The organism is Streptomyces sp. NPDC014734 (assembly GCF_043083325.1).
Taxonomy (GTDB): domain Bacteria; phylum Actinomycetota; class Actinomycetes; order Streptomycetales; family Streptomycetaceae; genus Streptomyces.
Map to the genome: position 1 here is coordinate 1 of NZ_JBIBYN010000003.1, position 57153 is coordinate 57153.

At 72.5% G+C, this 57153-nt stretch carries 44 protein-coding genes and 2 pseudogenes (1 of these 46 only partly in view); 25 read left to right on the forward strand and 21 right to left on the reverse strand.

Annotated elements, in window-relative coordinates:
• Window positions 1-277: 277 nt before the first annotated feature.
• The 3 genes from ACF1CT_RS06565 to ACF1CT_RS06575 all read right to left on the reverse strand — a co-directional run bounded on the left by ACF1CT_RS06565 (window position 278) and on the right by ACF1CT_RS06575 (window position 3562).
• A complete protein-coding gene (locus ACF1CT_RS06565) occupies window positions 278-1105 on the reverse strand; it encodes a sugar phosphate isomerase/epimerase family protein (protein ID WP_391782651.1) in 828 nt (275 codons plus the stop codon).
• Complete coding sequence (locus ACF1CT_RS06570) at window positions 1102-2256, reverse strand: dihydrodipicolinate synthase family protein (protein WP_391782652.1); 1155 nt, start codon at window positions 2254-2256, stop codon at window positions 1102-1104. Before ACF1CT_RS06570 ends, ACF1CT_RS06565 begins: the two co-directional genes overlap by 4 nt.
• Window positions 2257-2410: 154 nt before the next feature.
• On the reverse strand, window positions 2411-3562 hold the full coding sequence (locus ACF1CT_RS06575) for a Gfo/Idh/MocA family protein (protein ID WP_391782653.1): 1152 nt from the start codon (window positions 3560-3562) through the stop codon (window positions 2411-2413).
• Window positions 3563-3742: 180 nt separating this feature from the next.
• Between ACF1CT_RS06575 and ACF1CT_RS06580 the strand changes: the two genes are divergently transcribed.
• From ACF1CT_RS06580 to ACF1CT_RS06595, 4 genes are all read left to right on the forward strand, one after another.
• The gene (locus ACF1CT_RS06580; protein ID WP_391782654.1) at window positions 3743-4918 is read left to right on the forward strand and encodes a LacI family DNA-binding transcriptional regulator; all 1176 of its coding nucleotides are present in this window, start codon (window positions 3743-3745) and stop codon (window positions 4916-4918) included.
• 283 nt (window positions 4919-5201) lie between these two features.
• Window positions 5202-8264: a type 2 lanthipeptide synthetase LanM family protein gene (locus ACF1CT_RS06585; protein ID WP_391782655.1), complete on the forward strand. Its 3063-nt coding sequence runs from the start codon at window positions 5202-5204 to the stop codon at window positions 8262-8264.
• 121 nt (window positions 8265-8385) lie between these two features.
• Window positions 8386-8580 (forward strand): hypothetical protein, encoded by a 195-nt coding sequence (locus ACF1CT_RS06590; protein WP_391782656.1) that lies wholly within the window; start codon window positions 8386-8388, stop codon window positions 8578-8580.
• 80 nt (window positions 8581-8660) lie between these two features.
• Window positions 8661-11579 (forward strand): helix-turn-helix transcriptional regulator, encoded by a 2919-nt coding sequence (locus ACF1CT_RS06595; RefSeq protein WP_391782657.1) that lies wholly within the window; start codon window positions 8661-8663, stop codon window positions 11577-11579.
• Window positions 11580-11849: 270 nt separating this feature from the next.
• On the opposite strand, the gene ACF1CT_RS06600 is transcribed toward ACF1CT_RS06595, so the two are convergent.
• On the reverse strand, window positions 11850-12422 hold the full coding sequence (locus tag ACF1CT_RS06600) for a CGNR zinc finger domain-containing protein (protein ID WP_391782658.1): 573 nt from the start codon (window positions 12420-12422) through the stop codon (window positions 11850-11852).
• Window positions 12423-12688: 266 nt separating this feature from the next.
• On the opposite strand from ACF1CT_RS06600, the gene ACF1CT_RS06605 reads away from it, so the two are divergent.
• From ACF1CT_RS06605 to ACF1CT_RS06620, 4 genes and pseudogenes are all read left to right on the forward strand, one after another.
• Window positions 12689-13885 carry an MFS transporter gene (locus tag ACF1CT_RS06605; RefSeq protein WP_391782659.1) on the forward strand — a complete coding sequence of 399 codons (1197 nt, stop codon included), beginning with the start codon at window positions 12689-12691 and terminating at the stop codon, window positions 13883-13885.
• A 144-nt stretch (window positions 13886-14029) separates the two neighbouring features.
• Window positions 14030-14461 (forward strand): annotated as a pseudogene (locus ACF1CT_RS06610) (AfsR family transcriptional regulator); the annotation flags it as partial.
• A 604-nt stretch (window positions 14462-15065) separates the two neighbouring features.
• On the forward strand, window positions 15066-15230 hold the full coding sequence (locus ACF1CT_RS06615) for a hypothetical protein (RefSeq protein WP_391782660.1): 165 nt from the start codon (window positions 15066-15068) through the stop codon (window positions 15228-15230).
• A 127-nt stretch (window positions 15231-15357) separates the two neighbouring features.
• Entirely contained in the window at window positions 15358-16149 is a 792-nt protein-coding gene (locus tag ACF1CT_RS06620) for a sugar phosphate isomerase/epimerase family protein (RefSeq protein WP_391782661.1), read from the forward strand.
• A gap of 197 nt (window positions 16150-16346) precedes the next feature.
• Here the strand turns inward: ACF1CT_RS06620 and ACF1CT_RS06625 are convergent, their stop codons facing one another.
• The 3 genes from ACF1CT_RS06625 to ACF1CT_RS06635 all read right to left on the reverse strand — a co-directional run bounded on the left by ACF1CT_RS06625 (window position 16347) and on the right by ACF1CT_RS06635 (window position 17278).
• Window positions 16347-16556 carry a hypothetical protein gene (locus ACF1CT_RS06625; protein ID WP_391782662.1) on the reverse strand — a complete coding sequence of 70 codons (210 nt, stop codon included), beginning with the start codon at window positions 16554-16556 and terminating at the stop codon, window positions 16347-16349.
• A 330-nt stretch (window positions 16557-16886) separates the two neighbouring features.
• Window positions 16887-17096 (reverse strand): hypothetical protein, encoded by a 210-nt coding sequence (locus ACF1CT_RS06630; protein WP_391782663.1) that lies wholly within the window; start codon window positions 17094-17096, stop codon window positions 16887-16889.
• Window positions 17093-17278, reverse strand: coding sequence for a hypothetical protein (locus ACF1CT_RS06635; protein WP_391782664.1), 186 nt, complete (start codon window positions 17276-17278; stop codon window positions 17093-17095). The genes ACF1CT_RS06630 and ACF1CT_RS06635 overlap by 4 nt, the downstream gene beginning before the upstream one ends.
• A 131-nt stretch (window positions 17279-17409) precedes the next feature.
• On the opposite strand from ACF1CT_RS06635, the gene ACF1CT_RS06640 reads away from it, so the two are divergent.
• The 3 genes and pseudogenes from ACF1CT_RS06640 to ACF1CT_RS06650 all read left to right on the forward strand — a co-directional run.
• Window positions 17410-18609, forward strand: coding sequence for a helix-turn-helix domain-containing protein (locus ACF1CT_RS06640; protein ID WP_391782665.1), 1200 nt, complete (start codon window positions 17410-17412; stop codon window positions 18607-18609).
• Window positions 18606-19184: a flavoprotein gene (locus ACF1CT_RS06645; RefSeq protein WP_391782666.1), complete on the forward strand. Its 579-nt coding sequence runs from the start codon at window positions 18606-18608 to the stop codon at window positions 19182-19184. Before ACF1CT_RS06640 ends, ACF1CT_RS06645 begins: the two co-directional genes overlap by 4 nt.
• Window positions 19185-19275: 91 nt before the next feature.
• Window positions 19276-19485 (forward strand): annotated as a pseudogene (locus ACF1CT_RS06650) (hypothetical protein); the annotation flags it as partial.
• Here the strand turns inward: ACF1CT_RS06650 and ACF1CT_RS06655 are convergent.
• Window positions 19455-20408: an EamA family transporter gene (locus ACF1CT_RS06655; RefSeq protein ID WP_391782667.1), complete on the reverse strand. Its 954-nt coding sequence runs from the start codon at window positions 20406-20408 to the stop codon at window positions 19455-19457. The pseudogene ACF1CT_RS06650 and the gene ACF1CT_RS06655 overlap by 31 nt on opposite strands.
• Window positions 20409-20534: 126 nt before the next feature.
• Between ACF1CT_RS06655 and ACF1CT_RS06660 the strand changes: the two genes are divergently transcribed.
• Window positions 20535-21443, forward strand: a complete 909-nt coding sequence (locus tag ACF1CT_RS06660; RefSeq protein WP_391782668.1) for a LysR family transcriptional regulator — start codon at window positions 20535-20537, stop codon at window positions 21441-21443.
• Between the two features lie 175 nt (window positions 21444-21618).
• On the forward strand, window positions 21619-23484 hold the full coding sequence (locus ACF1CT_RS06665; protein ID WP_391782669.1) for a glycoside hydrolase family 3 protein: 1866 nt from the start codon (window positions 21619-21621) through the stop codon (window positions 23482-23484).
• A gap of 136 nt (window positions 23485-23620) precedes the next feature.
• Here ACF1CT_RS06665 and ACF1CT_RS06670 read toward each other — a convergent pair whose 3' ends face one another.
• Both ACF1CT_RS06670 and ACF1CT_RS06675 read right to left on the reverse strand, forming a co-directional pair.
• Window positions 23621-25093 (reverse strand): S28 family serine protease, encoded by a 1473-nt coding sequence (locus ACF1CT_RS06670; RefSeq protein ID WP_391782670.1) that lies wholly within the window; start codon window positions 25091-25093, stop codon window positions 23621-23623.
• Between the two features lie 120 nt (window positions 25094-25213).
• Window positions 25214-25666, reverse strand: a complete 453-nt coding sequence (locus ACF1CT_RS06675) for a hypothetical protein (protein WP_391782671.1) — start codon at window positions 25664-25666, stop codon at window positions 25214-25216.
• 163 nt (window positions 25667-25829) lie between these two features.
• On the opposite strand from ACF1CT_RS06675, the gene ACF1CT_RS06680 reads away from it, so the two are divergent.
• Window positions 25830-26327, forward strand: a complete 498-nt coding sequence (locus ACF1CT_RS06680) for a hypothetical protein (protein ID WP_391782672.1) — start codon at window positions 25830-25832, stop codon at window positions 26325-26327.
• A 165-nt stretch (window positions 26328-26492) separates the two neighbouring features.
• Here ACF1CT_RS06680 and ACF1CT_RS06685 read toward each other — a convergent pair whose 3' ends face one another.
• On the reverse strand, window positions 26493-30287 hold the full coding sequence (locus tag ACF1CT_RS06685) for an ABC transporter ATP-binding protein (protein ID WP_391782673.1): 3795 nt from the start codon (window positions 30285-30287) through the stop codon (window positions 26493-26495).
• 429 nt (window positions 30288-30716) lie between these two features.
• Here ACF1CT_RS06685 and ACF1CT_RS06690 point away from each other — a divergent pair, with 429 nt between their 5' ends.
• Together ACF1CT_RS06690 and ACF1CT_RS06695 are read left to right on the forward strand one after the other, a co-directional pair.
• Complete coding sequence (locus ACF1CT_RS06690; protein ID WP_391782674.1) at window positions 30717-31037, forward strand: hypothetical protein; 321 nt, start codon at window positions 30717-30719, stop codon at window positions 31035-31037.
• Window positions 31038-31286: 249 nt separating this feature from the next.
• A complete protein-coding gene (locus tag ACF1CT_RS06695; protein WP_391782675.1) occupies window positions 31287-31667 on the forward strand; it encodes a hypothetical protein in 381 nt (126 codons plus the stop codon).
• A 144-nt stretch (window positions 31668-31811) separates the two neighbouring features.
• On the opposite strand, the gene ACF1CT_RS06700 is transcribed toward ACF1CT_RS06695, so the two are convergent.
• The 5 genes from ACF1CT_RS06700 to ACF1CT_RS06720 all read right to left on the reverse strand — a co-directional run bounded on the left by ACF1CT_RS06700 (window position 31812) and on the right by ACF1CT_RS06720 (window position 39299).
• Window positions 31812-33557: a thiamine pyrophosphate-binding protein gene (locus tag ACF1CT_RS06700; protein WP_391782676.1), complete on the reverse strand. Its 1746-nt coding sequence runs from the start codon at window positions 33555-33557 to the stop codon at window positions 31812-31814.
• Window positions 33558-33859: 302 nt separating this feature from the next.
• On the reverse strand, window positions 33860-35248 hold the full coding sequence (locus ACF1CT_RS06705; RefSeq protein WP_391782677.1) for a lanthionine synthetase LanC family protein: 1389 nt from the start codon (window positions 35246-35248) through the stop codon (window positions 33860-33862).
• 91 nt (window positions 35249-35339) lie between these two features.
• The gene (locus ACF1CT_RS06710) at window positions 35340-35498 is read right to left on the reverse strand and encodes a hypothetical protein (protein ID WP_391782678.1); all 159 of its coding nucleotides are present in this window, start codon (window positions 35496-35498) and stop codon (window positions 35340-35342) included.
• On the reverse strand, window positions 35462-38464 hold the full coding sequence (locus ACF1CT_RS06715; RefSeq protein WP_391782679.1) for a lantibiotic dehydratase: 3003 nt from the start codon (window positions 38462-38464) through the stop codon (window positions 35462-35464). Before ACF1CT_RS06715 ends, ACF1CT_RS06710 begins: the two co-directional genes overlap by 37 nt.
• Before the next feature lies 1 nt (window position 38465).
• Complete coding sequence (locus tag ACF1CT_RS06720; RefSeq protein ID WP_391782680.1) at window positions 38466-39299, reverse strand: thiopeptide-type bacteriocin biosynthesis protein; 834 nt, start codon at window positions 39297-39299, stop codon at window positions 38466-38468.
• Between the two features lie 524 nt (window positions 39300-39823).
• Between ACF1CT_RS06720 and ACF1CT_RS06725 the strand changes: the two genes are divergently transcribed.
• The 5 genes from ACF1CT_RS06725 (at window position 39824) to ACF1CT_RS06745 (ending at window position 44151) form a co-directional block, all read left to right on the forward strand.
• A complete protein-coding gene (locus ACF1CT_RS06725) occupies window positions 39824-40189 on the forward strand; it encodes a toxin-antitoxin system YwqK family antitoxin (protein WP_391782681.1) in 366 nt (121 codons plus the stop codon).
• Between the two features lie 279 nt (window positions 40190-40468).
• A complete protein-coding gene (locus tag ACF1CT_RS06730; protein ID WP_391782682.1) occupies window positions 40469-40861 on the forward strand; it encodes a peptidase inhibitor family I36 protein in 393 nt (130 codons plus the stop codon).
• Between the two features lie 426 nt (window positions 40862-41287).
• On the forward strand, window positions 41288-42445 hold the full coding sequence (locus tag ACF1CT_RS06735) for an acyl-CoA dehydrogenase family protein (RefSeq protein WP_391782683.1): 1158 nt from the start codon (window positions 41288-41290) through the stop codon (window positions 42443-42445).
• A gap of 18 nt (window positions 42446-42463) precedes the next feature.
• Entirely contained in the window at window positions 42464-43339 is an 876-nt protein-coding gene (gene tesB / locus ACF1CT_RS06740) for an acyl-CoA thioesterase II (protein ID WP_391782684.1), read from the forward strand.
• 74 nt (window positions 43340-43413) lie between these two features.
• Entirely contained in the window at window positions 43414-44151 is a 738-nt protein-coding gene (locus ACF1CT_RS06745) for an SAM-dependent methyltransferase (protein WP_391782685.1), read from the forward strand.
• 66 nt (window positions 44152-44217) lie between these two features.
• On the opposite strand, the gene ACF1CT_RS06750 is transcribed toward ACF1CT_RS06745, so the two are convergent.
• The 4 genes from ACF1CT_RS06750 to ACF1CT_RS06765 form a co-directional block, all read right to left on the reverse strand.
• On the reverse strand, window positions 44218-44997 hold the full coding sequence (locus ACF1CT_RS06750) for a phosphatase (RefSeq protein ID WP_391782686.1): 780 nt from the start codon (window positions 44995-44997) through the stop codon (window positions 44218-44220).
• A gap of 82 nt (window positions 44998-45079) precedes the next feature.
• Window positions 45080-46786 (reverse strand): DUF6056 family protein, encoded by a 1707-nt coding sequence (locus ACF1CT_RS06755; RefSeq protein WP_391782687.1) that lies wholly within the window; start codon window positions 46784-46786, stop codon window positions 45080-45082.
• A gap of 129 nt (window positions 46787-46915) precedes the next feature.
• The gene (locus ACF1CT_RS06760) at window positions 46916-48388 is read right to left on the reverse strand and encodes a glycosyltransferase (RefSeq protein WP_391782688.1); all 1473 of its coding nucleotides are present in this window, start codon (window positions 48386-48388) and stop codon (window positions 46916-46918) included.
• 315 nt (window positions 48389-48703) lie between these two features.
• Window positions 48704-49321, reverse strand: coding sequence for a TetR/AcrR family transcriptional regulator (locus ACF1CT_RS06765; RefSeq protein WP_391782689.1), 618 nt, complete (start codon window positions 49319-49321; stop codon window positions 48704-48706).
• Window positions 49322-49529: 208 nt separating this feature from the next.
• On the opposite strand from ACF1CT_RS06765, the gene ACF1CT_RS06770 reads away from it, so the two are divergent.
• From ACF1CT_RS06770 to ACF1CT_RS06785, 4 genes are read left to right on the forward strand one after another with little or no spacing between them, the layout of a single operon-like run.
• Window positions 49530-51152, forward strand: a complete 1623-nt coding sequence (locus tag ACF1CT_RS06770; protein ID WP_391782690.1) for a carboxyl transferase domain-containing protein — start codon at window positions 49530-49532, stop codon at window positions 51150-51152.
• A 13-nt stretch (window positions 51153-51165) separates the two neighbouring features.
• A complete protein-coding gene (locus ACF1CT_RS06775) occupies window positions 51166-53289 on the forward strand; it encodes an acetyl-CoA carboxylase biotin carboxylase subunit (protein WP_391783053.1) in 2124 nt (707 codons plus the stop codon).
• The gene (locus ACF1CT_RS06780) at window positions 53286-54224 is read left to right on the forward strand and encodes a hydroxymethylglutaryl-CoA lyase (protein ID WP_391782691.1); all 939 of its coding nucleotides are present in this window, start codon (window positions 53286-53288) and stop codon (window positions 54222-54224) included. Before ACF1CT_RS06775 ends, ACF1CT_RS06780 begins: the two co-directional genes overlap by 4 nt.
• Window positions 54225-54253: 29 nt before the next feature.
• Window positions 54254-55420, forward strand: coding sequence for an acyl-CoA dehydrogenase family protein (locus ACF1CT_RS06785; protein ID WP_391782692.1), 1167 nt, complete (start codon window positions 54254-54256; stop codon window positions 55418-55420).
• A gap of 222 nt (window positions 55421-55642) precedes the next feature.
• Here ACF1CT_RS06785 and ACF1CT_RS06790 read toward each other — a convergent pair whose 3' ends face one another.
• A protein-coding gene (locus tag ACF1CT_RS06790; protein WP_391782693.1) for a beta-N-acetylhexosaminidase crosses the window boundary here: on the reverse strand, window positions 55643-57153 show its 3' portion. 136 nt of this gene lie beyond the right edge of the window; only the last 1511 of its 1647 coding nucleotides appear in the window; the start codon falls outside the window, past its right edge — the gene reads right to left on this strand; it ends in the stop codon at window positions 55643-55645.

Here is a 57153-nt window from a genome sequence, read left to right on the forward strand (position 1 = left end):
AACGCCTCGAAGAACCTCGCCTTCAGGTCTCCAAAATCCACGATCCCCGCAACTCCCTGAACAACAGGGTGTTGCGGGGATCAATAGAACCCGCCGAACGAAACGGGGCCCGGTCGTGATGATGACCGGACCCCCCTCGTATTCCCCCTCCGTCAGGGCTTCCCGATATCCCCCCGGATCCCACCCCCGGAAGCACCCGACGCCAGATATGACTCAGCGGCCCCCCGAACGGTTGCGCGGCTTTGCGATCTCTTTGCCGTGGTGGCAAAACGCCTTGTCAGCAGGCATGTTCGGCGTAGCGGGCGGCGACCTCCGCGAGGGCTTCGGCGCCGTCGCGGGCCCAGAGGGCCTCGTTGAAGATCTCCACCTCGATCGGGCCGTCGAAGCCGGTGGCCTCGACGAGTGAGCGGAAGGCGCGGAAGTCCACGGATCCGTCGCCGAGTTGACCCCGGCCGAGAAGGACGCCCGCCGGGAGCGGGGTGATCCAGTCGGCGAGCTGGAAGGAGTGGATGCGGCCGGTGGCGCCCGCCCGGGCGATCTGTGCGGGGGCCTGGTCGTCCCACCAGATGTGGTACGTGTCGACGACCACGCCGACCTGGTCGGCGGGGAAGCGTTCCGCGAGGTCCAGGGCCTGGGAGAGCGTGGAGACGACGCAGCGGTCCGAGGCGAACATCGGGTGCAGGGGCTCGATGGCGAGGCGCACGCCGCGTTCGGCCGCGTAGGGGGCCAGGTGGGCCAGGGCGTCCGCGACGCGTTCGCGGGCGCCGTGCAGGTCCTTGTCCCCGGCGGGGAGTCCGCCGGAGACGAGGACCAGGGTGTCGGTGGACAGGGCCGCCGCCTCGTCGATCGCGGCGCGGTTGTCGTCCAGGGCGCGGGCCCGCTCCGCCGGGTCGAGTGCGGTGAAGAAACCGCCCCGGCAGAGGCTGGTGACGGAGAGCCCGTGATCGGCGAGGAGGGCGGCCGTGCGCTCGACGCCGTACTCCTGGACGGGGGCCCGCCACAGGCCGACCTTGTCGATGCCCGCCTCGGCGCAGCCCTTGGCGAGTTCGGGCAGCGACCACTGCTTGATGGTCTCCTGGTTGATGGAGAGACGGCCGTCGCTCATCGGGTGCCTCCGTTTCCGCCGTTGACCGCGAGCAGGGTGCGCATGCGGGACTCGGCGAGTTCCGGGTCGGGGAACAGGCCCAGCCGGTCGGCGAGTTCGTACGCCTTCGCCAGGTGCGGCAGCGAACGCGCGGACTGGAGGCCGCCGACCATGGTGAAGTGGTCCTGGTGACCGGCAAGCCAGGCGAGGAAGACCACGCCCGTCTTGTAGAAGCGGGTGGGTGCCTGGAAGAGGTGGCGGGACAACTCGACTGTGGGATCGAGGAGTTCGCGGAAGCCCTGGACGTCGCCGGTGTCCAGGACGCGGACCGCGTGGGCGGCCAGCGGGCCGAGCGGATCGAAGATGCCGAGCAGGGCGTGGCTGAAGCCCTGGTCGTCGCCCGCGATCAGTTCCGGGTAGTTGAAGTCGTCGCCGGTGTAGCAGCGGACCCCGCCGGGCAGACGGCGGCGTACGTCGATCTCGCGTTCGGCGTCCAGGAGCGAGATCTTGATGCCGTCGACCTTGTCCGGGTGCTCGGCGATGACCTTCAGGAAGGTGTCGGTGGCGGCGTCGAGGTCCGAGGAGCCCCAGTAGCCGTCCAGCGCCGGGTCGAACATCGGGCCCAGCCAGTGCAGGACGACAGGTTCGGTGGCCTGTCGCAGCAGGTGGGCGTAGGTCTCCAGGTAGTCCTCGGGGCCCTGTGCGGCTGCGGCGAGTGCGCGGGAGGCCATCAGGATGGCCTGGGCGCCGCTCTCCTCGACGAGGGCGAGCTGCTCCTCGTAGGCGGCGCGCACCTCGGCGAGGGCCGCGGGCCCGGCGGGGAGCTGGTCGGTGCCGACGCCGCAGGCGATCCGGCCGCCGACGGCCTTCGCCTCGGCGGCGGACCGGCGGATCAGTTCGGCCGCGCCCGCCCAGTCCAGGCCCATGCCGCGCTGGGCGGTGTCCATGGCCTCGGCGACACCCAGGCCGTGCGACCAGAGGTGGCGGCGGAAGGCGAGGGTGGCGTCCCAGTCGACGGCGGCCGGGTCGTCGGGGCTGATGTCGGCGTACGGGTCGGCGACCACGTGGGCGGCGGAGAAGACCGTACGGGAGGCGAGCGGCGCCCCGGACGGGGCGAGGTCGAGCGGGGTGGTGCGGGGCTCGTAGGGGCCCTGCGGGAGGTGGATGGTCACGGGGTCGGCTCCGATGCTCCGTGGGTGCGGTACGCGCCGCATGCGCCGCGGCGCGCACCACCGGCGCGGTGCGCACCGTGAGTGCGGTGTGCGCCGGTGGGTGCGGTGTGCGCCGGTGGTACGTGCCGCGGCGGGCGGTACGTGAGGGGCGTCGTTACAGGGACAGTTCCGGGATGTCGAGGCGGCGGCCCTCGGCGGCGGACTTCAGACCGAGTTCGGCGAGCTGGACGCCCCGGGCGCCGGCCATCAGGTCCCAGACGTACGGCTCGTCGAGCACGATGTGGCGCAGGAACAGCTCCCACTGGGCCTTGAAACCGTTGTCGAAGACGGCGTTGTCCGGAACCTCCTGCCACTGGTCGCGGAAGGACTCGGTGACCGGGAGGTCCGGGTTCCAGACCGGCTTGGGGGTGGCCGAGCGGTGCTGGACGCGGCAGTTGCGCAGTCCGGCGACGGCGGAGCCGTGCGTGCCGTCGACCTGGAACTCGACGAGCTCGTCGCGGTTGACCCGGACCGCCCAGGAGGAGTTGATCTGCGCGACGGCGCCGCTCGCGAGCTGGAAGATGCCGTAGGCGGCGTCGTCGGCGGTGGCGGTGTACGGCTCGCCCTGCTCGTCCCAGCGCTGCGGGATGTGCGTCTGGACGTGCGCCTGGACGGTGGAGACCGGGCCGAACAGCTCGTGGAGCACGTACTCCCAGTGCGGGAACATGTCGACGACGATGCCGCCGCCGTCCTCGGCGCGGTAGTTCCACGACGGGCGCTGGGCCTCCTGCCAGTCGCCCTCGAAGACCCAGTATCCGAACTCGCCGCGCACGGACAGGATCTCGCCGAAGAAGCCGCCGTCGATGAGGCGCTTCAGCTTCAGCAGGCCCGGCAGGAAGATCTTGTCCTGGACGACGCCGTGCTTGATGCCCGCGTCACGGGCGATGCGGGCCAGCTCCAGGGCGCCCTCGACGTCCGTGGCGGTGGGCTTCTCGGTGTAGATGTGCTTGCCCGCCGCGATGGCCTTCTTGATCGCGTCGACGCGGGCCGAGGTGACCTGGGCGTCGAAGTAGATGTCGATGCTGTCGTCGGCGAGCACCGCGTCGAGGTCGGTGGACCACTCGGTCAGGCCGTGCCGCTCGGCGAGCTCCTCCAGCGCGTGGGCGCGGCGGCCGACCAGGACCGGCTCGGGCCACAGCACGTCGCCGTCGCCGAGGTCGAGGCCGCCCTGCTCGCGGATCGCGAGGATCGAGCGCACCAGGTGCTGCCGGTATCCCATGCGACCCGTCACGCCGTTCATGGCGATGCGCACTGTCCTGCGTGTCACGAGAGTTCCTCCATGGAGCCCATAGAGCCGGGGCGAGCACGGGCATCGTGGTCGACATCGGCGTAGCAAGCGCTTTCTATCGCCTATGACGCTAGCCTGCGAACAGCGACTCGGACAAGGGGGGCCCTGGAACGGCGCCTCCCACCCGTACTCACCCGTGTCGTTCCTCGGAGGAAAGTGATGACAGTCACCCTGGCGGACGTGGCGGCCCGCGCCCGGGTGTCCCCGGCCACCGTCTCCCGCGTGCTGAACGGCAACTACCCGGTGGCCGCGTCCACCCGGGAGCGGGTGCTGCGCGCGGTGGACGACCTCGACTACGTGCTCAACGGGCCCGCGAGTTCACTGGCGGCGGCCACGTCGGACCTGGTCGGCATCCTGGTCAACGACATCGCTGACCCGTTCTTCGGGATCATGGCGGGGGCGGCGCAGACCGAGATCGGCGGGCCGGGGGACGGATCGGGCCGGGCGGGCGGCGAGAAGCTCGCCGTCGTCTGCAACACGGGTGGCTCCCCCGAGCGCGAGCTGACCTACCTGACGCTGCTCCAGCGCCAGCGTGCCGCGGCGGTCGTCCTGACCGGGGGCGCCGTGGAGGACCCGGCCCACCGGGCGGCGATCTCCGCCAAGCTCACGAAGCTCGCAGACGCGGGCACCCGGGTGGTGCTGTGCGGGCGGCCCCCGCTGCCGGACGGCGAGGCGTTCGTGGCCGCGCTCGCCTTCGACAACCGGGGCGGCGCACGCCGCCTCACCGAGCATCTGCTCTCGCTCGGCCACCGGCGGATCGGCTACGTCGCGGGCCCGGCGGAACGCACGACGACCCGGCACCGGCTGGAGGGCCACCGGGAGGCCATGCGGGCGGCGGGGCTCGCCGGTGACGGGGAGGGTGTCCCGTCGGGCGGGGAGAGCGGAACGGCGGACGGCGGGAGCGGAGCTTCGGGGGCCGGGGCGGCGGGCGGCAGGGGGCGGCAGGGGGGCGCCCGCGACGAGGAACGGCTCACCGTTCACGGCCTCTACGACCGGCGCTCCGGCTATGACGCCACGCTCGAACTCCTGCGCCGCGAACCGGAGGTGACGGCCGTCGTCGCCGCCAACGACACGGTGGCGCTGGGCGCCTGCGCGGCGATCCGGGAACGCGGGCTGCGCATTCCCGAGGATGTCTCGGTGGCGGGCTTCGACGATCTGCCGTTCTCGGTGGACGCGGTCCCGGCGCTGACCACCGTACGGCTGCCGCTGGTGGAGGCGGGTGCGCGGGCGGGAAGGCTGGCGATGGGCAAGGAGACGCCCCCGCCGGGCGGCATCGCGACCATCGCGGCGGAGCTGATGGTCCGGGGGTCGACGGCGCCGCCACGCGGGCGCTGAGCCCCGGGCCGCGCGCCGCCGCGCGGGGCGGTGTGCCCGGAGCCGCACCGTCGCGCGAGCGAATGTGCCCGGGACAGCGGCGCGCCGAGGGGGCGGTGTGTCCGCGCGGGTCCGTTCCGCGGGCACGGAGGCGCGGGCCGCGTACCGGGCGCCGCCTCGTACCGGCCCCGGTACGGGTGCGGGGCGGAAAGATGGGGGCGCTGCCCCCATGCCCGACGGGCGTCGCGCCGGAAGTATGGGGTGTGGCGGACCGGTGGTACCGGCGCCGGACCGAGGAGGTGCGATGACGGGGAACAATCCGGTGGACGGCAAGCGACTGTACGTCCCCCCTGTGACACGTCCGTCGACGGCCACGGACCCGGCCGTCGAGCGGGTCGGCCTGCTGGAGGCGGACCGGCGCCCGACGACCGACGCCCGTCTGCCGGAGGACCGCTGGTGGCGGCCCGCGCTGACCGAGGGCGAGGGGCGGCCGGAGGGCGAGGGACGGCCCGAACGGGTCCCGGACTGGGCGGTGTTCGCCCAGGAGGTGGTCTCCTCGGCCCCCGAGGAGCCGGCGATCGGTGCCGGGGAGGGCTTTCCGGGGCTGCGCGGCTTCGAACGCGTCCTCGCCCCGTTCACGGTGTGCGCCGCGGAACGCATGCTGCACGGGCTGCCCCGGGGGCTGCGCACGCAGGCCGATCTGACCGCCGTACGGGAAGACTTCGAGCGGCACCTGGCCGGGCGGCTCGCCCGGCTCGCCGCCCGCACCCTGGTCCTGGAACTGCACGTGGCACGCGAGGCGGAGCGGCTGGCCGGGGAGAGCCCCGAGGACCGGTTCGCCGACTTCGTGCGGCTGACCGGCTCCCGGTACGGCCTGACCGCCCTCCTCACCGACTACCCGGTGCTCGCCCGGATCCTTGCCCGTACCGCGCTCGACGCCGCCGCCTCGCTCGCCGAGATGCTGGCCCGGTTCGCCGCCGACCGGCGCATCCTTCCGGGCAGGGCCCCGGAGGGCGGGCGGCGCGGGCGGCTCGTGGCGGTCGAGCCCGGGGCCGGGGACGGCCACCGGGGCGGGCGGACCGTGATGCTGCTCCGGTTCGAGAACGGTTCCCGGCTGGTCTACAAACCGCGTCCGCTCGCCGTGCACCGGCACTTCAACGAGCTCGTGATCTGGTTCAACACGCTCCCCGGCACACCCGGGCTGCGTTCGCTCGTCCTGCTGGACCGGGGCTCCTACGGCTGGGTGGAGTTCGCCGCGGAGCAGCCCTGCCGCACGGCCCGCCAGGTCGAGTCCTTCTACCGGCGCCAGGGCGCGCTGCTCGCCCTGCTGCACGCCCTGGACGGAACCGACCTGCACTACGAGAACCTGATCGCCGACGGGGAGCACCCGGTGCTCGTCGACGTCGAAACGCTGTTCCACCCGCCGCTGCCGACCGCGAAGTCCGACGATCCGGCCGCCCGCGCCCTGCACGACTCGGTGCACCGGGTGGGGCTGCTGCCGCAACTGCTCGTCGGGGACGAGACCGCGCTCGACATGTCGGGGATCGGTGGCGGGCAGGCCGCCTCCTCCCCGGTCCGCACCGCCGACTGGGCCGACACGGGAACGGACCGGATGCGGCTGGTACGGCGGCCGGGCCGCTTCGGCGACTCCGCCAACCGCCCCCGGCTGACCGGGACCCCCGCCGATCCGTCCGCCTTCACCCGGTCGCTGCGCGCGGGATTCCGCGCCGGGTACGCCGCGATCTGCCAGGCCAGGTCCGAACTCCTGCACCCGGGCGGGCTGCTGGAGCAGTTCGCACATGACGAGGTCCGGGTGGTGGCCCGCCCGACCTGGGTCTACACGACCCTTCTCGACGAGTCCACGCATCCGGACCTGATGCGGGACGCCGACCGACGGCACGAGGTACTGGCCCTGCTGGGCACCGATCTTCTCGGGTCCGCCGCGCTGCCCGGCCTGCTGGACGAGGAACTCACCCAGCTGTGGGCGGGGGACGTTCCGCTCTTCACCGCCGTGCCGGAGCGCACCGACGTGTGGAGCGGGACCGGCCGGCAACTGCCCGGAACGCTCGACCGGACCGGGCTGTCCCTGGTCCGGTCGAAGCTGACGGCCATGGACACGGTCGACCGCCAGGACCAGGAACGGATCATCCGGGCCGCGATGGTGACCACCTCGCGCGAGCCCGCCCACGGGGGCGGCTCCGGGCCGCGCAGGGCCCGTACGGCGGCGACCGCGCCGGAGCCGGAGCACCTGCTCGCGGCGGCCCGGTCGGTCGGCGACGAGTTGGTGTCCCAGGCGTATTCGAGCCCCACCCGGCTGAACTGGATCGGGCTGGACCTGCTCGGCGAACGCTACTGGCGGCTGGGGCCGATGGCCGCCGACCTGGCGAGCGGCTACACCGGTACCGCGTACTTCCTCGCCCAGCTCGCCGCGCTCACCGGCGCCGACCGCTACGCCACCGCCGCACGGGGTGCCCTGACGCCCCTCGCCGGGCTGCTGGACGCGCTGCACACCCGGCCGGACGACCTCGGCGCGGTGGGCTCGGGCGCGTTCGCCGGGCTCGGCGGGATCGCCTACGCACTGGGGCAGGTCGCCGAGACGCTGGACGACCCGCGCCTGCGTGAACTCGTCCTTCCCGCCCTACGGTTGACCCGTGCGGCGGCAGTCGAGGAGAAGGAGCGCGGGGTGCGTGGCGGTACGGCCGGCGGACTGGTCAGTCTGCTCTGCGGACACCGGGCCACCGGGCGGACCGACCTGTGGCGCGACGCGGAACACTGTGCCCGGCTGCTCCGCGAGGCACCGCTGCCGGACGTCGCGGGGTTCGCCGACGGCAGCGCCGGGATCGGCTGGGCGCTGCTGCGGTTCGCCGAGGCGGGCGGCGGCGAACCGTACCGCGCCTCGGGTCTCGCGGCGCTGCGCTCCGCGACCGGAACCGTGGACGCGGACCTCTCCTGGTGCCGGGGCCGGACGGGCGTGGCGCTGGCCGTGCTGGACAGTCCGGCCGCGCGGGCCGATCCGGCGCTGGCGGCCTGGGCGACCGGGGCGGTGGCGGACATCGCACGGGCGGACCCGCCGCACGACGACAGCCTGTGCCACGGCGAGCTGGGGGTGCTCGAACTGCTGCGCCCGGGAACGACGACGGATGCCCGCACCCGCTGGGTGGAGCGGGCGGGGGCCCTGCTCGCGGCGGCCGACCGGACCGGACCGCGCTGCGGAACACCCGGACAGGTCCCGCATCCGGGGCTGCTGACCGGGCTCGCGGGGATCGGACACGGCCTGCTGCGGGCCGGATTCCCCGACCGGGTGCCGTCGCTCCTGCTGCTCGCGAATCCCTCCGACCCGGTGTCCCCCGGGGTGACTCCCGGGTGATGGCCAGGTCGCTCCGGGGACTCCCGGGGGCTCCCGGAACACCTCGCGCACCCAACGCTCCATGTACATGACGGAAACCCCTCACGAGAACACGAGAACACGAGAAGAAGAGGCAGGAACCATGCGTACCGACAACGCGTCGACCTTCCACACCACCGAGCTCCTCGACGACGGCGCCACGGAGCACCCCGCGGGGCGGATCGCGCTCGGCGTGCACGGCGGGCTCGGTCTGCGCAGCAGACTGCTCAGAGTCTCGGAGGGCGAATACGGCTACACGAGCGAACTGCCGTTCACCACGATGACCGTGCCGGTCTGATCCGGATCGACTCAACCGATCTCCCTATCAAGCGCTTTGACGTACTCCCCGGACGGTTTCCGCTCAAGTAGCCTGCGTCCATGCGTGCCACTTCGTCGGTGATTGTCGGGAGAGTCGCAGAGACCGGACTGCTGAACCACGCCCTGGACGACGCGTCGCGACGTTCGGGGCGTGCGGTTTTCTTTGTCGGGGACGCGGGCATCGGCAAGTCCCGGCTCGTCGGCGAGTGCGCGTACCGGGCGTACGCGCGGGACATGCCGGTGCTGCGCGGCCGGGCCACGTCGACCGGGCTCGTCGTGCCGTTCCGCCCACTGATCGAGGCGCTGTCCTCGCGGTTCCGGGCGGCCGGACCGCCCACCGATCCGGAGCTGGACCCGTACCGTCCGGCGCTGGCCCGCCTGGTTCCGGAGTGGCGCCGGGACTCCTCCCCCGGCTATCCGGAGACGGTGGTCGAGCTGGCGGAGGCGCTGCTGCGGCTGCTGTCGGTGCTCGGCAAGGAGCACGGCTGCGTGATCCTGCTGGAGGACCTGCACGACTCCGACACCGAGACGATCGCGGTGGTGGAGTACGTCGTCGACAACGTGGCGGAGCTGCCGGTGCTGCTGCTGGGCACGCTGCGGCCGGAGCCGGGCGTGGCCCTGGACCTGGTGCGCGCGGCGGAACAGCGGCAGGTCGCCACGGTGCGCGAGCTGACACCGCTCGGCGACCCGGAGGTGCGGGAGATGGCCGCCTCCTGCCTGGAGGCCACCCCGTGCGAGGTGCCGTCGGCCACCCACGAGCGGCTGGTCGGCCGGGCCGGAGGCAATCCGTACCTGGTCGAGGTGCTGCTCGCCGACCTGCTCGACTCCGGCCAGTTGCGGCGCGTCGGCGACCGGTGGCAGGCGTTCGGGAACGTGGACCCGACGGTGCCGACCGGGGTGGTGCGGAGCTGGGCCCGAAGACTCGACAGGTTCGACGCGCCGGTACGCGAACTGCTGCTGTGCGCTGCCACGTTGGGCAGCCAGTTCTCCGTCGCCGTGCTCCAGACCGTGACCGGGCTGGACGATCGCACGCTCTTCAGCCATCTGCGCTCCGCCGTCGAGGCGAGCATCATCGCCCCGGACGGCGCGGCCCTCGACCGCTACACCTTCCGGCACGCCCTGACCGCCGAGGCCCTGGTGGCTTCGCTGGCCCCGGCCGAGCGGGCTTCCCTGGCCCGCCGCGCGGCCCACTCCCTGGAGGCGGTGGCGGGCGAACTCGGCGACGAACAACTCCAGTTGATGGCCTCCTTGCAGATGGCGGGGGGCGACAGTCACGGTGCCGCCCGGCAGTTCGCCGCCGTCGGCCGGCGGATGCTCGTCGCGGGCGCGCCGGGTTCCGCCGTCATCCTGCTGGAACGGGCCCGTTCGCTGGCCCACGAGGCCGATCTGCGGACGGTCACCGAATCCCTCGCCGTCGCCCGCGCCGAGGCGGGCGAACTGGACACGGCCCTGGCACTGGCGGCGGAGCTCCCTCCGGTACCGGCCCGGTCCGCGGCGGCCGAGCGGCGCGGCGAGACCCATGTCCGGATCGCCTGGGCGGCCGTGATGGCGGAGCGCACGGACGAGGCGGCCGGTCAGATCAGGGCCGCGCGGGGCGTGCTGGGCGCGACGCCCCGTCCCGAGAAGGAAGCGGCGCTCGACGTGGTGGAGGGGCATCTGGCGCTGCTGCCCGACCAGGCCCGCCCGGCACGGCAGGGGGCCGCCCGGGAGGCGGCGCGGCGGGCGGCGGCCGTGGCGGAGGAACAGGATCTTCCCGTGGTCGCCTGCCAGGCCTGGCAGTTACTCGCACTGCTGTCCCGGGAAGACGGTTTCGACGAGGCCGACTCCTGTCTGGAGCGGATGCTCTCGGTGGCCGAGCAGCACACCCTGCCGGTGTGGCGGGTGGAGGCGCTGGTCCGGCTCGGGGCCAACACGTTCATGCGGACCGGCGACCCGGCCCGGCTGGAGACTGCTCGGACCGCCGCCCAGTCGCTGGGCGCACTGGTGCCGACGCAGACCGTGGACGGGCTGCTCGCCATGAACGCGGTGATGCGCGGCGAGTGGGACGGGGCGCAGGAGATCATCGAACGGTCGGTGGCCGCCAGTGCCCGGATCCGCAATCTGGGCGCGCACCGCTATCTGCTGCTGGCCTCGGCGACGCTCGCGGCGCACCGGGGCCGAAGACGGGAGCTGGACCGGGCGCTGGTCCGGTTCCGCCGCGCGGGCGGCGAGGAATCCCTGCTCGTCCCGCTGCACCTGGGACTCTGCCGTGCGTTCGCGGCGCTGCTGGAGGAGGACCAGGAGCGGGCGCTGGCCGACCTCGACGCCTCGTTGGCCTGGGAGAGCGAGCACCCCAGTTACTTCTACCTGAGCGGACGCTACGGTCTGCGACCGCTGCTGCGGACCCTCGGCGGGCGGGGCGACCGGGCGGAGCTCGCCGCGGTGCTGGAGAGCCCCGGTGCGGACCTGGCCTGGAACCAGCTCTTCCTGCGGCTGGCCGACGCGGTGCTGTTGGGCAGGGAGGGGGAAGCGGACCGGGCGGCGCGGGCGGTCCGGTCCGCGGTCGCTGACGCGTCGGCCTTTCCGCTGGCCCGCCATCTGGGGCTGCGGCTGGTGGCCGGGGCGGCGCTCGCGGAGAAGTGGGGCGACCCGGTGGGCTGGATGCGGGCGGCGGAGGAGTACTTCTACGGGGCCGGGATCCAGCCGGTCGCGGCGGCCTGCCGGGCCGAGTTGCGGCAGGCCGGGGCGAGTGTCGGGCAGCACCGGGGCGGCTGGGACCGCATTCCGGCCCCGCTGCGGACGAGCGGGGTGACGCCGCGCGAGTACGAGGTGTTCGTGCTGCTGGCGGAACGGCCGGGGAACCAGCAGATCGCCCGGCGGCTGTCGATCTCTCCGCGCACGGTGGAGAAGCACATGGCGAGTCTGCTGAACAAGACGGGCCGGCCCGACCGGGCGGCGCTCTGCGACTTCTCCGCCGAGTGCGCGGCGGAGCACGACTGAGAGCCTGCCGGATGACCTCCGGCCGGAAAGCGGACGCGGCATGGTGCGTGCGGTTCCCAGGCGCCGGGAGGGCCCAGTGGCGGAGCCACTCGGCCCTTGCGGCAACGCCGGAGGCGTGCGTGCCAGGACGTGGCCGTCCGGTCGGAGGTCACCCGGCAGGCTCTGAGGCGCGCGGCCGGAACGGGGGCGGGGCGGGAACGCACGCGCCGCGCGCCCCGGTCCTGCCGGACGACCTCCGACGGGCCGCGGTCCCGGGCTGCCGACGGGCTCTCAGGCGGAACGGGAACGGTGGGCCGCGACCCGTTCGCGCGTCGCGCACCGGCGCGAGCAGTAGCGGCGTTCCGGGCCGCCGCCCAGGGTGATGAAGACGTTCCGGCAGCCGGACGAGGCGCAGACCTTTCCGGGCGGGCGTCGGCGGTCCCAGACCAGGACCGTCAGGGCCATGCAGGACGAGGCGAGGAGCCACTCGTCCCAGGGGGCTTCGTCGTCGCGGTCGAGGTGCGGGTGCCAGGGGCTCGCGCCACCGTGCGACGTCAGGCGGAGCGGCCCGGTGTGCTCCCTCAGGAGGCGGTTGAGGACACCCGCGGCGGCGTCGACGTGCCCGGCGGCGAAGACCTCCCGCAGCCGGACGGCGGCGGTGCGCATCGCCGCGACATCGGCGGGGGTGAGGTCCAGGGGGTCCGCCTCCCCGTGGGCCCGGAGCACGTCGGCGACGGCCGCCGGGTCGGGGTGGTCGTCGGCGAGCGCGTTGACCAGGGCGGCGGTCCGCCGGGCCGTGGCCAGCACGGAGTGCCGGGCGGACCAGTCGTCGACGTGGGAGAGCATCCGGCGAATGTAACGCATCTTGCCGAGTTTTGAGTTACCTCCGTAACGTCTCGCCGATGAGGAAGCGTTACGCGCTGCGGGGCAGGAGGGGTGGAGCAGTGAGCGGCGTCCTGCGGCCCCGGATCCGAGGCGGAGGAGGGAGTGGGGGTGACGTCCTCGGGACCGACGACAACGCGGGAGGCGGAGTCGCGGGGCGCCGCGAGCCCGCCGTCCCTTGCTCCCCAGCTCGTCACTCACTCCCCCGGTACCTCGCCGGGGCGGTGGCGGCCCGTGCCGGGGACGAGATGTCGGGACCTGCGCTGATGCTGGCGGGATTCGCTTCGGCCGGATCGGCCACCGACGCCTCGTCCCTGCTCGCGGGCATCACGGTCTCCGCCGCGGTGGGAGGGCCGGTGCTCGGGGTGCTCCTCGACCGGGCGGAACGGCCGGGCCGCCTGCTGGCCGGGGCGCTCGTCCTGTACGCGGCGGGCCTTGGCGCGATCCTGGCGGGGCTCGGCCGTCTTCCGTTCGCCGTCGTCCTCCTGGTCGCGGTGCCGACCGGGCTGCTGGGACCGGCCCTTTCGGGCGGTTGGACGGCCCAGCTGCCCCGGGTGGCGACCGGCGACCGTCTGTCCCGGGCGAACGCGCTCGACGCCATGACGTTCGGCGTGGCGAGCCTGGCCGGTCCGGCCCTCGCCGGCGGCACGGCTCAGGCGCTGGGGGCCCCGGCGGCCGTGGTGGTCTCAGCGGCGCTCATCGGCCTGGCCGTGCCCGCCGCGTGGATGCTGCCGTCCGGTCCTGGCACGCCCGTCCCGGCCGGGGCGGGCTCGACCGGGGTGGGCTCGACCGGGGTGGGCTCGACCGGGGTGGGCTCGACCGGGGTGGGCTCGGTGTTCGGTGCTCTCACCGCCGGGATGCGGGTCATCGCCGGGAGTCCCGCACTGGCCCGGGCGACGCTCGTCTCGGTCGTCTCCTGCACCGCTCAGGGCATGCTGACGGCCTGTGTCGTGTTGCTGGGCGAACGGGTCCTGGGCGGAGCCGGACGGGGCGCGATGCTGCTCTTCTGCGCGGCGGCCTCCGCCCTGTCGGCCAACGCCGCGCTCGCACGGTTTCCGCGCCGGGTCGCCCCCGACACCCTCGTCCGGGCCGGTGCCCTCGTCCAGGCGGCGGCCCTGGCCCTTGCCGTGCCGGGCCGGCCGGCCCTGCTGATCGTCGCCGCGTTCCTTCTCGGAATCGGTGAAGGCCCCCAACTGGCCGCCTTGTTCGAGATCCGCCACCGGGAGTCCCCGGATCACCTGCGCGGCCAGGTCTTCACCACCGGCGCCAGTCTGAAGATCACCGGGTCCGCTCTCGGCGCGGCGGTCGCCGGACCGGTCGCGGCCCGGTCCCTTCCGGGCGCCCTGGGACTCGCGGCGGGTGTGGCGGCCCTCGCGGCCCTCGCCCACTTCGTCGTCCCGTCGGGGCCGGTCGGCGCGTCCGGGCGCGGGACGTCGTCGAGTTGATGGGGGCACGGGGCGGATTCGGTCGGGCTCCGGCACGGAACATGCGGGATCGGCACCGATGCGGGGGCGACCGTCCCGGCGGACCGTCCAAGGGTGCGACCGGCAGACCGCCGCCCGTCCCCCGGTTCTTCGGAGGCTCCGTCCATGACCCCACCCCCCACGCGCACATCGCCGTCCGGCCCGCTCAGACTCTCGCTCCTCGGCCCGCTCTCCGGAAGCGTGGACGGACGACCGCTGCCGCTCGGCCCCCGTAAACAGCGGCTCGTCCTGGCCATGCTGCTCAGCCGCCCCAACACCCCGGTGCCGGTGGACGTCCTCACGGACGCGGTATGGCCGGACGCCCCTCCCCGTACCGCCCGCAAGAACCTTCAGGTGTACGTCAGTTCCGCACGGGCGCTGCCCGGCGCCAGGTGTCCCGGGCCGGACGGCGGCGAAAACAACGGCAGGGAACGGCTTGTGCACTCCTGCGGCGGCTATCTGCTCCGGGTCGACGAGGACGAACTCGACGTCCTGCGCTTCCGCGCGCTGGCCTCGGCGGGGCAGCGGGCCGCCGACGCCGACGACCGGCGAACCGCGCCCCCGACGCCCGAAGGAAACGGCCGGATGGAGCTCGCCGAACTCATCGGACTGCGGCCGGTTCCGGCAGGCGGCGTGCTGATCACCCCGCCCCGTCCGCCGCCGCGCACATGCCGATGGCGCGCGGCGGCGGGCGCGGGCTCTCCACCTCCGAGCGACTGTGCGCCGAACTCGCCTTCGCCGAAACGGCGTTGCCGGGGTCGATCGTCGGGATGCGACGCGCCGAGGGACCGCTCCCCGCTACCGGGCCTACCCGCACGCGATGCACGCGGTGATCCGCCTCGGTGCCCCTGATGGAACGTGCCGCCGGAGGAACTCGCCGTGCTGCTCGACATCAGGGCCCGCCTGGACGCGGTGGGACTTGAGGCCGAGGCACACGGCGAGATCGCGGGCGAGGTGGCGGCCTCGGGCGAGCCGATGTGGTGGACGGCCTGACCGCCGACCCGTCGTTCGACCGTTCGGATCGCCCAGTCCACCGAGTACATGTCGAACGCGCTGATGGCGTCCTCGCTGATCAGCGACGGTGGGAAATTCGGCGTGCTGGAGCCCCGTAGCCGCACACCCATACGCACATACGCACATACGGGAACTGGACCCGCTCGCGATGGTCGCCCGGCAGGCCGCCGCCGTGCTGCGGGTGGTGTCGTACGCCGCGGACGGTTCCGGACCGGAGGACGGCGGCACGGCCCCACGCCCGGGGCCCCGTCAGCGCGCCGACGCGCTGCGGCTGCTGGGTAGTCTGGAGCAGTTGCTCCGGGAGCCCTGCTGAGCCCGGACGGGCCCGGGGTGCGGCCGGTCGAAGGTGTCGGCCGGCCGCCGCACTCCCCCACCCGTCCGCGACGTCCCGCCCGGCCCGGCGAGCAGCGGTGCACGCAGCCGACGGAAGGACCACGCACGTGAAGCTCGCTTTCTCGACCCTCGGGGTACCGGGCCTGCCGATGGCCGAGGTCGTCCGGCTCGCCGCCGAGCACGGCTACCAGGGGGTGGAGCTGCGCGCCCACCCCGAGGAGCCGGTGCACCCGGGGCTCCCAGCACCCGAGCGGGCCGCCGTCGTCGAGGAGTTCGCCAGGGGCGGGATCGAGATCCTCACCGTCGCCGGATACGCCCGGGTCGCGGCCGAGGGCGACGACGGCCCGGTGCTGGACGAGCTGGCCGGACTGGTGGAGCTGGCCCACGACCTGGGCGCGGGGAATGTCCGGGTCTTCCCGGGCGGCGGCGGCCAGGACCCCGCCGAGGCCGACGCCGCCGCCGCGCGGAGGCTGGCCGCCGCCGCACCGCACGCCGCCGAACGCAAGGTGCGCATCCTCCTCGAAACCCACGACTCGCACCGCGCGGGCGCCGATGTGGCCCGGGTCGTCGGCACGGTCGGCCACGGGCAGATCGGCGCGCTGTGGGACGTCATGCACACCTGGCTGGCGGGCGAGGACCCGGCCGCCAGCCACGCGGTACTGGCCCCGCACCTGGGCTACGTCCAGGTGAAGGACATCGCCTCCGCCGACGACCTCACCCCGCTCCCTCTCGGCGCGGGCGTCCTTCCCCTGGCCGCCTGCCTGGCCGCCCTGAACGACGACGACTGGGTCTGCTGGGAGTACGAGAAGCGCTGGCACCCTGCCGCGTCGGAACTGCCGGACCTGCTCACCCCCGGCCGCGAGCACCTGCTGCGGCTGGGCGCACGTCCGCGGCCGTGACCGGCGACGGCCGGGTGCCCGCTTCCGCCGCGCTTTCCGGCCGCTGCGGTACCGGATACCTGCGGGCCTCGATGCGGCGCGGCCGAAGCACCCGTCGCCACTCGGCACCGAGTCCGGCTCGGGGGCCGGTTCGGGGGTCCGGGTTTGCCGTCCCTCGTCCTGATCAGGCATGCGCGTGTCCTCGGTGATGGTGGTGGTCAGCGCCAGGCGGGTTCGTGCGCGCGGATGCGGGTCGTGCGCTCCTCGATCCGTGCGAAGAACGCACCCTCATCAGCGGCGAGTTCGGTGAGCAGCGGTTGGTGCAGGTGCCATGCCTCGGCGGTGATCTCGTACCGGCACACCGCGCAGCCGTACGTGCCGCCGGGCCGCGTCGCGGACAGCGTGCCCCGGCATCGAGGGCAGGACATGTGCGGGTCAGTGGCACGGGCATGCGCAGTCGCACAGGCGGCAGCCCCGATGCGCCAGGTCGTACGACGACGCGGGCCCGGTGACCTCGGCCCACTCCCGCGTCAAAGACCGGCACACCTCGCACCCGGGATACGGCCGCGGTAAACGGGCTCCGACAGGTGCACGAGATCGCTCAACGCCGACGTCACCATGGCCCTTGCCATCCGAGAAGTGGCGGTCATCCCTGCTGCCCGTACAGGGCACACAGGCCATGCACGCCCCGAAACCGGCGCCCTCACCGCCGCTCGGACCCAACGTTCGCTCGCAACACCGGTACCTGGGCCGAACCGTCATCGCCGCCCCCGTCGGCCCGGGTGCGGGTGCGGGTGCCTGCGCATCTCCACATTGCAGTCCACCACCCTCGACAGATCGCCCGCCCGCTGCGCCGCCGCCCGCTGGTCGGCCAGGGCGGCGCAGATGTCACAGCCACCGACCGGGGTGGGAGCGTCGGGAAGGCTGTGGTGAGGCAGTTCGATCACCGGCTCTTGCCAGGTCGTCATCGCGGCGCACCCGCCAACGCCGCCTGCCCGGCCGGGCGGCGACCACCGCACCGATCGCACTCACAGGCCGGATAGTCGGCCGTCATCGGCAGGCGCCCGAGCGGAACAACCTCGGTCGTCGGCCGGACGACGCGCGTCCGGCCGTACCGGTCGACCTCATACACCTTGATCGTCATCGCCATGCCAACCTCTGGTCCTTCCGGACGGGATCTCCACAGATCTCCAGTGCCAGCACCGTAGGGCGCGGTAGAACGGTGGTGGGCACGCACTTTGCGTGCCCTGCTTCGGGGAGATCTCGGTGAACACTGGGCGCATGGGCCGCCGCGTCGCCTACTGGCGAGAGCGTCGCGGTTTCACGCAAGCGGACTTCGGTCGCCTGATGGGGCGGACCCGCAGGTGGGTGCAGGATCTGGAGGGTGGACAACGTCAACAAGACCCGCGCATCTCTGTGCTGATGCGCGCCGCCGATGTACTGCGCATCCCGCTGGAGCGACTTCTTACGGACGGGCCCCCCGAACCTCTTCCCTCGACCACACCGCCCGCCGAGGCTCTCCCTGTGATCGGTGTCCTCTACCGCAGTGACGCCGAGGATGGAGTTTCTCCGTCGCTCGTGGAACTGCGACGCCGACTCACCTACTGCTGCGAGGCGTTCCAGGCATGCCACTACGGGGCGCTCGGCCGAAATCTCCCCCCGCTCGTCGCCGGTGCCGAGCACGCCGCGATGCAGGCTGGTGCCGAACAGTGGGAGGCGCACGTCCTGCACTCCCGTGTGCTCCAGCTCGCCGCTTCCTTCCTGCACAAGTACGGGGCTGCTACCGCGACCAGCGCTGCTGTCGTTGCCGACCGCGCCCTCGCCGCAGCCGAGCGGTCCGGCGATCCCGTGGCCATCGGGGCTGCCTCTCGGCGGGTCGTGAAGTCCCTCGCGCACCAGCACCAGCCGGACGCCGCGGCCGAGTTCGCGGTGGCCGCAGCACGACGGTTGCACGATGACCTGGCTGGGGTCGGCCCACTGGGGTTGTCCACGCTCGGGATGCTGTACCTCTCAGCTGCGGTGGCCGCGTCCGCACTGAGTCGCACGCCGAGCCGAGTACAAACCGCAGTGCAGCACGTGGACCAGGCGGCCGAGGTCGCCGACCAACAGGGAGCGGACCTCAACGCGGACTGGACGTCCTTCGGGCCGACGAACACGGCCTTGCACCGGGTTGATGTCCTTGCCCGCTTCGAGGACGGCTGGTCAGCACTGGATGCCGCCGAGGGCCTCGACGAGAGCGCGGTCCGTAGCCTTGCGAACGAGCGACGGGCTCAGCACCTCATTACAATGGCGCGCGCTCAGCTCTTGACACGACGAAAGGAATCCGCTGCCGAATCGCTGATCGAAGCAGCTCGTCTGGCGTCGGAAGAAGTCATCGGCCGCCGGTCCACAGTCGATCTGGTGGCTGACGTCGTCGACGCGACCCCGGTACCTCGCCGGGACTTGCGCCGTTTGGCCGTGCGATGTGGACTCCCCGCATGACGACGCGTGTTCTCTACCTCATCGCCTGCGCAGCTGGCCCCACCCAGTACATCGACGTAGGGGTGAGGCAGGCCCAGGCCCGCGGCTGGGATACCTGCCTCATCCTGACCCCGTCCGCCGCCCGGTGGTGGGAACCACGTCTTGGGGAGCTGGAGGAGCTGACCGGTCACCAGGTCCGGTCGCAGTACAAACTGCCCGGGGAGCGGGACACGCTACCGAAAGCAGATGCCATGCTTGTTGCCCCGCTGTCCTGCACAAGCCTGAACAAGTGGGGCAACGGGGTAGCGGACACGGTCGCGTTGGGCCTTGTCTCCGAAGGCGTTCACCTCGGCGTGCCGGTGGTGGCCATGCCGTACTTCAATCGTGCCCAGGCCGCCCAGCCAGCCGTAGCGCGCAGTATCGCGGATCTGCGGACGCAGGGTGTGCTGTACTTCGACGGGCCGCAAGGGTACGACTCTCACCCGCCGAAGCAGGGGGATCCACGAGAGTATCCGTGGCACGCCGCGCTGGACGCGGTGACGGTGCTGGCCGGAGGACCGTCGTACGGCCCTGGGCGTGACGATCGAACCGAGTGACGAGCCAATCGAGTTGGAACCTGCGGCCTGGGCCGCCCCGCGTCTGTGAGGCCATACTTCCCGGCCAGGCACGCTACCCGGCCGGCACGGCGTGCTGCTCCAGCTGTGCGCACATGTGTCGGGCTACGAGATAACAGCCGCCCGGTGGGCGGAGGGAAACCACGATCAGCATCTCTCGGTGGTGCCGTTCCCCAGTGAGGAGCTCGCCGTCTACGCTCGCCGGGGATTCTCCGCGTTGAAGAAGGAACAGGCCCGCCTGCTGGGACGGCGTCAGGGGCGCTCGGCGCCGACCGGCTCATAGGCCGTGTCCGCGTCCCGCTCCGGTGTCGCCGCCGGGTCCGGCTCCGCCACCGCCCTCCTGCCGCCCCGCCGCGCACCGGCCAGCGAGGTGAGGGCGACCCCGCCCACCAGCAGCGCCGCCGCGCACCACCGCAACGGACTCACCGACTCTCCGAGCAGGAGCGCGGCCGAGGACATCCCGAAGACCGGGACGAGCAGGGTGAACGGGGCCACCGAGGAGGCCGGGTGGTGGCGCAGCAGGAAGCCCCAGGCACCGAAGCCGAAGACGGTGGTGATCCAGGCGACGTAGACGATGATGCCGACGCCGCTCCAGTCGAGGGCGGCGAGGGCGTCGGCGTCCCGGTCCCAGCCCTCGAAGAGGAGGGAGAGGCCGAGCAGCGGCAGCACCGGCACGGTCGACACCCAGACCATGAAGTTGAGGGAGTCGGGCGGGGCCGCCTTGCGGGTCAGTACGTTGGACACGCCCCAGCAGGCCGCGGCCACCAGCACCAGGACGAAGGCGAGCACCGGCCCGCCCGCGCCCTCGTCGATCGCGGCCACCGCGATCCCCGCGAGCGCCACGCCCATCCCCCACACCCTCACCCTGCCCGGACGTTCACCGAGCGCCAGGGCCGCGAAGAGGGCGGTGAAGACCGCCTGGACCTGGAGCACGAGGGAGGAGAGTCCGGCGGGCATGCCCCGGTCCATGCCGATGAAGAGCAGGCCGAACTTCGCCACTCCGAGGACCAGCCCGACGCCCACGATCCATTTCCAGGCGACCTTGGGGCGGCCGACGAAGAAGACCGCGGGCAGGGCGGCGACCAGGAAACGCAGGGCGGAGAAGAGAAGCGGCGGAAAGTGCCCGAGGCCGACCTCGATGACGACGAAATTGACACCCCAGACGGCGGCGACCAGCGCGGCCAGGGCGATGTGGAGGGGACGCATGCACCGAGGATCACCCGCATCGACCGTGTAGCACCAGCACGGTTTTCTTCATGGTGGAATTGAGTATCGCTAATGAATCGCCGAGGGGTGCCGAGCGGGAGCGCCCCGGCCTTCCGGGAGGTTCCGGTGCTCGATCTGTCCCGGCTGCGCGCCCTGCACGCGGTCTTCGTCCACGGTTCCGTGGCGGGTGCCGCCGCGGCGCTCGGCTACACCCCGTCGGCGGTCTCGCAGCAGATCACCAAGCTGGAGCGGGAGACGCGCACGACGCTGCTGGAGCGGCAGGGGCGCGGCGTGGCGCTGACCGAGGAGGCGCTCCATCTCGCCGCGACGGCACAGCAGTTGCTGGCGATCGTGGAGCGTGCGGAGACCGCGCTGGAGGAGCGCCGGGGGCTGCCGACGGGGCGGCTCTCGATCGGCGCGTTCGCATCGGCGGCACGTGGGCTGCTGCCTGGTGTGCTGGCCGAGCTGGAACGGGGGCACCCCGCTCTGGAGGTGCGGTTGACCGAGGTCGATCCACACCTCTCGGTCGACCTGGTGGCCAAGGGCGTGATCGATGTGGCGGTCGCGCACGACTGGGACATCGCCCCGCTGCCCGCCCCGCAGGGCGTGGAGCAGGCGGTGATCGGTGACGACCGGTGCGATCTGCTGGTGCCCGAGGGGCACCGGCTCGCGAGGCGGGACGCGGTGCGGCGGGAGGAGCTGGCCGAGGAGCGCTGGATCTGCCAGCCGCCGGGCAGGGTCTGCCACGACTGGCTCGTGCGGACGCTGCGCACGGCGGGTTACGAGCCCGACATCCGGCACCAGGCGGAGGAGAACCACACCCAGCTCGCCCTGCTCGCCGCGGGGCTCGGGGTCGCGGTGATGCCCCGGCTGGGGCGGGGGCCGCTGCCCGAGGGGGTGGTGGCGGTGCCGCTCGATCCGGTACCGGTGCGTCGGCTGTACGCGGTGTGGCGCATCGGGGCGGCGCGGAGGCCCGCGATCACGGCGGCGGTGTCGGCGCTCCAGGGGCACGGGGCCGCGGTGGGTCTGGGGTAGCCGGGCCCGGCCGGCCCGTGTCCGGCCGCCGCGTGCCCGGCCGGCCACCGCGGTGGGGCCGGTCGTACAGGGCCGAAACGGTCCGGGCCCTTGACCGGAAGTTATTTTCTGTATATCCGTGCTCCTTGGAAGTTTCTTTCACCCCTCGTTCCCGAGCACGGCCGAAGGAGCTCACGTGCACCACCGCACCTCCAGACGCACCCTTCTCACCGTCACCGCCGCCACCGTCGCGGTCGCCGCCACCGGCGGGGTCGTCGCCCCCGGCACCGTGGCCGCACCGAAGTCCGCGGGCGACGGACACGGCGCCGCACAGCACCGGTCGGCCGCCACCACCAAACGCCTCAAGCGGCTCATCTCCCGGATGAGCCTGGAGGAGAAGGTCGGGCAGCTCTTCGTGATGCGGGTGTACGGGCACTCCGCCACCGACCCCGACCAGGCCGACATCGACGCCAACCTCGCCGACATCGGGGTCCGCACCGCCGCCGAGCTGATCGCCAAGTACCACGTGGGCGGGATCATCTACTTCGCCTGGGCCCACAACACCCGCGACCCGCACCAGATCGCCGACCTCTCCAACGGCATCCAGCGCGCCGGGCTCGCCGGGCCCACCCCGCTGCCGCTCCTCGTCTCCACCGACCAGGAACACGGCATCGTCTGCCGGGTCGGCGAGCCCGCCACCCTGATGCCCGGCGCGATGGCCCTGGGCGCGGGCGGTTCGCACGCCGACGCCCGCCGGGCCGGGCAGATCGCGGGCGCCGAACTCGCCGCGATGGGCATCAACCAGAACTACGCGCCGGACGCCGACGTCAACGTCAACCCGGCCAACCCGGTGATCGGGGTACGGTCCTTCGGTTCCGACCCGCGATCCGTCGCCGCGATGGCCGCCGCCCAGGTGAAGGGCTACCAGAGCGGTGGCGTCGCCTCGACGGCCAAGCACTTCCCGGGCCACGGCGACACCGGCACCGACAGCCACACCGGCCTGCCGGTCATCGGCCACACCCGGGAGCAGTGGACGGAACTGGACGCTCCGCCGTTCCGGGCCGCGATCGCCGCGGGCATCGACTCGATCATGACCGCGCACATCGTGGTCCCGGCCCTGGACCCGTCCGAGGACCCGGCGACCCTGTCCCACCCGATCGTCACCGGCATCCTGCGCGAGGAGCTCGGCTACGACGGTGTCGTGGTGACCGACGCGCTCGGCATGGAGGGCGTCAGGACGAAGTACGGCGACGCGCGCGTGCCGGTGCTCGCCCTCCTGGCGGGCGTCGACCAGTTGCTCGACCCGCCGGACCTCGACGTCGCCTGGCAGGCCGTCCTGGAGGCCGTGAAGAACGGCGAGATCGGCGAGGCGCGGATCGACGAATCGATCCTGCGCATCCTGCGGCTGAAGACGAAGCTCGGCTTGTTCGACGACCCGTTCGTCAGCCACAGGGGCGTGGACCGCACCGTCGGCACGCGGGCCCACCTCGACGCCGCCGACCGCATCGCCGAGCGCACCACCACGCTCCTCGCCAACGAGGGCCGTGTACTGCCGCTCTCCCGCCGCTCCCACAAGAACCTGCTCGTGGTCGGTGCCGACCCGGCCTCCCCGTCCGGTACCACCGGTCCGCCGACCACCACCATCGCCGCCGCGTTCACCGAACTTGGGCACACCGCGACCGCGCTGTCCACCGGAACGGCCCCCACCCGGGCGCAGATCGACGCGGCCGTGGCGGCCGCCCGGGGCAAGGACGCGGTGATCGTGGCCACGTACAACGTCACGGCGACGAGTTCCCAGCGCACCCTGGTGAAGGACCTCGCGGCCACCGGCGTCCCGGTCGTCACGATCGCGATCCGCAACCCGTACGACATCGCCCACCTGTCCGGGACCGGGTTCAGGGCGAACCTGGCCACGTACTCCTGGACCGATGTCGAACTGCGGGCCGCCGTGCGGGTGATCGCGGGCCGCGCCCGCCCCCGGGGAACCCTGCCGGTGCCGGTGCAGCGCGCGGACGATCCGGCGCGGGTCCTGTACCCGGTGGGCTACGGACTGAGGTACTGAACTGAGGTACTGAACGGACCGGAATCACCGAGCCTGCGCCACCGGACGGGACACCCGACAGGGACACCGGACGGGGACACCGGACGGGGACGGCACCCGGGGCTCGCCCCGGGTGCCGTCCCCCGCGTGAAGGCCGCTACGGGCGCAGCCCGCGCTCGTTCATCACGTCGTTGCGGGTGTCGAGCCGGGCGTCGAACGTCGCGAGCGGCTTCGCCTTGGCCGGGTCCTCCCGCACGGCGGCCGGGGCGACGCCCGCCCAGCGCAGGATGGCGGCGGTGGCCTTCGTCCGGTCGTCCTCGACGAGCTGGGCCACGCTGGACCCGTGGTTGCCGCCCGGCACGGTCATGACGTAGCTGTCCCGCGCGCCCGTGCCCGGCCGGAAGCGCTCGGCGCCCCACGGGTCGTTCTCCCCGTAGACGTAGAGCATGTTGGTGGCGTGGTGCCGCACCCAGGTGTCGATGTCCCGCATCGCGGACGGGTCGAACTTCATCGGGATGGAGCGCGGCACGAAGTTGCGCGGCGGCTGGTATCCGTACCGGCTCAGTCCGCCGAGCCACGGCTGCTTGACAGTGGGTGAACCGAGCTGGGTGCCCGCCTGGTAGTAGTACGGGGTGTACTTCTCCAGGCCCTGGTCGGTGTAGGCGGAGAAGCCCGAGATCGAATCGATCGAGTCCCATATCTCCTGGTCGGAGGCGGACTTGGCGTCGGCCGTGATGGTGTCGCAGTCGGACAGCAGGCTGTACTGCCAGAACGTCCAGACGTAGTCCATGACGGCGGCCTCGTAACCGCGGTCGAGCGAGCCGACGGTGTCGAAGGTGTAGCTGTTCGCGGCGGCGTACTCCCGGAACTTCTTCTCCATCGGGCCGCGGCGGACCAGCGCCTCGCGCTGCACCCCGTTCAGCTTGTCGCGGCACTCCTTGGTACCGACATGCGCGAGGAAACGGTCGTAGGCCGAGTCCTCCTTGTTCACCACGTCGTTGGGCGCGACGTAGGCGACGACCCCGTCCATGTCCCGGGGGTGGAAGCGTTCGTAGTAGGTGGCGGTCATGCCGCCCTTGGAACCGCCGGTGGTCAGCCAGTTCTTGGTGTAGATGCGCTTCAGCGCGGTGAAGATCCGGTGCTGGTCGTCGGCGGCCTGCCGGATGTCGAGCTTGGACCAGTCGGCGGGTGCCGGGCGGGACGGGGTGAAGTACCGGTACTCCAGGGAGACCTGGTTGCCGTCGACGATCCGGGTGGGCTCCGAACGGCTGGGGCTCGTCGAGACGTTGTACCCGCTGGTGTAGAAGACCGTCGGGCGGGACGTGTCCTTGTGCAGCAGGGTAAGGCGCTGCTGGAACGTTCCCCTGGACGGGTGCCGGTGGTCGATCGGCTGGGTGTAGTTGAGGACGAAGTAGCGGTATCCCGCGTAGGGCTTCTCCTCGATGAGGCTCATGCCCGGGATGGCCAGGATGCGGTCCTTGATGTCCGTGCTCGTGCCGTCGTCGTTGCCGGCCGCGGCCCGGATCGCGGCGGGTTCCACGGCGGTGGCCGTTCCCGCCGTCGCCCCGGTCGCCCCCACCGTGCCGATGAACACCGCGAGCGACAGGGCTCCTCTGAGCGCCTTGCGCATGCACCCTCCCCATGATTCACAACCGTCGCCGTGAACCTAGCGGGGCAACTCGTCGGCCGCCAGACCCTGTTGACGCGCCGAGGGAACGTTTCCGCCCCGTCCCGGCGCACGGGCGGACCGTCAGCAGAGGATCCAGCCGGTGGAGCCGGACGCGCCCGCGATCGTGGCCGAGGCCCGGACGCACCGGTTCAGCGCGTGGACCGTCACCGGACCGGCCTGACGGGTGTACGTGCCGCTGTCCACGACGGGGCCGCCGCCGCGCGGCTGGATCGTCACGGACATCTTGCGGCCCGGCCCGGACTTCGTGGCGACCGCGACGGCGCAGGCGTAGGCGCGGCTCTTGAAGACGCGCAGCTCACCGGTCTTGAACGGGACCGTCTTCGCGAGACGCCCGGCACAGGCCGTCACGGCGTCGGCCCTGCTCGCGAAGGTGCCGCTGAGCACCAGCGCCAGAACGGTCACCAGTGCCAGGGCGAGAAGCCGCGCCGGTCCCTGGCGTCGCGCCCTCTCGGCGCCTTCGGCTCCGCCCGTTCCCCCGGCCGTTCCCGTCCCTCTGGTCACCAGCAGCCCCATCGACCGATCGAACACATGAACCCTTGCTCGATACATCTGCATACATGCGTACGACGCAGGAGCCCATCCGGAGGTTGCGCGCGGCGTGCTCCGCGTCACGGGCAACCGAATCGCCACAGCATGGATCCCACAAGGCAGAGCCACACGAAAGGCAGGAACTGCCATGCTCCGACTCCGTACCCCTCAGCGCTCCGGCCGACGACGCGTCGTCGGCGGGGCGCTGCTCGCCACCGCGCTCCTCACCGCCACCGCCGCCGTCCCGGCGACCGCGGCGGTCCCGCGTGCCGGAACGACCGCGGCGACGGTACGCACCGACGCCGGCACCCCGGCGTACCAGCAGGTCGCCCACTTCTACGGCGCCTACATCGACGCCGTGTCCGCGGAGGGCGGCGGCAGCCTCGCCACCGCGCTCAGGTCCTTCTACCTGACCCCTCACCTGCGCACCGAGCTCGCCGCCTGGGAGAAGCGCAACCACGCGGACGGCGTGCTCCGCGCCCAGAACACCCCGCTCGCCTTCCGGGTCACCCCCGAGGACAGCGGCGCCGGACACACCTGGTCCACCGTGCGTCTCACCTGGAGCACCGGCAAGCACCCCACGTACTCGTACCTGACCGTCCGCTCGGACCTGCGCAGCGGCAAGATCTCCGGCATCGGCGCCTGACCGCGGAACCGGTGGACGATCCCGTCCACCGGTTCACTCACCGCCCCGCCCGCCACCGTGGCTCCCGTCCCGCCACCGTGGCTCCCGTCCCGCCACCGTGGCTCCCGTCCCGCCCGTCGCCGCGTCCGCCGCCCGCCCACCGTTGCGCGCGGGTGGACCCGCGGCTCATACGCCGGCGGGCTCGTCCTCTCCTATGAAGGTGCGCCACAGCTCCGCGTAGTGCCCTTCCCGGGCGAGCAGTTCGTCGTGGGTGCCGTCCTCGACGACCCGGCCGTGGTCCATCACCACGATCCGGTCGGCGCGGGCGGCCGTGGTCAGCCGGTGGGCGACGACGAGGGTGGTGCGCCGCCCGGCGAGGCGGTCGGTCGCCTGGTTGACCAGGGCCTCGCTGGCCAGGTCCAGGGAGGCGGTCGCCTCGTCGAGCAACAGGACGTCGGGGTCGACGAGTTCGGCGCGGGCCAGGGCGATCAGCTGACGCTGTCCGGCCGAGAGGTTGCGGCCCCGCTCGGCGACCTCGTGGAGGTAGCCGCCGTCCAGGGTGGCGATCATGTCGTGGGCGCCGACGGCCCGCGCCGCCGCCTCCACCTCGGCGTCGGCGGCCCCGGGCCGCCCGTACGCGATGGCGTCCCGGACCGTGCCCGCGAAGAGGTACGCCTCCTGCGGCACGACGCCGAGCCGGTGCCGGTACGCGGTGAGGTCGAGGCGGCGCAGGTCCGTGCCGTCCACCGTGACCCGGCCGCCCGTGGGATCGTAGAACCGGGCGACGAGCTTGACCAGGGTGGACTTCCCGGCGCCCGTCTCGCCGACGAAGGCGACTGTCTGGCCCGCCGGAATCCGCAGGTCCACTCCGCTGAGCGCGGCCTCGGCGGCGTCCTCGGCACCCTCCTGGGAGCCGTAGGCGAAGGACACGTCCTCGAAGGCGATCTCACCGCGCAGCGAGGTCACGTCCAGCGGCTCGTCAGGGGCGTCGGTGGAGGTCGGCTCGCGCAGCAGCTCCTGGATGCGGCCGAGGGAGACGGTCGCCTGCTGGTAGCCGTCGAAGACCTGGGAGAGCTGCTGCACCGGGGCGAAGAACAGGTCGATGTACAGCAGGTAGGCGACCAGCGCGCCCGCGGTGAGCGTGCCGTTGTCGACCCGGCCGGCACCGACGACCAGCACGGCGGCCGCGGCCACCGACGACAGCAGCTGCACGAACGGGAAGTAGACCGAGATCAGCCACTGACCGCGGACCCGGGCCTCGCGGTAGTGGTCGCTGCGCTCCGCGAACCGCCGGGCGCCGTCGTGCTCGCGGCGGAACGCCTGCACGATCCGCAGCCCGGAGACGGACTCCTGGAGGTCGGCGTTGACGGCGCTGATCCGTTCCCGGGCCAGCTCGTACGCGCGGACGCTCCTGCGGCGGAAGAAGACGGTGCCGATGACCAGCACCGGAAGCGTCGCGAAGACGACGAGGGCCAGCTGCACGTCGAGGACCAGCAGCGCGACCATGATGCCGAAGAAGGTGACGACGGAGACGAAGGCGGTGACCAGACCGGTCTGCAGGAACGTCGACAGCGCGTCCACGTCGGTCGTCATCCGGGTCATGATGCGCCCGGTCAGCTCGCGCTCGTAGTAGTCCAGGCCGAGTCGCTGGAGCTGCGCGAAGATCTTCAGTCGCAGTGAGTAGAGCACCCGCTCGCCGGTGCGGCCGGTCATCCGGGTCTCGCCGATCTGGGCCGCCCACTGCACGACCACGACCAGCAGGGCCAGCGCGGACGCCGCCCAGACCGCGCCGAGCGCGAGCTGCGTGACGCCCTGGTCGATGCCGTGCCGGATCAGGACCGGCAGCAGCAGCCCGGCACCCGCGTCCACCGCGACCAGCGCCAGGCTCACCAGGAGCGGCAGCCCGAAGCCGCGCAGCAGCCTGCGCAGCCCGTACGACTCCTCGGCGCGGACGGCCCGCGCCTCGTCGATGTCGGGGGTGTCGATGGCCGGTGGCAGCGCCTCGACCTGGGCCAGCAGTTCGGGCGTCGCGGGCATGCCGGCCGCCCCGGTGTCGCGCGGCTCGTCCTTGCGGACCCACAGGCGGGGGCTGATCCCGCGCTCGGCGTCGAACTCGGTGTCCAGTTCGGCGTCGAGTTCCTCCCGCAGCGCGCGGTCGTCCTCGGCGGCGTTGCCGGCCGGGCCGGCCGGACGGTGCCCGGGCGAGGTGCCGCCGAGTTCGTCCGGGTCGGTGAGCAGCCGCCGGTACAGGGCGCTGCGGCCCTCCAGTTCCTGGTGCGTGCCGATGTCGGCGAGCCGCCCGTTCTCCAGGACGGCGATCCGGTCGGCGAGGCCGAGGGTGGAGCGGCGGTGTGCGATCAGCAGGGTGGTGCGGCCGGACATCACCTGCCGCAGCGCCTCGTGGATCTCGTGCTCGACCCGGGCGTCGACGGCGGAGGTGGCGTCGTCGAGGAGGAGCAGCCGGGGGTCGGTGAGGATGGCACGGGCGAGGGCGATGCGCTGGCGCTGGCCGCCGGAGAGGGTGAGCCCCTGCTCGCCGACCTCGGTGTCGTAGCCGTCGGGGAGCTCCGCGATGAACCGGTCGGCCTGGGCGGTCCGGGCCGCCTCTTCGATCTGCTCCGGGGTGGCGTCGGGGAATCCGTACGCGATGTTGGCGCGGATGGTGTCGGAGAAGAGGAAGCTGTCCTCCGGCACCATGCCGATGGCGGCGCGCAGGGACGACTGGGTCAGCTCGCGGACGTCGTGGCCGCCGACGAGGACGGCACCGTGCGTCACGTCGTAGAAGCGCGGCAGCAGCAGCGAGACGGTGGACTTCCCGCTGCCGGACGCGCCGACGACGGCGACGGTCTCACCGGGCTCGATGGTCAGCGAGAAGCCGTCTAGAACGGGGCGGCTCCCGGCTCCGTCCCCGGAGTCCTCGTCGCGGGCGTAGCCGAACCGCACGTCGTCGAACTCGACGCTCGCCGGGGCGTCGGCGGGAAGCTCCCTGGTGCCGTCCTTCATGGTCGGTTCGGTGTCGATGAGTTCCAGTACGCGTTCGACGCCCGCCCGGGCCTGCTGGCCGACGGTGAGGACCATGGCGAGCATCCGGACCGGCCCGACGAGCTGGGCGAGGTACGTGGAGAACGCGACGAACGTGCCGAGAGTGATCTCGCCCCGGGTGGCGAGCCAGCCGCCGAGGGCGAGCATGGCGACCTGGCCGAGCGCGGGAACGGCCTGGAGGGCGGGGGTGTAGCGGGAGTTCATCCGGATCGCCCGCAGCCGCCCGGCGAACAGCTTCCGGCCGACCTCACGGAGCTTGCCGGTCTCCTGTTCCTCCTGCCCGAACCCCTTGACGACCCGGACCCCGGAGACGGCCCCGTCGACGACCCCGGCGACGGCGGCGGCCTGCCCCTGGGCGTACCAGGTGGCGGGGAAGAGCCGGGCGCGGGAGTGGCGGGCGATGTACCAGAGGGCGGGGGCGACGGCGACCGCGACCAGGGTGAGCAGCGGCGAGAGCCACGCCATGATCACCAGGGAGATGACGAAGAGCAGCACGTTCCCGATGGTCATCGGGAGCATGAAGAGCAGCCCCTGGATCAGCTGGAGGTCGCTGGTGGCGCGCCCGACGACCTGCCCGGTGGACAGCTCGTCCTGCCGCCTGCCGTCGAGCCGGGTGATCGTCCCGTACATCTCGGTGCGCAGGTCGTGCTGCACGTCCAGGGCGAGACGTCCGCCGTAGTAGCGGCGGATGTAGGTGGCCGCGTACACCAGCACGGCGGCGACCAGGAGGTACCCGGTCCAGAGGCCGAGGGACCGGGTACGGTCCCCGACGACATCGTCGATGATCACCTTGGTGATCAGTGGGACGACGGCCATCACCGCCATGCCGGCGAGCGAGGACCCGAGTGCCAGCAGCACGTTGCCCCGGTAGCGCCACGCGTAGCCGCTCAGCCGCCGCACCCATCCCGGGGCCCGTGCCGTGTCCCCTGCGTCCGTCACCGCATGCCTCCCGTTCCACCTGCTCTGCCGCAAGGCGCCAACGCGCCGGGCAGCGGATTTCATCCCACTGTCACATAACAACCTCGCTCGCGAGGGGCGGTGGGAGAAGGAACGGGTCCTTCGGAGGAGGGCGCCGGGACGTTCGGCCCACGCCGACCGACCGACCGGGTTCGGGGCCTCCGTCCGACCGCCCGTCCGACCGCCTGCCCGGCCGGACGGACGGACGGAACGGGGCGCGGCGGGACCACCGGCCGGGCCCTTCGCTCGCCCCGACTGCCACGGGGCCGTGGGCCGGACCGGTGGAGCCGCTGCCGGCCTCCGGAAGTCACCCGGGGCTCATCGGTCTCCCGTTCGCGCAACCCGCCTCGGTGCCCCGGCGTCCAACTTCATGAGGGATGGCTGCCGATCACCGAGCCCCCGGGAGGGCACATGGCGAAGAGGGACCGGACGACGGACGCGGCAAGGGACAAGGACCGCGAGAAGTGGATGGCGCGTTTCCAGGTACGGCTGGCCATGCAGCCGGGCGTGGACCGGGCAGTGGTGCTCCGGGCGGTCAAGGAAGTCACGACGCACTGCGCGGATACGGGAGAGCACCCGCGGACCTCCTTCGGCGACCCGGACGCCTATGCCGTGCAGACCGCCGCACGCCTGGTACCGGCGGATCGGGCAGCACGCGCGAGGCGGCACGGCTCCGCGGTGGACACACTCGGCTCCGTACTGAAGAGGGTCGGCGACCTCGCCGGTTCGTGACCGGCTGAAGCGGCCTTCGTCACGGCCCGGCGCACGGGTTCCCACACCGTTCGCACGGTTCGCACCGTTCGCAGAGGATGGGGCCGGTTCATACGGATCTTCCGTCCGGGCGTCTTCGTACGGTGTGCACCGGCATGCCTGACGGCGATGACCGCTGATGGACGGAGAGGCCGTGCACCGCCCAGGCGTGTTCTCCGCTCGGCAGCCCGGGTAGGGATGCCCTCTGCCGACGAACGACGGGGAGAGATCATGCCGGAAGACCAGCCGACCGACGCCCACCTCTGCGGGCAGTTGTACGCCGCCCTGGAAGTGCTCCAGCGGTTGGGCGACGTCGGGTCCCGCGCGCTGGGGCGCGAGGCCCTGAGGCTGAGGGCCTCGAAGAGGCCCCGTACGGAGATGACCGTGCCGCTGCACACGGTCGGCAAGTCGCTCTACTGGGCCAGGCTGCGGGGCCACGGTGTCGCGGCCGGCGCCGTCTTCCGGACGATCCCCGACCTGATGCCCGCGGCCAGGGACCTTCCGGGCTCCCTGACCACGGGACAGCAGGAGGAGTTCCTCCGGGGCCGACTGGACCGGCTGGAGACGATCGAGAAGTCCGTGGGCATCGGCGCGGCGGTCGCCGGAACCTGAACCATTCCCGGTCCGGGGCATCCGGACCCGGAGCTTCCGGCCCCCGCCGGACCGAGACCCCGCCGCCCGGGCACGGTCGGTGACGCCCGGGATCGGCGGGGAAGGGCGGGATCGGCGGGGAGGGGCGGGGGACGCCCGGACCGCCTACAGGTGCGTCGGTTCGAACATCCGCAGCACGGCGGGCAGCACCACGACCGAAGGGCCCGGCTCCGCAAGGGACTTCGCCAGGTCGTCGGCGAGCCGCTCTGGGGTCGTACGGACGGCGGGGACACCGAACGATTCGGCGAGGGCCACGAAGTCCGGACGGGCGAGTTCGGTCACGGCTTCGGCCACGGATCCGGCCACGGCTTCGGCCACGGATCCGGTCACCGCTTCGGTCGCCGTGGACGCGCCGAAGGCATCCGTCATGTACGCGCGCAGGATGCCGTAGCCGCCGTCGTCGACGATCAGCCAGGTGACCGGGAGGTCGTACTGCCGGGCCGTGGCCAGCTCCGCGATCGAGTACATCGCACCGCCGTCACCGGACACCGCCAGGACCGGTTTCGTCGGGTCGGCGACCGCCGCGCCGAGGGCCGCCGGGAATCCGTAGCCGAGGCCGCCGGCCCCCTGGGCCGAGTGCATGGTGTTCGGGCGGCGGGCGTCGAACGCGGACCACGCCCAGTAGGCGAGGATCGTCATGTCCCAGAAGCTGGGGGACGTATCGGGAAGCGCCTGCCGGACGGCGGCGACGAGCCGCTGCTCCAGGGCGAGTTCCTGCCCGTCGATCCTTTCCCGCACCGCTTCCAGCACCGCACGGACGCGGTCCGCGGCCGACGGGTCCTCCCTGCGGTCCACCGCTTCCAGGAGGTCGGCCAGGGCCTCGCGGGCGTCCGCGTGGATGCCGAGTGCCGGATGGTTGGACTCCAGCTTGCCGACGTCCGCCTCGATCTGGATCACCCGTCCGCGCGGTCTGAACGTGTGGTAGTTCGAGGACAGTTCACCGAGACCGGAGCCGACCACCAGCAGCACATCTGCCGCCTCCAGGAAGTCCGTGGTGTGCCGGTCCTCCAGCCAGGACCGGAGCGAGAGCGGGTGCTCCCACGGGAAGGCGCCCTTGCCGCCGAAGGTGGTGACGACGGGGGCGTCGAGCCTCTCCGCGAGTGCGAGCAGTTTGCCCGACGCGTCGGACCGTACGACCCCGCCGCCCGCGACGATCACCGGACGCACCGCCCTCGACAGCAGGTCGGCGGCGGCGACGGTCAGCTCGGGGCGGGCGTACGACGGGCGCGGGGTGGCGTCCATCGCGGTGACGACCGGCAGGGTGGTCGCGGCGACGAGCACGTCCTGCGGGATCTCGACCCACACCGGACCGTGCGGGGCGGTCAACGCGGACTCCCAGGCGGCGGCGATCGCCGACGGGATCTGGGAGGCCGTGCGCACGATGTGGACCGACTTCACGATGTCACGGAACGACGCCTTCTGGTCCCGCAGTTCGTGCAGGTAGCCGTGGCGTCCGCCGTCCAGGCCCGCGACCGGTACCTGACTGGAGATCGCCAGCACGGGGGCGGAGGCCGCCGCCGACTCCTGGAGCGCGGCGAGGGAGGTGAGCGCACCCGGCCCGGTGGACAGCAGCAGCGGCGCCACCTCACCGGTGATCCTGCCGTACGCGTCGGCGGCGAAGCCCGCGTTGTTCTCGACCCGCAGCCCGATGTAGCTGAGGGCCGAACGGCGCAGCGCGTCGAACAACGCCAGCGCGTGCTGGCCGGGCAGGCCGAAGACGGTGGCCGCGCCGAGTCCCTGAAGGGTCTCGACGACGAGGTCGCCACCGGTGCGTCCGGCCGGAGGGCTCAGTGCGGCGGCGGCCTGCTCGGGGGTGAGGCGCGGGCGCTCGTCGTGGTGGTCGTGGCTCACTTCGCGCGGCCCCCCACGATCCCGCGGTACGCGGCCGTCGTGGGTGCGGACCCGGCGGGTCCGGTGCGCCCGGCGCGCGGGACCGGGACGGGGACGCGCGGTGTCTCGTTGCTGTTCATGGCGTGGGGCCTTTTCTCCTGGCGGTGCGTGGTGACGCGCGGAACGCGGAAGCGCGGGGACGGTACACGCTTCGTATGCATTCGTACGATATTCGAGCACCCTGCGCGTGCCGGGCGCGGGGAACCGGCGGCGCCGGTCCGGAAGACGTCGGCACACCGGCCGACCGGGAGGACGAGTGCCGGCTACCGCAGGCCGAGGCAGGGCAACCAGTCGCGCGGGGCGTCGTGGGTGGCGGTGAGCAGTGCGCTCAGGGCCCCCGGCGCCCCGACGAGCAGGCTCGTGTCCGGTGGTCTACCGGGGGCGAGGGCGGCGGAGAGCCGTCGGCCCAGGTACCCGGCCAGGCGGTCGCGCAGTGCCGCGGCGGCCGGGAGGTGGGCGTGCCGGTGGAACGCGTCCGTCACGGCCAGCACGCCCGCCGCGCCGTGGCACAGCCCGAGCCGGTCGGTCAGGGGCTCGCCGAAGAGGTGGAACTCCTCGTCGTACCGTTCCGCGAGGGCCGTGAACGCTGTCGCCGCCCAGTCGGCCGCCGAACGGTCGTCCAGGGCGTCGGCCGCGTCCCACAGGGCCCAGGTGATTCCGGGGGCGCCGTAGCACCAGGCCTGGCGGACCCGCGCCCCGGCGGGAGGCGGACCGTCGAGTCCGGCGCCGTCCCAGCTCCGGATGGACCGGGCGTCGTCGAAGGACTGCCGCATCAGCCAGCGAGTGGCGCCGCGCAACGCGTCCAGCAGTTCCGGCCACGGCCCGACGCGGCGGACCGCGGCGGTGAGCGCGGTGACGAGTCCGGCGACGCCGTGCCCCATGCCGGTGTTGACCCTGCCCTGCAACCAGTCAAGATGCGGGTGTCCGGCGTACTGGCCGGTGCGCAGCCGACGCAGATCGCCGCTGTCGCACAGCTCCGTCAAGTGTGTGGTGAACGGCAGGAGTTGACTGCGCTTCGGCTGGGGAACCCCGACGCAGAGCGCCAGCATCGTGCCGGACGGCCCGCAGATGAGGTCGTAGTCGGAGAGGCCGACGTCCACCGCGCGCCAGGGACGCGCCCACGCGCGTTCCAGGAGGTGGTCGCGCAGCCGGTCGGCGGCACGGTGCAGCGACGGGTGGAGGCGGGCGCCGAGCCGCAGACCGACGAGGGTCCCGGCCAGCCCTCCGTCGTACAGGCCGGAATGGCAGGCTCCGCGACCGATGTTCCGCGCCCACACCGCCACCGCGCGTCCGGCGCTCGCCACCACCGCGGGATCGATCGCCTCCACCCCTGCGAGGCCTGGCGTCTCCGCCACGGAGCCTGGCGTCTCCGCCACGGGGCCTGGCGTCCGCGTCGCGCGATCGGGCGTCTCCGTCGCGCAGTTGGGCATCTCCGTCGCACGGTTGGGCACTCCCGGAGCCGGTCCGCACGGTTCCATGACCGGTCCGCACGGTTCCGTCCCCGGTCTGACGCGCACCTCCGCGACGAGACGGGCCAGGACGGGGATGCCGGGGTCCGGCGTCGCGGGCTCGGCCCCGGAGAAGTCGTCGAGAAGTCGGACGGCGATGTCGAACGCCGCACGGTGCGGCGGGGCCTGGCTGCCTGGGTGCATCGGGGCTCCTCGTCGGGGGAGCCACCCGGAGCGGGTCCGGGTGGCTCCGTTCAACTCAACGGTGGACAGAAGCTGTCCGGGTGGTGCGCCGTCAGCAGTTGATGGCGGATCCACAGAGGGTCGACTGGCAGACGATGATGGTGCACGCCAGGCTGTCGGCCGCCTCGACGGCGGGCAGCTCGGTGCCGGTGATCCTCTCGTCCAGCTCGTCGATCAGGGTGTCGAGGTCGGTGAGTTCCATGATGGGCATGATGTTTCCTCCTGTTTCCCGGGTGTTTCCTGTTGGGTGTGGGCCGCCCCGGCAGCCGCCGCACCGGGTGCGGACGGGCCGGGGACGTCGTGGGCGAGCGCGGCGGCGGTGAACACCGCCAGCTCGTCGGCCGTGCGGTCGAAGGGGGTCCTGAGGACCAGTCCGGCGGCGACCGGTTCACCCCGGTGCAGCGCGTCGCGCAGCACCGGCCCCCGCGGTCCGGCCACCGGGCCGGGCAGCATCTCCTCGACGACGAGTTCGTTGCCGGGCAGCGCGGCACAGGTCCGTTCGATGACGTTCAGCGCGGTGAGCGCTTCGAGGTCGACCGGCACCGGCTTGGCCTCGAACACGGGCCGCACGAAGACGAATCGCGGCATCCCGGAGGACCGTCTGAGCGAGGCGAGCGCCCGCACCCGCTCGAAGTCCCCGTCGTCCCGCCGCCACAGGCGGGTACGTGGAACCCGCCAGGTGGCCGGGGCGATGACCAGGTCCGTGCCGACCGTCAGGCGCGGCGTGCGGGTGGCCTCCTCGCACGCCGGGAAGGCGGCTGCGACACCGTCAAGGCGAAGCACGCTCCCCGCCCAGGGATGCCCGGCGGACAGCAGCAGCCGCACCAGGCGGTCGTACGGCGGCATCGGGCTGCGGGTGGCGTGATAGACGGGCAGCACCCGCTCGCCGTCGGCCTCGGCCACGATCCGGTCGCCCGACCGCCGCAGGGTGATGCGGTCCAGCGGCAGGTACCGCGGTTCGGCCCCACCGACCCCACCAGCCCCACCGAAGCCACCGAAGCCACTGGAGCCACTGGAGCCACCGGAGCCACCGGAGCCGAAGTACGCGGACGGGTTCGGATCCCCCGTCCACCAGCGGGTGAGAACGGGCCGACGAATGGTGTTCGCCGCACGGTCCGTGACCGGCGGAACCAGCAGTTCGACGAATCGCGCCCCGGACCGCCGCTCCACGGCGGCGAGGAATTCCCGGTAGGCGTCGGCGGTGTCGTAGCCGCCGTACAGGGTCCGCAGCGCCTCGGTGAACCGGGCGTCGATGATTCCGGCGGGCGATGCCGTCTCCAGCACCGCGACCGGTCCCGCCCCGGACAGCGGGCGCAGCAGGCAGTCCATCGGCCAGGGAGGCACGAGTTCCTCGGCAGGCGGGGCCCCGAGGGCGTCCAGGAGGTCGTCGTCCACGTCGACCTGGACGCGGCGGTCACGGCAGGAGGCAAGGTGGGCGAGCAGCCGGGCGTACCCGGATCGCGGGGCGTGGGCCGGGTGCCATCCCGGGTATCGGTAGGGCGCCGGTACGGGCGGCTGCGGCGCGTCCGGTGACAGCAGGGCGGCCAGGAGTTCGCCGACCGGGCGCGGGCGCTCGTCCAGCTCCTCGCCCCCCGGAGTCGACGGTGCCGTACCCGCGGCGGCCTCGTGGTCGGCGCGGCGCAACGCGGCGAGTCGGTGGGCGGTGCGCAGCGCACGCTGGACGCGGGCGGCTGCCGCGTCGGACACTCGGGCGTCCAGGCGGCGGTAGGAATCGAGGAACCAGCCGTCCGGATCGCCGTCACCGGCCCCCGTTCCGGGCCGGGCGGTGCCGCCGCTGCCCGTCCCGGATCCGCTGCCCGTCCCGGACCCGATGGCGTTTCCCGCCCCCGTACGCCTCTCCGTTCCCGTGTCCGACGCGGTAGCGGGGTGGGGCAGCACGCCGGTTCCGGCGGCCCGGCCGGCCGGGGTCCAGGCACTGACCGCATGACGTGGGGCCACGCAGACCTGGAGCACGCCCAGCCCCATCAGATGGGCCAGGAACGCACGCAGCACCCCGGGGGCCGCGGTCGGCAGCGCACCCTCCAACTCCGCGATGGTGCACGGACCTTCGGCGAACAGCGTGAGCAGTACGTGCAGCAACCCGGTACGCCGGACCGCCACCTTGCGCAACCGCCCCGGGGCGCCCGGATCGAGTACGTAGCAGCACAGCGTCCCTCCGGGCCCTCCGTCAGCACCGGCACCGTCCTCGGTGAGGTGCAGAGGAGCGGGCGCGAGCAGGGTCACCGGATCGGCCGTCCGCAGGTCCACCGCCCCGGATCCGGTGCGCAGTTCGTGAACGTTCTCCATCGCATCGGCGGCCAACGCCTCCAGCACGGCGCCACGAGGGAGGAGCCCATCGCCGGGCCCGCCCGGCCCGACGCCCTCGCAGCCGTCGCCATAGCCGTAGCCGTAGCCGTAGCCGTAGCCGTAGCCACCGTCGCCGACGCCGTCGCGCACCAGCGGCCCCGCGAGCCCGGACGTCGGCCCCCCTCGGCCGATCGGGACCGGGGCGACCTGCCCCACCCACCCCCGGGGTGTGGTCTTCGCCGCAGCCCGCCCCACGGCCCGCCACAGGTACGCGGAACGCTTCCGCAACCGCTTCCCGCTCCAGGATTCGCCTGCCGCCAGACGAGCCGTCACCTCCGCCGCGAGCCCCGGTGTCGCGACGCCCAGGAACGCCCGCAGAACCGGGCTCGACGACACCAGCGCCCAGACGAGCTCACCGACCCGCGCCCACTCGCTGTCGAGTGCCCTCTCCAGCTCTCCGCGATTCGCCTGCGCCGACTCGGCGGCCAGACACAACTCCCCCACATCTCTGGAGAGTTGCGTGGGCACAACGGCGAGTCCCGCCAGGAAGCCGTAGTCCGCCGGGCCGGGTGCCGCGCCGGAGTGCAGTCGCCGACGCAGCGCCAGCACGGCTCGGCGGTCGGCGGCCGTCAGGCGCGGGTCGGGAACGACACGCCCCAGCCGCTCCGCCAGCCAACGGGCCGTCGCGGAATGCCGCTCGACGGTGTCGGCGTGCTCGACGACCGCCCCGAACAGCCCCGATCCGCCCGCGGCCGTCCACGTCGAGAACGGAACCCCCGAAGCCCGTACGAGAGCGGCACCGCCCAACGGCCGCGCTCCGGCCGCGTCACGACTGCCGCCCGTACGGGAGTTGACGCGAATGTCGACCATGTCAGTCCACCGCCCCGTCGTCCGCCAGGGCCTCGGCGATCAAGCTCTGCCTGGCGGTCGAGAACCGTCCCCGGTTCCAGTGGAAGATCACGGCATGGGCAGCCGCACGACGTGGACCGCGCGCCGCCTCACCGGACTCGAAGTAGCCGGTGCGCCAGCGGTCCGCCGCCCCGCGCACCGCCTCGCCATGAAGCTCCCGCGCCGTGCGCCGCCCCTCGGGCAGACCGTCGAGCAGTCGCGCCCGCGGGCGCTCCCAGTAGGCGCGGATGCCCCGGGCCGCCTGCCGGAGCGCGTCGTCCCGCAGCCCACCGGGCAGGGTGCGCCCGGCGTCGCCGCGCACCACGTCCCAGACCCCCCGGTGCTCCCATCCGACGATGTGCAGGCCGTCGAACATCTCCCGCAGCAGTGCGAGGGAGAACCGCCAGTCCGCGGGTGCCTGCTCGCCGCCGCTCCCGCACCGGGCGTGGTGATCGAGCCAGGCCAGGGAGTCGGCCGTGAACAGCTCGTGCACCCACGGCATGGACGCGGCTCCGCCGAAGAGATACGACTCCGGTTCGTACACCACCCACACCGGAGGGCCTGCCAATCCGTCGAACTCCTTGATCCGACGCAGAAGTTCGGCCCGGAGCAGGACGACTCCCCCCGCCTCAGGCGCCTGGAATCGGACCCTCAGGCCCGGCGGCTTGTGCATGAAGAAGAACGCCCGCGCGGTCTGCGCGTCGAGGAGGTCGTACGCGGTACCGGTGAGCCATTCGTACAGACACGGCCATGAGCGCTGCTGCGGGGACAGATTCACCTGTACCCAACTCGCCTCCGGGTGCTCCACCCCCAACATGGGACCTCCGTGTGTCGTGGATCGGCCGGGACAGGGCATCTCACGTACCGCCGCGTGCCCGTGCGGGCATCGGGCGGGCCCCTGATGCGTGCTGCGACTGATTCCGTGATGCGACTGGTTCGTGCTACGTCGTCCGCGAGTTCGCGGTACGTGAGAGACCGTCCGCGACGTATGTCGTTGGGGCCTGGTCCGCCGGCCTGTGCCGGGACCGTTCCGCCCGCTCGCCTCGGCCCGTTCGGTCGAACCCCGGGCCCTTCGTCCATCTCTTTTCCCGCTTTGACCCCGGCTGAAAGAGATGTCTCGATTAGTCGTATCATGAACGGTTGTGCGCTTGGCGTAGATCGTGCAGGACGTGTGCGGCCGTACGCGCCGTCGCACGAACCGGACGACACCCCGACCGGACCGGACGACACCCCCGACGGGACCCGGCAGCACCCCGACCGGGCCGGTGAACTACCGCGACAATGACCGACCACGGCGGTTCACCGACGCACCGCCGGCAGACGGGGAACGGGGTTCTGCCGATGGCTTCCGCGCAGCGAATCGACGTGGACGACCCGGACGTCGACATGGACGGCAATCAGCGCTTCCTCTATCGAGGAGAACTCCACACCGGCGAACTCGCCGAATATTCGGGCGGACGCCTGATCAGCCTGGACGAGTACACCGATGGGGTCCCGGACGGGCTGTCCCGCGAGTGGTACCGGGACGGGACCCTCCGCTCCGAGGGTGTCGTGCGGGCCGGACGCGCGGTGGGCGAGTTCAAGGAGTGGCACCCCAACGGGGTCCTGGGGTCCCTGAAGTTCTTCGACGGCAGTCCCGTTTCCCTCCGCGAGGAGGAGACCTGGGACGAGCGCGGCGTCCCACTGACCTCCTGGCGCCGCGACTGACCTCGTTCCATGACACTGCGACCGGCCTCGTCCGGGTGCGCCGCGACCGGCCTCGCCCCGGGGTGCCGCGGCCACGACGGAACGGGGCACGCATACCCCCGGTCCGTCCACGGCCGACCGGTCCGGCGTCACGCACGCCGGTGCGCGGCGGAGCGCCACGCGCGTCCGGAGTCGCTTCGAGCGCCCCGTAACCGCGCCTGTCTGCGCAGGTCACAGCCGTGCCAGGCTGCCGGTGATCTGGGGCCGATCCCGATCACCGTCAGGAGAGGGGTTTCCGTCATGAACCGCTTCACCGCGCTCGCCGTCACCTCGATCGCCATGGCTCTCGGGCTCGCCGCCGGACCCGCCGCCTCGGGCGCCGAGATCACCTCCGCCGAGGCACCCCGGGCCGCGGCCGCCTACAGCTGTACCGCCGGGTACTTCTGCATCTACAGCGACTGGAACGGTGGGGGTACGCGCTGCCAGTGGTCGGACAAGAAACGGGCGAACACCGCCGACGACTGCTCCTTCATCCAGCGCGGCCAGAACGTGCGCTCCGTGTGGAACTCGACGGGGCATCGCGTGCAGTACTACACGAAGACCAACTACAACGGCCGCGTCGGTTCCACGGCCGCCGGCAAGGGCGGCAACCTCCAGGGGAACTACCAGATCCGTTCCTTCCAGCCGCAGTAGCCCACCCACCCGAAGGAACGGGGGGACACAGGGACACAGGGACACAGGGGACGAACGAAGGGACTGAGGAGCCAGAGGACGAAGGGACACCGAGGGGTCACCTCGTGCGGGCTCCCTCCGGCCGACCGGCCGAGGGGAGCCCGCACGCGCTTCGAACACCGGAGAGCGGATGGGGGCCTGCCGGGGGGAGACGACCGGTTCGGGAGACGAAGCACGGAACGGGCCGGGAGACGAGGCGCGGAACGAGCCGGGAGAGTGGGCGCGTGCCGCTCGTCACCCCGGGCGGGCGACCCTGGACAGCACCTGTGACCGCCGGGTAACTTCTGACATTATCTGAGCAAGCGCTTAGCCGACCCCGCCGAAGCCCGTATCCCGGGTCCGGGATCCCGGCTCGCAGCCGTCCGAAGCCGACCAAGGAGGCACCCCGTGCGCCGTACGGTATTCAACGAGGACCACGAGGCGTTCCGGGAGACCATCCGCGCCTTCATCGAGGCCGAGGTCGTCCCGCACTACGACGAGTGGTTCCAGCAGGGCATCGTCCCGCGCGAGCTCTACGGCAAGCTCGCCGAGCTGGGACTGTTCGGCATCAACGTGCCCGAGGAGTTCGGCGGCGCCGGCCTGGAGACGCACAAGTTCGAGGCCATCCAGTACGAGGAGACCGCCCGGGTGGGCGTCACCTTCGGCGGGTCGGGCGTGCACGTGCTGCTGGCCCTTCCGTACATCAAGATGCTCGCCGACGAGGAGCAGAAGAAGCGCTACCTGCCGAAGTTCGTCTCCGGCGAGGAAATGTGGGCACTCGCGATGACCGAGCCGGGCACCGGCTCCGATCTCGCGGGAATGAAGACCACCGCCAAGCTCTCGGACGACGGCACGCACTACGTGCTGAACGGCTCCAAGACCTTCATCACCGGCGGCGTCCACGCCGACCGGGTCATCGTCTGCGCCCGCACGTCCGCGCCGACCGCCGAGGACCGCCGTTTCGGCATCTCGCTGTTCGCCGTCGACACCACGTCCGAGGGCTACTCGATAGGCCGTAAGCTCGACAAGCTCGGCCTGCGCACCTCCGACACCGCCGAGCTGGCGTTCGTCGACGTGAAGGTGCCCGTCACGGACCTGCTCGGCGAGGAGAACAAGGGCTTCCACTACCTCGGCCAGAACCTTCCGTCCGAGCGCTGGGGCATCGCCTACGGCGCGTACGCGCAGGCCAAGGCCGCCGTCGCGTTCGCCAAGCAGTACGTCCAGGACCGTACGGTCTTCGGCAAGACGGTCGCCTCCTTCCAGAACACCAAGTTCGAACTGGCGGCCTGCCAGGCCGAGGTGGACGCCGCCGAGGCCGTCGCGGACCGCGCGCTGGAGGCCCTCGACGCCGGTGAGCTGACCGCCGCCGAGGCCGCGTCGGCCAAGCTCTTCTGCACCGAGGTCGCACACCGCGTCATCGACCGCTGCCTCCAGTTGCACGGCGGCTACGGCTACATGAACGAGTACCCGATCGCCCGCCTCTACGCGGACAACCGGGTCAACCGCATCTACGGCGGCACCAGCGAGGTCATGAAGTCGATCATCGCCAAGTCCATGGGCCTGTAGAGCGGCGACGTCCCTCCCATGAGCACGGCACTCGACTCGCTGCTCGATCTGCTCGACCTGGAGCGGATCGAGCAGGACATCTTCCGGGGCGCCAGCCGTTCGGCGGTCGTTCCCCGGGTCTTCGGCGGACAGGTCGCGGCCCAGGCCCTGGTGGCCGCGGGCCGCACCGTCCCCGCCGATCGCACCGCCCACTCCCTGCACGCGTACTTCCTGCGCGCGGGCGACCCGGGCGTGCCGATCGTCTACAGCGTCGACCGCATCCGGGACGGGCGGTCCTTCACCACCCGCCGCGTCGTCGCCGTCCAGCACGGGCAGCCGATCTTCCATCTCTCGGCGTCGTTCCAGACGTATGAGGAGGGCCTGGAGCACCAGGCGGACATGCCGCCCGCCCCGGACCCGGAGACATTGCCGACGGCCGCCCAGATGCTGCCCCGGTACGCGGACCGGTTCAACGACCCACGGATCGTGGACCGGCTGATCGAGGCCCGCGCCGCCGTCGACCTGCGGTACGTGGACGCGCCGCCGTTCGCCACGGCGGGCGAGCCGCGCGAGCCCCGGTCCCAGGTGTGGTTCCGCACCAACGGAAAGCTCGCGGACGACCCGCTGCTGCACGTCTGCATGGCGACGTACGTCTCCGACATGACGCTGCTCGACTCGGTGCTGCTCGCCCACGGGCGCGGGGGCTGGGCGATCGGGGACGTGGTCGGGGCCAGCCTGGACCACGCCATGTGGTTCCACCGGCCGTTCCGGGCCGACGAATGGCTGCTGTACGACCAGGAGTCGCCGTCGGCCTCCGGTGGGCGCGGACTCGGACAGGCCCGCATCCACACCCAGGACGGCAGGCTGGCGATCAGTGTCATCCAGGAGGGCGTGATCCGCGTCCCCCGGGACTGACAGCCGCACCACCACCGGATGCGCGGCGGCGAAATCCGGATGCACGGCGGGCACCGCGCTGACACGCTGCGGCGATGAATCGTGAACAGCTTTCCGGGATCGCCCACACCCACCACCCGATCAAGGCCCCGCTCGACGACGACTCGGTGCGAGGTCTGCTGGACCACGGGCTGCCGCGCGGCGACGAGCGCGTACTCGACCTCGGCTGCGGCGGCGCGGAATGGCTTCTGCGCGCCCTGGACGCGCGTCCCCGACTGCACGCCGAGGGCGTGGACATATCCGGGGACGCCCTGGCACAGGCCCGCCGCAACGCGCACCGGCTCGGCGTCGCGGAACGTCTCGTGCTGCACCACGGCGGCGCCGAGGAGTTCTCCTCCCCGCACGGATTCGATCTGGTGCTCAGTGTCGGGGCCGCCCATGCCTTCGGCGGGCTGCTGCCCACGCTCGCGGCAGCACGCGCACACCTGGCCCCCGGCGGACGGGTGCTGATCGGTGACGGGTTCTGGGAACGCGAGCCGTCCCCGGAGGCCGTGGAGATGCTCGGCGACTTCGCCGACCTGGCGACCACCGTCGACCGGGTCGCCGCCGCCGGATGGACCCCCGTGCACGGCCACGTCAGCACCCGCGCGGAACTGGACGCCTACGAGTGGGCGTGCTGGGGGACGCTGGCGTCGTGGGCCCTGGACAATCCGGCCGACCCGGAGAGCCCGCAGGTGCTCGAAACGGCAGGCATCCGGCGCTCCGAATGGCTGCGCGTCTACCGGGACTGCTTCGGCTTCGTCAGCCTGGTCCTGCGCCGGACGGCCGACTGACCGGCGTACCGCCCGGCACCGGGGAGAGCGCACGGCGGGCGGGCCCGCCGTGCGGGCCGCCGGTCCTCAGAGCAGCCCGGCCGCGCCCAGCAGGTAGTCCGTCAACGGGTCGTAGAAGCGCGGATCGAGCACGTGGTCGTCCAGCGGCACGGCAACCTGGAGGGTGCCCTCCGCCTCGCCGAGGAAGAGCGCCGGGTCGTTGCAGTCCGCGTAACCCACCGCGTCCAGCCCGCGCTGCGCCGCGCACCCCGCCCAGCCGTGGTCGGCGACCACCAGGTCGGGCAGTGGCCGCCCCTCCCGCTCCAGACCGTCCAGGATCGCTGCCATCGGGGCGGGCGAGTGCGTGTGCCAGAGCGTCGCACCGCGTTCCTGCACCGCGACGTCAGCGAACTGGAACACCATGCCCTCGTCGGCCACCAGCCCGGACGGGATCCGTACGATCTCGCATCCGGCGGCCCGCAACGCCTGCGCGGTCTGCCGGTGCACGTCGAGCAGACCGCCCGGATGCCCGGTCGCGAACAGCACCCGCTGCGACCCATCCGCCGCCTTCCGCAACAGGGCCGCCATCCGCTCCAGGGCGTCGACGGTCAGCTCCGGGTCGATGGTGTCCTGGCCGAACCTGTGCTCCGGGTCGTCGCTGACGCCGCAGCGCTCGGCCATCACCGCCAGTACGTCCTGCTCGTCGCGCCACCGGTCCCCGAGTTCCAGCCCCAGCCAGTAGTGGCGGTCGCCGTTGGCGAGCTTGCGGTAGTGGGAGAGGTTGTTGTCGCGGGGTGTGGCGACATTTCCGGCGATGCGCGTACGCACGAGGTGGTCGACGAGGGCGGCACGGCTGGGTATCGGCATGAACCCATTGTGCCGTCAGGTGTGCGCAGTGTGCCGGGATCTTGATACGACTGTGGTCGTGACGTGGCCGTCACGTGCCCGCTCAGGGCAGTCGCGTCGAGTATGTGATCTTCTTCAGGTAGTAGTAGCGGGCGACGCACTGTCCCGGCCACAGCCGCTTTCCGTGGTCGCCGAACGGCTCCCCCATCGCGGCGACGGACACCGGCGTGTACGGGAGCACCTCGGCGCCGCGCGCCGCCCCGTCCCTGAGGAAGCGGTCCTGGCGGTCCCAGCGCTGGGCCCGTACGTCCATCTGCTGTTCGAGCCGGAACAACGGCACGGCGAGGCCGACGCAGGTCAGCACGCACACGGCCGCCGCACCGACGGCGAGGGCCGTCACCGTGCGCCGTCCCGGGCGGTGGGCCCGCAGGGCCCGTCCCAGCAGGGCCCCGACGCAGACCAGGAGCAGCACGTACAGCAGCAGGAAGTCGCCCCAGATGCGCGGGGCGATCGCGACGCTCGCCCCGAAGGCGGGGTAGGCGACGACGGTGCACAGGTATCCGGAGACCAGGAAGGCGAGGAAACCGGCGAGGACGGGGACGAAGGGGCGGCGCCCCAGGAGTCCTTCCTCGTGCTCCCCGTCCCGGCCGCCCGGGGAACCGTCCCCTCGTTCCCCGTCCCGGCCGCCCGGGGAACCGTCCCCTCGTTCCCCGTCCCGGTGCCCGGGAAGCCCGTCCCGCCGCTCCCCCTCCCGGCGCACCAGCAGGCCGAGCAGGACGCCGACCGCGACCGCCCCCAGGTACTGCCAGGTGGTGACGACGGTCTCCAGGATCTGCCCGAACGCGCGCAGCGCCGTGCCCAGGGCGTCCGGGCCGAACATGGACGTGGAGTCGGCGCCGAACCGCTCGCGCCGGGTGCGGGCCCCCGGTGACAGGTACAGGATGGCCGCCCCGATCACGACCCCGGCGAACGCGACAACGGACCAGAGGCGGGTGCGGGTGCGGTCGGGCCCGGGGACCGCCCAGTGGCTGAGCAGCAGGACGGTGACGAGCAGGACGAGGGCGACGACCGCCGTCTCCTCCGACAGCGTGCCGATGAAGACCCCGGTCACCAGCGCGGCACCCAGCGCGAGGGCCCATCCCCGGCGGGTGCGGGCGCGCAGCAGCGGGATGACGGCGAGGCAGGCCAGGACGGGCGACATGGTGTGCGAGACCGAGGAGGCGGGCCAGTAGAACGTCTTGTACGGGCTCGGCGTCGCCAGGAAGAAGATCACCGCCGTCGTCGCCGCCACGAGCAGCGCGAGTCCGCGCGGCGCGGACAGTCGGGCCCTGCCCAGCGCGGAGGCGATCAGCGCCCAGAGAATGCCCAGCATGACGACCCCGCTCACCAGGGCGAACCACTGGTGTCCGGCGACGCCGAAAGCTCCGTACGCGATGACCAGGAGCGCGTTGGCGAGGCGTCCGTTGTCGTGCAGGTAGAACTTCGCGATCATCCCGGAGGCGCCCTCGTCGCGGATCACCGGGAGGAAGCACCAGTCGTCCGCTCCGGGACGGACCAGGCGGCCGATCCAGAAAGCCGCGCCGAGCAGGGCGAGCGGCACCAGGGTGAGCGCCGCCGTCCCGGCCGTCGCACGCCATCGCGAGGAGCCGGGACCGGAGCCGGGTCCCGCGTCCGTCTTCGTGCCCGTGCCGGCGTCCGTGCCGGTGTCCGTGCTCGTGCCGGTGCCGTCGTCCGGGCGGGGCCCCCCTTCACCCGTCGGCCGGCCGTCCTTCCACCGGTCGTCAGCGGTTTTCGGCGATTCCGCGGTCATGCGTGCTGATGCCTTCCGTACGGTGCTCGCGTCGTGGGTGTCGGGGGGGCGGGAGACTCCGTGCGCGTCGGGAGACCGGAGCGCGCGGGCGCTGTGGGGAGGCGGACGGATCGGCGGAGAGGACGGGGGTCAGTCAGGGGGTGGTGTGCCCGGCACGGCCACCGGCCGGGCTGCGCGCCGCCGGGTCCGGTCGGCGCCGGAGTCGATGGCCCAGCGGGCGAGCAGGAAGGAGAAGGGGGTCGCGAGGATTCCGGCGGCCAGGGCGGCGACGTTCTTGCCCAGGCCCAGCCTGCTGACGCCGAGGTAGAGCAGCACACCGGTGAGCACCAGATTGACGATGCTCGACAGCGGATACCGGAAGAGTGCCTGCCAGGTCGGCCTCGTACGGCAGGTGAGGTACGAGTTGAGCAGGAACGAACCCAGCACGCTGACCGTGTATCCGATGACGTGTGCGACCAGATAGGGAATCCAGGTGTTCAGCGTGGCGTACACCGAAAGGTATACCGCCGTATTGATGATTCCGATCGCCGCGAAAATGATGAACTGACGCATCGTACGGAATCTGGAGGCGCCGATCGCGGTCGCCCCGACGGGTCTCGGGCGGGGCCGTTCCTTCGTGTGCACGGGCCGTTCCGCATGGTTCCGGTCGTGAAAGCCGGCCGACATTCCCTTCGATGATTCGTTCGTTTCGCGCACGACATAGTGCGGACGGCGTTTCGCCTCGCAGTAGATGCGTCCCACGTATTCGCCGATGATGCCGAGCGTCGCGAGCTGGATTCCGCCGAGTGCGACGACGGCGGTCAGCAGAGTGGTGTAGCCGGGGACGCCGACGCCGTGCAGCGCCACTTCGGCGATGATCCACAGGGCGTATCCCAGGGCCGTGAGCGCGAGCGCGAGCCCGACGTAGATGGCCAGGCGCAGGGGGCGGCTGTTGAAGGAGATCAGTCCGTCGACCCCGTAGTTGAACAGCCGCCTGCCGCCCCACTTGGAGCGTCCCGCCGCACGCTGGATGTTCTGGTAGGTGAAACTGGCGGTGTCGAAGCCGATCCAGGAGAAGATCCCCTTGGAGAACCGGTTCGTCTCGGGCATCGCGAGCACGGCTTCCACGGCGTTGCGCGACAGCAGCCGGAAGTCGCCCTCGCCGTCGACGACCTCGACGTCCATGCACCGCCCCATGGCCCGGTAGTAGGCGGTGCTGAGGAAGGTGCGCAGGGCGCCCTCGCCCGTCCGGTCCCGTCGCGCGACGACCTGGTCGTAGCCGCACCGCCGCAGCTCCAGCATGCGGGGCAGCAGATCGGGCGGGTGCTGGAGGTCGGCGTCCATGAGGACGACGGATTCGCCGCGGGACATGCGCAGCCCCGCGAGCATGGCGGCCTCCTTGCCGAAATTGCGGCTGAAGGAGGTGTACCGGACCCGACGGTCCGCGGTGGCGAAGGAACCGATCCTGCTTCTGGTCCGGTCACTGCTGCCGTCGTCGACATAACAGATCTCGAAGGTCCGCCTGGTCGGTTCGAGAGCGGAGACCAGCGTGCGGTGAAATGCCTCGATCACCTCGTCCTCGTTGAAGCAGGGGACAACGACCGAAACCTGACATGCTTTCATTCACGTTCCCCATCAGGCGTGGCGAGTCAGCTCAAACCATATGCCCGGGGGACACCGCGACACCGCGACCGACAGCCCCGGTCGAGGAAAAGGGAGAGGAATACCGGGATCGTCTCCGCCCGCCCGGAGCAATTCGCGACCGCGCACCCGGGCGGGTGCCGTTCCGAACACCTCGCCCGCAAGCCCTTCCGGATACCTCGCCGGGAATCCCCTTCACCTCGCCGGAAGGCCCCTCCCGAATGCCTCGCCCGGATACCTCGTCCGGAGAACCCGTCCGGTACATCTCTTCCGGTCGCCCTCGTCGCCCCGACGGCTCTACCGGCGAGCCGCCGCCTCGAAGGCGCCGCGCGCCAGCCGGTGCAGCAGCGCCGCCGTGCCCGCACGATCCGGCTGCGCGCCGGGGCGAGCCAGGTGCGGGGTCGAGTTCAGCAGCCCGAAGACGGCGTGGACGGCGGCCCGCGCCTCATGCTCGGGCAGGTCCGGGTATCGCTCCCGGACCACCTCCACCCACACCTCGACGTACTCCCGCTGGAGCCGGCGGACCTGCTTGCGGTCGGCGTCCCGGAGGCGGTCCAGCTCACGGTCGTGGAGAGTGATCAGGGGGCGGTCGTCGAGCGCGAAGTCGATGTGCCCCTCGATGAGCGCGTCCAGCAGGGCCTGCGGGGAGCCGTCGCCGCGGGCCGCGTCCTCCGACACGCGCAGTCGCCCGCCCGCCAGCAGCCGCTCGCTGATGCCGACCAGCAGTTCGGCGAGCATCGCGTCCTTGCCGGGGAAGTGCCGGTAGAGACCGGGACCACTGATACCGACGGCGGCGCCTATCTCGTCGACGCCGACGCCGTGGAAGCCGCGCTCGGCGAAGAGCCGGGCGGCCTCCTTGAGGATCTGCTCGCGGCGGGTGGGGGCCGCGACGCGGGCGGCGGCATGGGTGCTCATGAGGATTCATTCTAGACAACCCTGTTAGCGCTCGTTAACCTGAAGCCGAAAGGCGTTAACGTTCATTAACCATCGCGGCCCGACGGGACCTGATCCGCCGGGCCCGGCCCCGGCGGCTGATCCCGCCCGGACCGGGTCCGGCGGCGACGACGGCGACCACCGGGCGGCGACCACGAACACCGCGGTACGGGCAAGGGGGCTCGACACGATGCAGCAGGCACCGGTGCTGGCCAGCGCGGCCGATCCCGCCTCCGAGGCCTGGCAGGCCAACGAGGCGGCGCATCACGCGCTCGCCGACGAGCTGCGAGGGCGGCTCGCCACGGCCAGACTGGGCGGAGGTGAGAGGGCCCGCGCCCGGCACGTGGCGCGCGGCAAGCTGCTGCCCAGGGACCGGGTGGACACCCTGCTCGACCCGGGTTCCCCGTTCCTGGAGCTGGCCCCGCTGGCGGCCGAGGGGCTGTACGGCGGCGCCGCCCCGGCGGCCGGGGTGATCGCGGGCATCGGCCGGGTCGGCGGCCGGGAGTGCGTGATCGTCGCCAACGACGCGACCGTCAAGGGCGGCACGTACTACCCGATGACCGTGAAGAAGCACCTGCGGGCCCAGGAGGTGGCGCTGGAGAACCGGCTCCCCTGCCTGTACCTGGTCGACTCGGGCGGGGCCTTCCTGCCGATGCAGGACGAGGTCTTCCCGGACCGGGAGCACTTCGGGCGGATCTTCTACAACCAGGCCCGGATGTCGGGGGCGGGCATTCCGCAGATCGCCGCCGTCCTGGGCTCGTGCACGGCGGGCGGTGCGTACGTCCCCGCGATGAGCGACGAGGCGGTGATCGTCCGCAACCAGGGCACCATCTTCCTGGGCGGCCCGCCGCTGGTGAAGGCGGCGACCGGCGAGGTCGTGACGGCGGAGGAGCTCGGCGGAGGCGAGGTGCACTCCCGCACCTCCGGCGTGACCGACCACCTCGCCGAGGACGACGCGCACGCGCTGCGCATCGTGCGGAACATCGTCGCCACCCTGCCCGGGCGCGGCGCGCTGCCGTGGACGGTCCGCCCGGTCGAGGAGCCGAAGGTGGACCCCGCCGGACTGTACGGGGCGGTCCCGGTCGACTCCCGGACCCCGTACGACGTGCGCGAGGTGATCGCGCGGGTGGTGGACGGCTCGCGGTTCGCCGAGTTCAAGGCGGAGTACGGCACGACGCTGATCACCGGTTTCGCGCACGTCCACGGCCACCCGGTCGGGATCGTCGCCAACAACGGCATCCTGTTCTCCGAGTCCGCCCAGAAGGGCGCCCACTTCATCGAGCTGTGCGACCAGCGCGGCATCCCACTGGTCTTCCTCCAGAACATCTCGGGCTTCATGGTGGGCCGCGACTACGAGGCGGGCGGCATCGCCAAGCACGGCGCCAAGATGGTGACGGCTGTCGCCTGCACCCGCGTCCCGAAGCTGACCGTCGTCGTCGGCGGGTCGTACGGCGCGGGCAACTACTCCATGTGCGGCCGGGCCTACTCCCCCCGCTTCCTGTGGATGTGGCCCAACGCGAAGATCTCCGTCATGGGCGGCGAGCAGGCCGCCTCCGTCCTCGCGACGGTCAAGCGCGACCAGCTGGGCGACGACTGGAGCGCGGCGGACGAGGAGGCGTTCAAGGCCCCGGTCCGCGAGCAGTACGAGACCCAGGGCAACGCCTACTACGCCACCGCCCGGCTCTGGGACGACGGTGTGATCGACCCGATGGAGACCCGGCAGGTACTGGGGCTCGCCCTCACCGCGTGCGCCAACGCCCCGCTCCCCCAGAAGGACCCCGCGGCGCCCGGCTTCGGCGTCTTCCGGATGTGAGGAACAGATGACGATGTTCGACACCGTTCTGGTCGCCAACCGGGGCGAGATCGCGGTACGGGTCATCCGCACGCTGCGGGAGCTCGGCGTCCGCTCGGTCGCCGTGTTCAGCGACGCGGACGCGGACGCCCGGCACGTGCGGGAGGCCGACACGGCGGTACGCATCGGGCCCGCACCCGCCGCGCAGAGCTATCTGCACGTGCCCGCGCTGCTGGACGCGGCCCGCCGCACCGGCGCGCGGGCCGTCCACCCCGGCTACGGCTTCCTCGCCGAGAACGCCGGCTTCGCCCGGTCCTGCGCGGAGGCGGGGCTGGTCTTCATCGGCCCGCCCGCCGACGCCATCGCGCTGATGGGCGACAAGATCCGGGCCAAGGAGACGGTCGCGGCGGCCGGGGTCCCGGTCGTGCCGGGCTCCTCCGGGACCGGACTCACCGATGCCCAACTCGCCGACGCGGCCCGGGAGATCGGCACCCCGGTACTGCTGAAGCCCTCGGCGGGCGGCGGCGGCAAGGGCATGCGGCTGGTACGCGACGAGGCGCTGCTCGCGGACGAGATCGCCGCCGCCCGGCGGGAGGCACGGGCCTCGTTCGGCGACGACACGCTGCTGGTGGAGCGGTGGATCGACCGGCCCCGGCACATCGAGATCCAGGTACTGGCGGACGCCCACGGCAACGTGGTCCACCTCGGTGAGCGCGAATGCTCGCTCCAGCGCCGCCACCAGAAGATCATCGAGGAGGCGCCGTCGGTCCTGCTCGACGAAGGGACCCGGGCGGCGATGGGCGAGGCGGCCGTCCAGGCGGCCCGCTCCTGCGGCTACGTCGGCGCGGGCACGGTGGAGTTCATCGTCCCGGGCAACGACCCCGCCTCGTACTACTTCATGGAGATGAACACCCGCCTCCAGGTCGAGCACCCGGTCACCGAGCTGATCACCGGCCTGGACCTGGTCGAGTGGCAGCTACGGGTCGCCGCGGGCGAGCGACTGCCGTACGGGCAGACGGACATCACGCTCACCGGGCACGCGATCGAGGCCCGGATCTGCGCCGAGGACCCCTCGCGCGGCTTCCTGCCGTCGGGCGGCACGGTGCTCGCGCTGCACGAGCCGCGGGGCGGCGGCGTGCGCACGGACTCCGGACTCGCCGCGGGCGGCGCGGTCGGCAGCCTGTACGACCCGATGCTGTCCAAGGTCATCGCGTACGGGCCCGACCGGGCCGCCGCGCTGCGCCGGCTGCGCGCCGCGCTCGCGGACACGGTGATCCTCGGCGTCCCGACCAACGCGGGCTTCCTGCGCCGGCTGCTCGCCCACCCGGCGGTGGCGGCGGGCGAGCTGGACACCGGGCTGGTGGAGCGCGAGGTCGACGGCCTGGTGCCCGAGGGTGTGCCCGAGGAGGTGTACGCGGCGGCGGCGCTGCTGCGGCAGAACGCACCGGCCGCCGAGCCCGCCTCTGCCGCCGCGGCCTGGGCCGACCCGTTCTCGGCGGCGAGCGGCTGGCGCCTCGGCGGCACCCCGGCCCCGACCGTGCGCCACTTCCGGCTGCCCGGTCACGACCCGGTGCAGGTGTCGCTGCGCACCCGCGCGGCGGGCGCCGAGCTGGCGTTCGGCCATGTCGGGGAGGGGGCCCGTCCGCCGGTGCCCGCGACCGGTGCCTGCGGCCCGCTGGCCCCGACACCCGGCGGCCCGGAGACCGCGCGCACGGTCGAGCTGACCGGGCACCGTATCGTCCTCGAACTCGGTGGTGTCACCCACGCTTTCACCCATGCCGCCTCCCCTGACGGGATCTGGCTGGGCCGGGACGGCGACACCTGGCACGTCCAGGACCACGACCCGGTGGCGGCGTCGCTCGCCGGGGCCGCCCGGTCCGGCGCGGACACCCTCGCCGCACCGATGCCGGGAACGGTCACCGTGGTCAAGGTGGCGGTCGGCGACGAGGTCGTGGCCGGTCAGAGCCTGCTCGTCGTCGAGGCGATGAAGATGGAGCACGTCATCTCCGCCCCGCACGCCGGGACCGTGACGGAACTGGACGTCACCGCCGGTGCCACGGTCGCCATGGACCAGGTCCTCGCCGTCGTGGCCCCGTCCGGGGACGCCGCCTCCGCATCCGGCGCAACCACCACGGACACTCCCGGGGAGGACGCATGACACCCCGCACCCTGCCCATGACCGTGCCCGTCCAGGACCTGCCGCCCCGGGTGCGCATCCACGAGGTCGGCGCCCGCGACGGGCTGCAGAACGAGAAGTCCGTCGTACCGACCGAGGTGAAGGCGGAGTTCATCCACCGCCTCGCCGCGTCCGGTCTGACCACCGTCGAGGCGACCAGCTTCGTGCACCCCACTTGGGTGCCCCAACTCGCCGACGCCGAGGACCTGTTCCCCCGCCTCGCGGACATCGACGGCGTCGCCCTGCCGGTCCTCGTGCCGAACGAGCGCGGACTGGACCGGGCCCTGGCGCTCGGCGCCCGCCGCATCGCCGTGTTCGGTTCCGCCACCGAGACGTTCGCCGCCCGCAATCTGAACCGCACGGTCGCCGAGTCGCTCGCCATGTTCGAACCGGTCGTCGCCCGTGCCAAGGCCGACAAGGTGCACGTCCGCGGCTACCTCTCGATGTGCTTCGGCGACCCGTGGGAGGGGCCCGTCCCCGTCCACCAGGTCGTCCGGGTCGCCAAGGCGCTGATGGACCTCGGCTGCGACGAACTCTCCCTCGGCGACACCATCGGCGTCGCCACCCCCGGCCACGTGCAGAACCTGCTCTCCGAGCTGAACGAGGAGGGCGTGCGCACCAACACCATCGGGGTGCACTTCCACGACACGTACGGCCAGGCCCTGTCCAACACCCTCGCCGCGCTCCAGCACGGAGTGACCACCGTGGACGCCTCGGCGGGCGGCCTCGGCGGCTGCCCGTACGCCAGGAGCGCCACCGGAAACCTCGCCACCGAAGACCTCGTGTGGATGCTCGACGGCCTCGGCATCGAAACCGGGGTCGACCTCGACGCGCTCACCGCCACCAGCGTGTGGCTCGCCGAACACCTGGGCCGACCCAGCCCGTCCCGTACCGTCCGCGCGCTCTCGGTGCGATGACGCCCGTCCCACAAGGAGTGACACCTGCCATGTCCCTGGACCACCGGCTGACCGCCGAGCACGAGGAACTGCGCCGCACCGTCGAGGAGTTCGCTCACGACGTCGTCGCCCCGAAGATCGGCGACTTCTACGAGCGCCATGAGTTCCCGTACGAGATCGTGCGGGAGATGGGGCGGATGGGCCTGTTCGGGCTGCCGTTCCCGGAGGAGTACGGCGGCATGGGCGGGGACTACCTCGCCCTCGGGATCGCCCTGGAGGAGCTGGCCCGGGTCGATTCGTCCGTGGCGATCACGCTGGAGGCCGGGGTGTCGCTCGGCGCGATGCCGGTCTTCCGTTTCGGCACGGAGGAGCAGAAGCGGAAGTGGCTGCCGAGGCTCTGCTCGGGCGAGGCGCTCGGCGCGTTCGGCCTGACCGAACCGGAGGCCGGCTCGGACGCGGGCGGCACCCGCACGACGGCGGTGCGCGACGAGGCCACCGGTGAGTGGGTGATCAACGGCGCCAAGTGCTTCATCACCAACTCCGGCACCGACATCACCGACCTGGTCACGGTCACGGCGGTGACCGGCCACAAGGAGAACGGCGCCCCGCGCATCTCCTCGATCATCGTCCCGTCCGGCACTCCCGGCTTCACCGTCGCCGCCCCGTACTCCAAGGTCGGCTGGAACGCCTCCGACACCCGCGAGCTGTCCTTCAGCGACGTCCGCGTCCCGCTGGAGAACCTGCTCGGCGAGGAGGGCCGGGGCTACGCGCAGTTCCTGCGCATCCTCGACGAGGGCCGGATCGCCATCGCCGCCCTGTCCACGGGCCTGGCCCAGGGCTGTGTGGACGAGTCGGTGAAGTACGCCGGTGAGCGACACGCCTTCGGCAGGGCGATCGGCACCAACCAGGCCATCCAGTTCAAGATCGCGGACATGGAGATGCGCGCCCACATGGCCCGGATCGGCTGGCGCGACGCCGCCTCCCGCCTGGTGGCGGGCGAGCCGTTCAAGAAGGAGGCGGCGATCGCCAAGCTGTACTCGTCGACGGTGGCGGTGGACAACGCCCGCGAGGCCACCCAGATCCACGGCGGCTACGGATTCATGAACGAGTACCCGGTGGCCCGAATGTGGCGCGACTCCAAGATCCTGGAGATCGGCGAGGGCACCAGCGAGGTCCAGCGGATGCTGATCGCGAGGGAGCTGGGGCTGCCGGCCTGACGTGGCGGCATGCGGGACGGGGCGGATTCGGACGGGCGGATTCGGGCGGGGCGCACGCAGCGGTTCCGCCCCGCGTCCGGACCGCCCCGCACTGCGGCCCCGGGCGGACGCCGGGGCCGCAGCAGGGGGACGCCGGGGCCGAAACGGGCGGACATCGTTCGCCTCATTCCGCCTCCGTCCAGGAGTCGTTCCGGCACCCGGGGGACCTCCGCCACCCAGAGGTCATTCCGCCGCCCAGGGGACCTCCGGCGCCCGGTAGTAGTCGATGCCCAGCGCCGAGAACCTCGGACCCTGCGCGCCCAGCCGCACCTTGTACGCGTCCCAGTCGTGCGTCGACGCGGGCGACCAGCCCAGCTCGGCGACGCCGGGAAGTCTCGGGAACGCCATCCGCTCGATCTCGTCGCTGTTCGTGAGCGTCTCCGACCAGAGCGGCGCCTCCACGCCGAGGACGGAACCCGCCGGGGCGCCGTCCAGGTAGACCGCCGGGTCCCAGTCGTAGCTGCGCCGGACGGAGACGTAGCCGGCCCAGGACAGGCCCAGTTCGGTGTCCTTGTCGTACTTCATGTCGAGGTAGCTGCGGTCCGCCGGGGACAGCACGAGTTTCGTGCCCTTCGCCGCGGCGGCGGCCACCTGCTCGCGCTCGGCGGCACCGGTCCGGTCGTAGCCCCAGTACTGGGCGACCGCGCCCGCGACCGGGGTCGCCCCGGTCAGCTGGTGCCAGCCGATCACGGTCTTGCCGTACCTGCCGACGACGGCCTGCGCCTTGTTCATGAAGGTCACGTAGTCGTCGTGACTGGTGGAGTGCGCCTCGTCGCCGCCGATGTGGAGGTACTTGCCGGGGGTGAGCGCGGCAAGTTCACGGATCACGTCGTCCACGAAGCCGTACGTGACGGCCTTCGGGACGCACAGCGAGCTGAAGCCGACATCGGTGCCGGTGTAGAGCGGCGGCGCGACGCCGTCGCAGTTCAGCTCCGCGTACGAGGCGAGCGCGGCGTTGGTGTGGCCCGGCAGGTCGATCTCCGGAACGACCTCCAGGTAGCGGGAGGAGGCGTAGCGGACGATCTCCTTGTAGTCGTCCTTCGTGTAGTGGCCGCCCGTTCCACCGCCGACCTCCGTCCTCCCGCCGTACGTGGCGAGCCGCGGCCAGGAGTCGATGGCGATCCGCCAGCCCTGGTCGTCGGAGAGGTGCAGGTGGAGCGTGTTCAGCTTGTACAGCGCGAGCTGGTCGATGTAGCGCTTGACCTCGGCGACGGAGAAGAAGTGCCGGGACACGTCCAGCATGGCGCTCCGGTACGCGTAGCGGGGCACGTCCTCGATCGTGCCGCCCGCGACCTGCCACGGGCCCTTCTGGCGGCTCTTCTCCTCCACCCGCGCCGGGAGCAGCTGACGCAGCGTCTGGACGCCGTGGAAGAGCCCGGCCGGGGTGCGCGCGGTGAGGGTGACGGATTCGGGGTCCGACCTCAGGGTGTAGCCCTCGTCACCCGCTCCGCCGTCCTGCGGGTCGAGCCGGAGCCTGATGCCGTCGGCGCCCCGGCCGGTGACCGGCAGCGGGTGGCCGGTGGACGGGCGCAGCAGACCCGCCAGGTAGTCGCCGATCCGTCGGGCCTCGGCGGAGTCGCTCTCGACCCGGATCGCGGTCTTCGCGGTGAGGGAGTACGGGGAGCCGGCGGGCTTCACCCGGGCGGGGGCGGGCACCGTGCGGCCGAGCGGGCGCGGCGAGGTGCCGGTGGGGG

Bases quoted from the DNA above. Each gene is read 5' to 3' on its own strand.
- ACF1CT_RS06565 (WP_391782651.1), bottom strand. From the start codon at position 1,105: ATGAGCGACGGCCGTCTCTCCATCAACCAGGAGACCATCAAGCAGTGG.
- ACF1CT_RS06580 (WP_391782654.1), top strand. From the start codon at position 3,743: ATGACAGTCACCCTGGCGGACGTGGCGGCCCGCGCCCGGGTGTCCCCG.
- ACF1CT_RS06585 (WP_391782655.1), top strand. From the start codon at position 5,202: ATGACGGGGAACAATCCGGTGGACGGCAAGCGACTGTACGTCCCCCCT.
- ACF1CT_RS06590 (WP_391782656.1), top strand. From the start codon at position 8,386: ATGCGTACCGACAACGCGTCGACCTTCCACACCACCGAGCTCCTCGAC.
- ACF1CT_RS06595 (WP_391782657.1), top strand. From the start codon at position 8,661: ATGCGTGCCACTTCGTCGGTGATTGTCGGGAGAGTCGCAGAGACCGGA.
- ACF1CT_RS06600 (WP_391782658.1), bottom strand. From the start codon at position 12,422: ATGCGTTACATTCGCCGGATGCTCTCCCACGTCGACGACTGGTCCGCC.
- ACF1CT_RS06605 (WP_391782659.1), top strand. From the start codon at position 12,689: ATGTCGGGACCTGCGCTGATGCTGGCGGGATTCGCTTCGGCCGGATCG.
- ACF1CT_RS06615 (WP_391782660.1), top strand. From the start codon at position 15,066: ATGGTCGCCCGGCAGGCCGCCGCCGTGCTGCGGGTGGTGTCGTACGCC.
- ACF1CT_RS06625 (WP_391782662.1), bottom strand. From the start codon at position 16,556: ATGTCCTGCCCTCGATGCCGGGGCACGCTGTCCGCGACGCGGCCCGGC.
- ACF1CT_RS06630 (WP_391782663.1), bottom strand. From the start codon at position 17,096: ATGACGACCTGGCAAGAGCCGGTGATCGAACTGCCTCACCACAGCCTT.
- ACF1CT_RS06635 (WP_391782664.1), bottom strand. From the start codon at position 17,278: ATGGCGATGACGATCAAGGTGTATGAGGTCGACCGGTACGGCCGGACG.
- ACF1CT_RS06640 (WP_391782665.1), top strand. From the start codon at position 17,410: ATGGGCCGCCGCGTCGCCTACTGGCGAGAGCGTCGCGGTTTCACGCAA.
- ACF1CT_RS06645 (WP_391782666.1), top strand. From the start codon at position 18,606: ATGACGACGCGTGTTCTCTACCTCATCGCCTGCGCAGCTGGCCCCACC.
- ACF1CT_RS06655 (WP_391782667.1), bottom strand. From the start codon at position 20,408: ATGCGTCCCCTCCACATCGCCCTGGCCGCGCTGGTCGCCGCCGTCTGG.
- ACF1CT_RS06670 (WP_391782670.1), bottom strand. From the start codon at position 25,093: ATGCGCAAGGCGCTCAGAGGAGCCCTGTCGCTCGCGGTGTTCATCGGC.
- ACF1CT_RS06675 (WP_391782671.1), bottom strand. From the start codon at position 25,666: ATGGGGCTGCTGGTGACCAGAGGGACGGGAACGGCCGGGGGAACGGGC.
- ACF1CT_RS06680 (WP_391782672.1), top strand. From the start codon at position 25,830: ATGCTCCGACTCCGTACCCCTCAGCGCTCCGGCCGACGACGCGTCGTC.
- ACF1CT_RS06690 (WP_391782674.1), top strand. From the start codon at position 30,717: ATGGCGAAGAGGGACCGGACGACGGACGCGGCAAGGGACAAGGACCGC.
- ACF1CT_RS06695 (WP_391782675.1), top strand. From the start codon at position 31,287: ATGCCGGAAGACCAGCCGACCGACGCCCACCTCTGCGGGCAGTTGTAC.
- ACF1CT_RS06705 (WP_391782677.1), bottom strand. From the start codon at position 35,248: ATGCACCCAGGCAGCCAGGCCCCGCCGCACCGTGCGGCGTTCGACATC.
- ACF1CT_RS06710 (WP_391782678.1), bottom strand. From the start codon at position 35,498: ATGCCCATCATGGAACTCACCGACCTCGACACCCTGATCGACGAGCTG.
- ACF1CT_RS06715 (WP_391782679.1), bottom strand. From the start codon at position 38,464: ATGGTCGACATTCGCGTCAACTCCCGTACGGGCGGCAGTCGTGACGCG.
- ACF1CT_RS06720 (WP_391782680.1), bottom strand. From the start codon at position 39,299: ATGTTGGGGGTGGAGCACCCGGAGGCGAGTTGGGTACAGGTGAATCTG.
- ACF1CT_RS06725 (WP_391782681.1), top strand. From the start codon at position 39,824: ATGGCTTCCGCGCAGCGAATCGACGTGGACGACCCGGACGTCGACATG.
- ACF1CT_RS06730 (WP_391782682.1), top strand. From the start codon at position 40,469: ATGAACCGCTTCACCGCGCTCGCCGTCACCTCGATCGCCATGGCTCTC.
- tesB (WP_391782684.1), top strand. From the start codon at position 42,464: ATGAGCACGGCACTCGACTCGCTGCTCGATCTGCTCGACCTGGAGCGG.
- ACF1CT_RS06745 (WP_391782685.1), top strand. From the start codon at position 43,414: ATGAATCGTGAACAGCTTTCCGGGATCGCCCACACCCACCACCCGATC.
- ACF1CT_RS06750 (WP_391782686.1), bottom strand. From the start codon at position 44,997: ATGCCGATACCCAGCCGTGCCGCCCTCGTCGACCACCTCGTGCGTACG.
- ACF1CT_RS06755 (WP_391782687.1), bottom strand. From the start codon at position 46,786: ATGACCGCGGAATCGCCGAAAACCGCTGACGACCGGTGGAAGGACGGC.
- ACF1CT_RS06760 (WP_391782688.1), bottom strand. From the start codon at position 48,388: ATGAAAGCATGTCAGGTTTCGGTCGTTGTCCCCTGCTTCAACGAGGAC.
- ACF1CT_RS06765 (WP_391782689.1), bottom strand. From the start codon at position 49,321: ATGAGCACCCATGCCGCCGCCCGCGTCGCGGCCCCCACCCGCCGCGAG.
- ACF1CT_RS06770 (WP_391782690.1), top strand. From the start codon at position 49,530: ATGCAGCAGGCACCGGTGCTGGCCAGCGCGGCCGATCCCGCCTCCGAG.
- ACF1CT_RS06775 (WP_391783053.1), top strand. From the start codon at position 51,166: ATGTTCGACACCGTTCTGGTCGCCAACCGGGGCGAGATCGCGGTACGG.
- ACF1CT_RS06780 (WP_391782691.1), top strand. From the start codon at position 53,286: ATGACACCCCGCACCCTGCCCATGACCGTGCCCGTCCAGGACCTGCCG.
- ACF1CT_RS06785 (WP_391782692.1), top strand. From the start codon at position 54,254: ATGTCCCTGGACCACCGGCTGACCGCCGAGCACGAGGAACTGCGCCGC.